General features: G+C 47.8%; 39 protein-coding genes and 2 pseudogenes. 13 read left to right on the top strand and 28 right to left on the bottom strand.

All coding sequences use genetic code 11. The features are described from left to right. The 5 genes and pseudogenes from Q6A92_RS13610 to Q6A92_RS13590 form a co-directional block, all read right to left on the bottom strand. Positions 1–895 (bottom strand): annotated as a pseudogene (locus tag Q6A92_RS13610) (transketolase); the annotation flags it as partial. A gap of 147 nt (positions 896–1,042) precedes the next feature. After that, positions 1,043–1,765, bottom strand: a complete 723-nt coding sequence (locus Q6A92_RS13605; RefSeq protein WP_332238425.1) for a transaldolase — start codon at positions 1,763–1,765, stop codon at positions 1,043–1,045. 17 nt (positions 1,766–1,782) lie between these two features. After that, on the bottom strand, positions 1,783–2,412 hold the full coding sequence (locus Q6A92_RS13600; RefSeq protein WP_332238424.1) for a sugar O-acetyltransferase: 630 nt from the start codon (positions 2,410–2,412) through the stop codon (positions 1,783–1,785). Positions 2,413–2,751: 339 nt separating this feature from the next. Then, positions 2,752–4,176, bottom strand: a complete 1,425-nt coding sequence (gene araA, locus Q6A92_RS13595; RefSeq protein WP_332238423.1) for an L-arabinose isomerase — start codon at positions 4,174–4,176, stop codon at positions 2,752–2,754. A gap of 23 nt (positions 4,177–4,199) precedes the next feature. After that, positions 4,200–4,904, bottom strand: a complete 705-nt coding sequence (locus Q6A92_RS13590) for an L-ribulose-5-phosphate 4-epimerase (protein WP_274401986.1) — start codon at positions 4,902–4,904, stop codon at positions 4,200–4,202. A gap of 816 nt (positions 4,905–5,720) precedes the next feature. Between Q6A92_RS13590 and Q6A92_RS13585 the strand changes: the two genes are divergently transcribed. Then, a complete protein-coding gene (locus Q6A92_RS13585; protein WP_332238422.1) occupies positions 5,721–7,121 on the top strand; it encodes a sugar porter family MFS transporter in 1,401 nt (466 codons plus the stop codon). Between the two features lie 39 nt (positions 7,122–7,160). Beyond that, on the top strand, positions 7,161–8,762 hold the full coding sequence (locus tag Q6A92_RS13580) for a xylulokinase (protein WP_332238421.1): 1,602 nt from the start codon (positions 7,161–7,163) through the stop codon (positions 8,760–8,762). Positions 8,763–9,569: 807 nt separating this feature from the next. Here Q6A92_RS13580 and Q6A92_RS13575 read toward each other — a convergent pair. Next, positions 9,570–10,676, bottom strand: coding sequence for a GntR family transcriptional regulator (locus tag Q6A92_RS13575; RefSeq protein WP_274401983.1), 1,107 nt, complete (start codon positions 10,674–10,676; stop codon positions 9,570–9,572). A gap of 447 nt (positions 10,677–11,123) precedes the next feature. Between Q6A92_RS13575 and Q6A92_RS13570 the strand changes: the two genes are divergently transcribed. Continuing rightward, positions 11,124–12,161 (top strand): aldose epimerase family protein, encoded by a 1,038-nt coding sequence (locus Q6A92_RS13570; RefSeq protein WP_332238420.1) that lies wholly within the window; start codon positions 11,124–11,126, stop codon positions 12,159–12,161. A gap of 262 nt (positions 12,162–12,423) precedes the next feature. Here the strand turns inward: Q6A92_RS13570 and Q6A92_RS13565 are convergent, their stop codons facing one another. The 11 genes from Q6A92_RS13565 to Q6A92_RS13515 all read right to left on the bottom strand — a co-directional run bounded on the left by Q6A92_RS13565 (position 12,424) and on the right by Q6A92_RS13515 (position 23,100). After that, the gene (locus tag Q6A92_RS13565) at positions 12,424–13,722 is read right to left on the bottom strand and encodes a WxL domain-containing protein (protein ID WP_332238419.1); all 1,299 of its coding nucleotides are present in this window, start codon (positions 13,720–13,722) and stop codon (positions 12,424–12,426) included. Positions 13,723–13,752: 30 nt separating this feature from the next. After that, positions 13,753–14,748 (bottom strand): DUF916 and DUF3324 domain-containing protein, encoded by a 996-nt coding sequence (locus Q6A92_RS13560; RefSeq protein ID WP_332238418.1) that lies wholly within the window; start codon positions 14,746–14,748, stop codon positions 13,753–13,755. Between the two features lie 46 nt (positions 14,749–14,794). Next, positions 14,795–15,439: a WxL domain-containing protein gene (locus tag Q6A92_RS13555; RefSeq protein WP_274401979.1), complete on the bottom strand. Its 645-nt coding sequence runs from the start codon at positions 15,437–15,439 to the stop codon at positions 14,795–14,797. A gap of 602 nt (positions 15,440–16,041) precedes the next feature. Then, the gene (locus tag Q6A92_RS13550) at positions 16,042–16,905 is read right to left on the bottom strand and encodes an aldose epimerase family protein (protein WP_332238417.1); all 864 of its coding nucleotides are present in this window, start codon (positions 16,903–16,905) and stop codon (positions 16,042–16,044) included. A gap of 137 nt (positions 16,906–17,042) precedes the next feature. Next, positions 17,043–17,807: a DeoR/GlpR family DNA-binding transcription regulator gene (locus Q6A92_RS13545; protein WP_274401977.1), complete on the bottom strand. Its 765-nt coding sequence runs from the start codon at positions 17,805–17,807 to the stop codon at positions 17,043–17,045. 84 nt (positions 17,808–17,891) lie between these two features. Further along, on the bottom strand, positions 17,892–18,896 hold the full coding sequence (gene lacD / locus Q6A92_RS13540; RefSeq protein ID WP_332238416.1) for a tagatose-bisphosphate aldolase: 1,005 nt from the start codon (positions 18,894–18,896) through the stop codon (positions 17,892–17,894). A gap of 74 nt (positions 18,897–18,970) precedes the next feature. Further along, the gene (locus tag Q6A92_RS13535; RefSeq protein ID WP_332238415.1) at positions 18,971–19,444 is read right to left on the bottom strand and encodes a PTS sugar transporter subunit IIA; all 474 of its coding nucleotides are present in this window, start codon (positions 19,442–19,444) and stop codon (positions 18,971–18,973) included. A gap of 17 nt (positions 19,445–19,461) precedes the next feature. Beyond that, complete coding sequence (pfkB, locus tag Q6A92_RS13530) at positions 19,462–20,388, bottom strand: 1-phosphofructokinase (protein WP_332238414.1); 927 nt, start codon at positions 20,386–20,388, stop codon at positions 19,462–19,464. 1,169 nt (positions 20,389–21,557) lie between these two features. Continuing rightward, entirely contained in the window at positions 21,558–21,953 is a 396-nt protein-coding gene (locus Q6A92_RS13525; RefSeq protein WP_274401972.1) for a hypothetical protein, read from the bottom strand. 120 nt (positions 21,954–22,073) lie between these two features. Further along, a complete protein-coding gene (gene lacB / locus Q6A92_RS13520; RefSeq protein ID WP_274401971.1) occupies positions 22,074–22,601 on the bottom strand; it encodes a galactose-6-phosphate isomerase subunit LacB in 528 nt (175 codons plus the stop codon). Between the two features lie 46 nt (positions 22,602–22,647). Then, positions 22,648–23,100 (bottom strand): RpiB/LacA/LacB family sugar-phosphate isomerase, encoded by a 453-nt coding sequence (locus tag Q6A92_RS13515; protein WP_274401970.1) that lies wholly within the window; start codon positions 23,098–23,100, stop codon positions 22,648–22,650. A gap of 505 nt (positions 23,101–23,605) precedes the next feature. Here Q6A92_RS13515 and Q6A92_RS13510 point away from each other — a divergent pair. Together Q6A92_RS13510 and Q6A92_RS13505 are read left to right on the top strand one after the other, a co-directional pair. Beyond that, complete coding sequence (locus tag Q6A92_RS13510; RefSeq protein WP_274401969.1) at positions 23,606–23,911, top strand: PTS sugar transporter subunit IIB; 306 nt, start codon at positions 23,606–23,608, stop codon at positions 23,909–23,911. A 45-nt stretch (positions 23,912–23,956) separates the two neighbouring features. After that, positions 23,957–25,363, top strand: coding sequence for a PTS galactitol transporter subunit IIC (locus Q6A92_RS13505; protein WP_274401968.1), 1,407 nt, complete (start codon positions 23,957–23,959; stop codon positions 25,361–25,363). 67 nt (positions 25,364–25,430) lie between these two features. Here Q6A92_RS13505 and Q6A92_RS13500 read toward each other — a convergent pair whose 3' ends face one another. Together Q6A92_RS13500 and Q6A92_RS13495 are read right to left on the bottom strand one after the other, a co-directional pair. After that, positions 25,431–26,132, bottom strand: coding sequence for a YukJ family protein (locus Q6A92_RS13500; protein ID WP_332238413.1), 702 nt, complete (start codon positions 26,130–26,132; stop codon positions 25,431–25,433). Between the two features lie 335 nt (positions 26,133–26,467). Continuing rightward, complete coding sequence (locus tag Q6A92_RS13495) at positions 26,468–28,060, bottom strand: APC family permease (RefSeq protein WP_332238412.1); 1,593 nt, start codon at positions 28,058–28,060, stop codon at positions 26,468–26,470. Between the two features lie 351 nt (positions 28,061–28,411). Here Q6A92_RS13495 and Q6A92_RS13490 point away from each other — a divergent pair, with 351 nt between their 5' ends. Then, positions 28,412–29,497 carry a GerAB/ArcD/ProY family transporter gene (locus Q6A92_RS13490; RefSeq protein ID WP_274401965.1) on the top strand — a complete coding sequence of 362 codons (1,086 nt, stop codon included), beginning with the start codon at positions 28,412–28,414 and terminating at the stop codon, positions 29,495–29,497. Between the two features lie 38 nt (positions 29,498–29,535). Next, entirely contained in the window at positions 29,536–29,694 is a 159-nt protein-coding gene (locus Q6A92_RS13485) for a hypothetical protein (protein WP_274401964.1), read from the top strand. A 139-nt stretch (positions 29,695–29,833) separates the two neighbouring features. Here Q6A92_RS13485 and Q6A92_RS13480 read toward each other — a convergent pair whose 3' ends face one another. From Q6A92_RS13480 to Q6A92_RS13460, 5 genes are all read right to left on the bottom strand, one after another. Then, positions 29,834–31,024, bottom strand: coding sequence for a Ger(x)C family spore germination protein (locus Q6A92_RS13480; protein WP_274401963.1), 1,191 nt, complete (start codon positions 31,022–31,024; stop codon positions 29,834–29,836). Between the two features lie 13 nt (positions 31,025–31,037). Next, a complete protein-coding gene (locus Q6A92_RS13475) occupies positions 31,038–32,633 on the bottom strand; it encodes a spore germination protein (RefSeq protein ID WP_274401962.1) in 1,596 nt (531 codons plus the stop codon). A gap of 954 nt (positions 32,634–33,587) precedes the next feature. Further along, complete coding sequence (crcB, locus tag Q6A92_RS13470; RefSeq protein WP_274401961.1) at positions 33,588–34,001, bottom strand: fluoride efflux transporter CrcB; 414 nt, start codon at positions 33,999–34,001, stop codon at positions 33,588–33,590. Between the two features lie 305 nt (positions 34,002–34,306). Next, positions 34,307–35,668: an aminopeptidase C gene (locus Q6A92_RS13465; protein WP_274401960.1), complete on the bottom strand. Its 1,362-nt coding sequence runs from the start codon at positions 35,666–35,668 to the stop codon at positions 34,307–34,309. Between the two features lie 150 nt (positions 35,669–35,818). Continuing rightward, positions 35,819–37,219: an MATE family efflux transporter gene (locus Q6A92_RS13460; protein WP_274401959.1), complete on the bottom strand. Its 1,401-nt coding sequence runs from the start codon at positions 37,217–37,219 to the stop codon at positions 35,819–35,821. A gap of 711 nt (positions 37,220–37,930) precedes the next feature. On the opposite strand from Q6A92_RS13460, the gene Q6A92_RS13455 reads away from it, so the two are divergent. From Q6A92_RS13455 to Q6A92_RS13445, 3 genes are all read left to right on the top strand, one after another. Continuing rightward, positions 37,931–38,434 (top strand): glycosyl-4,4'-diaponeurosporenoate acyltransferase, encoded by a 504-nt coding sequence (locus tag Q6A92_RS13455; RefSeq protein ID WP_274401958.1) that lies wholly within the window; start codon positions 37,931–37,933, stop codon positions 38,432–38,434. A 14-nt stretch (positions 38,435–38,448) separates the two neighbouring features. Beyond that, complete coding sequence (locus tag Q6A92_RS13450; protein WP_332238411.1) at positions 38,449–39,591, top strand: MGDG synthase family glycosyltransferase; 1,143 nt, start codon at positions 38,449–38,451, stop codon at positions 39,589–39,591. Between the two features lie 347 nt (positions 39,592–39,938). Continuing rightward, positions 39,939–40,856: a lysylphosphatidylglycerol synthase domain-containing protein gene (locus Q6A92_RS13445; RefSeq protein WP_274401956.1), complete on the top strand. Its 918-nt coding sequence runs from the start codon at positions 39,939–39,941 to the stop codon at positions 40,854–40,856. A 1,283-nt stretch (positions 40,857–42,139) separates the two neighbouring features. On the opposite strand, the gene Q6A92_RS13440 is transcribed toward Q6A92_RS13445, so the two are convergent. Together Q6A92_RS13440 and Q6A92_RS13435 are read right to left on the bottom strand one after the other, a co-directional pair. Beyond that, entirely contained in the window at positions 42,140–42,493 is a 354-nt protein-coding gene (locus Q6A92_RS13440) for a DUF4260 family protein (RefSeq protein ID WP_274401955.1), read from the bottom strand. Positions 42,494–42,547: 54 nt separating this feature from the next. Next, positions 42,548–43,669, bottom strand: coding sequence for an alpha/beta fold hydrolase (locus Q6A92_RS13435; RefSeq protein ID WP_332238410.1), 1,122 nt, complete (start codon positions 43,667–43,669; stop codon positions 42,548–42,550). Positions 43,670–43,822: 153 nt separating this feature from the next. Here Q6A92_RS13435 and Q6A92_RS13430 point away from each other — a divergent pair, with 153 nt between their 5' ends. After that, on the top strand, positions 43,823–44,377 hold the full coding sequence (locus tag Q6A92_RS13430; RefSeq protein ID WP_332238409.1) for a TetR/AcrR family transcriptional regulator: 555 nt from the start codon (positions 43,823–43,825) through the stop codon (positions 44,375–44,377). Positions 44,378–45,147: 770 nt separating this feature from the next. Here Q6A92_RS13430 and Q6A92_RS13425 read toward each other — a convergent pair. Further along, on the bottom strand, positions 45,148–45,657 hold the full coding sequence (locus Q6A92_RS13425; RefSeq protein WP_332238408.1) for a DUF3189 family protein: 510 nt from the start codon (positions 45,655–45,657) through the stop codon (positions 45,148–45,150). A 1,159-nt stretch (positions 45,658–46,816) separates the two neighbouring features. Here Q6A92_RS13425 and Q6A92_RS13420 point away from each other — a divergent pair. Then, entirely contained in the window at positions 46,817–48,031 is a 1,215-nt protein-coding gene (locus Q6A92_RS13420) for a CynX/NimT family MFS transporter (RefSeq protein WP_332238407.1), read from the top strand. 754 nt (positions 48,032–48,785) lie between these two features. Here Q6A92_RS13420 and gap read toward each other — a convergent pair. After that, a pseudogene (gene gap, locus Q6A92_RS13415) lies at positions 48,786–49,790 on the bottom strand (type I glyceraldehyde-3-phosphate dehydrogenase). 1,369 nt (positions 49,791–51,159) lie between these two features. Between gap and Q6A92_RS13410 the strand changes: the two are divergent. After that, positions 51,160–51,393, top strand: a complete 234-nt coding sequence (locus Q6A92_RS13410) for a hypothetical protein (protein ID WP_332238406.1) — start codon at positions 51,160–51,162, stop codon at positions 51,391–51,393. The last annotated feature ends 438 nt before the right edge of the window (positions 51,394–51,831 follow it).

Here is a 51,831-nt window from a genome sequence, read left to right as displayed (position 1 = left end):
GCGTCTGGAAGTGGGCCCGGACGGCCTCCGGGACAAAGAACGGCTCATGGTGCCAGCCGTACGCCTCTTTGGCCGCCTGCGCCTCTTCGGCTCCGAGCGGACTGCCGTGCACCTGGTTCGTGCCGGCAACGTGCGGCGCCCCGTAGCCGATCGTCGTCCGCACCTCGATCAGCGTCGGCCGGTTCTCCTCGGCGACTGCCGCATCGAGCGCCTGTTTCACTGCCTCCACCTCATTGCCGTCCTCGACGAGCAGCGTCTGCCACCCGTAGGCGTCAAAGCGCGGACGGACGTGCTCCGTAAACGACATAGCCAGCTTCCCGTCCAGCGATATCTGGTTCGAGTCATAGAGGACGATCAGGCGGCCGAGCTTCAGCCGGCCGGCCAGCGACGCCGCCTCGGACGAGACGCCTTCCATCAGGTCGCCGTCGCCGCAGAGCGCGTAGGTCCGGTGGCTGATGACCTCATAGCCGTCCCGGTTGTACGTCGCTGCCAGATGCGCCTCGGCCATCGCCATCCCGACGGCCATCGCGATCCCCTGCCCGAGCGGGCCGGTCGTCGCCTCCACGCCGGCCGTGTGTCCGTATTCCGGATGGCCCGGCGTCCGGCTGCCCCACTGGCGGAACTGCTTCAGTTCCTCAAGCGGCAGCCCGTAGCCGAACAGGTGCAGCAGGCTGTAGAGCAGCATCGAGCCGTGGCCTGCCGACAGGACGAAGCGGTCGCGGTTGAACCAGTCCGGATGGGCTGGGTTATGGTTCATCACTTTCGCCCAAAGGGTATAGGCCATCGGCGCCGCCCCCATCGGCAGCCCCGGATGGCCGGAATTCGCTTTCTCGATCGCGTCGATCGACAGCGTGCGAATCGTATCAATGGATAATTGTTCAATCTGTGTGGTCATACATCTGCATCTCCTTTAAACAGTCGTCCATCAGTCGTCGGATGGACCCTTTCCGACAAACGGCCGGTCCATCCATCATGACCGTTTATCGTGCAAAAACGAAGTTCACGTCCCGTAGCCCGTTTTACCGGCCCATTCGGCGGGCGTTCATTCCGTTAAAATGGAAAAACCCAGTTTCTTAATATCCTGATTAAAGCCGATCACCGTGTCCAGCGATAACTGTTCCGGCGTCTTGCCGACCTGCTTCAGCTTTTCAATGACGGCGGGCGGGCAGGTGATGATGTCCACCCCGAGCCGGTCGGCCTCATAGACGTTGAACACTTCCCGGGTGCTGGCCCAAAGCAGCTTCGCTCCCTTTTTCGTCCGGCAGATCCCGACGGCTTTCTTCATATAAGGAATCGGGTCCGCCCCCGAGTCGGCGATCCGCCCGGCAAAGACGGAGACAATATTTTCAACGTCCGGATTGAGCGCCGCGACCGTCTCTTCCACCTGTTTCGTCGTGAAGATCGCCGTCACGTTGAGCGAATAGCCTTGGTCCTCCAGCTTCTGAATCAGCGGCACGGACGATTCGCCCTTCGTATTCGTAATCGGGATTTTGATGAAGACGTTTTTCCCCAGTGCCTGGATTTTTTCCGCTTCTTTCTCCATCGTTGCGAAGTCATCGGCGAACACTTCGAAGGAAAGCGGGAGATCCGGGATCGCCCGAACCACTTTCGCGGCGAACGCGACATAGTCCGTCACGCCGGCTTTCTTCATTAAACTCGGGTTGGTTGTGAATCCGGAGACAAAACCGGTCCGGTAAGCAGCCAGCATATCGCTGATGACGGCCCCATCCGCATAAATTTTCACCTTAACATTTAAATGGCTCATCTGTTGATCGCTCCTTTTTATAATCCATCACCATAATCCATCACCAAATGCTCTGGCACTTCTTTATCTTTAAAATAATATTTCTTATCATGCTCACTCACCTGACGGATCACACGGCAGGGATTGCCGACCGCGACACAATTGTCAGGTATGTCTCTAGTCACAACACTTCCGGCTCCGATCACCGCATGATCGCCGATCGTCACCCCCGGCAGAACAGACGCATTCGCACCGATCCAGACATTGTTGCCGATAACGACCGGAGCGGTATATTCCTGTTTATTCAATCTCAATTCAGGATCGATACAGTGCCCGGCTGTATAGATTCCAACATTCGGTGCCAGCAGAACATTGTCGCCAATGATAATTTTATTGGCATCCAATAAAGTGCAGTTATTGTTGCAGAAAAAGTTCTCGCCGATTTCAACATTAAATCCATAATCGCAATGAAAGAGAATTTCAACGAAAAACTTTTCCCCTGTTTTGCCGAACAATTTTTTAATAATCCGCGTTCTCTTTTCCATATCGCGCGGCCGGCAATGATTGTACTCATATAAGAGATCGCGCGCTTGGAATCTAATTTTCAATAAATCCTCTGTCTGATGATACAATCTTCCCGCCAGCATATTCTCCAGCTGATCAGACATAGAACGCCCCTTTCGATCATAAAAAGATACGCTTAAATTCCGCCGAACTATTTTTCGTTCAACGGAATTTAAACATCACTGCTTCTTAGCATTATCAAAGACTGGCATCTGCGGAGCATTCAAGCCGGATGAGAATCCGGACAGGCTTTTATCTCTTTTTCCGATCCATTCCACTTGACCGGTCAGACATAGGCTGCTGAACCCAGGATCAGCTGCTCTCTGCCAATGCTTTCCGGATCCTCAAATGCCGAATCCGGCACGGACCGGACCGTTCATGGAGTCAACCCAGCTGAAGGAGCCATCGTCCATGCAGAGTCCTCCTTTGATGTTAATCAGCAATTATTTAATATTAATAAATTCAAGATCTGCCAGCTTGGCAAAGTCTTCAATCTGATCGGCAGTTACATTTAAAGTGAACACGGTATGGTGGCCGCCGCCATTTTCAATCCACTGATGCACGCCTTCGTAGAATCCGGCTTTCGGAGTCCAGATCTGACGGGCAACCGGAAGATGGGGCGCCGCTTCTTCAGGTTTCTTTCCCTGGACTTCGTACATAACCAGTCGATGATGGTCGCCGAAGTCGGAAATGGTCAGATCAATGGCGTCGCCTTCCGATCCGTCAAAGACAAGTCTTGCCGGATCCTCTTTATCACCGATGCCAAGCGGATGGACTTCCACTCTCGGCTTCGACTGTGCCAGAGTCGGATCGACTTCCAGCATGTGTGAACCAAGGATTTCTTCATGGCCTTCGACCAGGTCGTAAGTATAGTCCTCCATGAACCCGGTGCCCTTATTGTGTGCCAGAATCTTAATCAGCCGATCCAGAGCCGCTGTCTTCCAGTCGCCTTCTCCGGCAAATCCGTATCCTTCTTCATTGAGCCTCTGAACCGCCATTCCCGGTAATTGTTTCATGCCCCACAGATCTTCGAAGTTGGTGGTAAACGCGCTGTAGCCGCCCCGTTCCAGGAACTTTCTCAGTGCAATTTCTTCTCTGATCTGTTCTTTCACATGATCTTCGAAAAACTGCGGATCATTGTCGCCGACAACGAATTCATATTTTCCCTGGCATTCTTTATAAGTTCTGTCAATTTCCGCGTCGGTCACTTTTTTCATCTCGGCAACCAGGTCGCCGATGCCATAATAGTCGACTGTCCAGCCTAATTGAATCTGCGCTTCGATCTTGTCTCCCTCAGTAACGGCGACATTGCGCATGTTGTCGCCAAAGCGGGCCACTTTGATATTAAAGCTTTCATTATAGGCGACCGCGACATCCATCCACTTGCTGATCTGATTCTGAACGCGCTTATCTTTCCAGTGCCCGACCACAATTTTGTTGTTTTTCCTCAGGCGTGCATTGATAAATCCGTATTCCCGGTCGCCGTGGGCACTCTGGTTCAGGTTCATATAATCCATATCAATCGTCTTCCACGGAATCGTGTTTAAAAATTGCGTCGCCAGGTGCAGCAGCGGTTTCTGCAGCAGTTTGGTTCCCCTGATCCAGTTTTTCGCCGGTGAGAAGGTGTGCATCCAGGTTATCACACCGGCGACCTTGTCCTGATAGTTCACTTCTTTCATAACCTGAGTGATGCTGTCGGCGGTTGTCGCCACTGTTTTAAAAACGATTGGATAAGGCAGATGGCCGTTCTTATTCAGCTCATCAATAATTTTCACCGTATCTGCTTTAACTGCGTCCAATGCTTCTTTGCCGTACAAATGCTGGCTGCCGACCACAAACCAGAATTCATAATCATTTGTCTTTAACATTTAAACGACCTCCCTATAAAAATTTATCTATGATTTATCTGACCATAGTAAGCGTTTTTGCCATGCTTTCTCAGGAAATGTTTGTCAAGAAGATAGCGATCCATGTCAATCTGATGCGGATTCAGCTGCAGCGAATGATAGGTCATCTTAGCGACCTCTTCCAGAACGACCGCATTGTGCACGGCCTCGGCAGCGGATTTTCCCCAGGTAAACGGCCCATGGTCATTGACCAGCACAGCCGGGACCTGATCCGGATCAATCTGACGTTTCTCAAAGGTTTCGACAATGACATCCCCGGTCTGTTTTTCATACTCGGTAACGACTTCCTCTTCTTTCATGGTTCTCGAAACCGGAACCGGCCCGTAAAACGTATCGGCATGGGTCGTCCCTGCTGCCGGAATATCAAGACCTGCCTGAGCAAATGAAACGGCCCAGGGAGAATGCGTATGAACAATTCCGTTAATGTTGGGGAAATGATTATAGAGCACACGATGTGTCGGCGTATCGCTTGACGGGTTCAGGTCGCCTTCCACGACATTCCCGTCCAGATCGACAACGACCATCTTTTCCGGCGACAGTTTGTCATAATCGACACCGCTCGGCTTAATAACAAATAATTTTTTTTCACGGTCGATTCCGCTCACGTTCCCCCAAGTAAAGGTGACCAGATTATATTTGGGCAGCAGCATGTTCGCTTCATAAACTTCTTTTTTCAATGCTTCTAACATCATTCGATCAGTCCTTTGATGTTGATTGATTCATCAGGATTTTCAACCTTCATCGCATCATTCATGCTTTATTTCAAAGCAGCCGCGTTTTTTTTAAACTTTTCATACAATTCCGGATCAGCCGTCTCGATGAAAATTTCTCCGCCGGGCCCGCTGGCCAAAGCAAAAAGCCCGGCGATATTTGTCCATCACCCGCAATCACCCCATCCGTATCACCGTATCATCCTTAACAGCCGAAAAAATGGCCGTTTGATAAGCCCGCAGGAACGGCCCGGGGCGGCAAGGATTCAAAATAACGTCACCCGTCTGTTCTTATGCCTGTTCACCTCCACTGATTAACCGCTTACAAAAAGAATACTATATCAATTGTCCGTATAAGTCAACAAAAATTATATTTATATGCATAAGTAATAGCTGCTTTCCTGCCGGGAGTCCTTACCCGCGGACCGGAAATCCCGTCCATAAAAGATTAGTGCGCTGCAATGCCTGCTGACTCTTCTTCGGCCAGCAAAAAAACCGTTCGCATTTTCAGCTGCCAATTAAAAGCCGACGACCCATTACTATTCAAATATGCTACTGCCGATCCGAATAACTGACTTAAAAATTTTTTGTGCAAATGATCATTTATACGAATAAATATATTTATTGTTGATTTATTAGTATAAATATGCTAGCATGTAATTGCTGATTGGAAGCGCTTTTATTATCTGATCCGATGTGAATGATGAACAAAAGGAGGGTGGCAAAAAGTTATCAATGCCTTTAGAAAAGGATTTTTATATGATTTAATTTTTAAAATCCAAGGAGGAAATCTTAATGGCTGATGAAAAGAAAATACCGAGCGCCTTCATTTATTTTTTCGGCGCTTTCGGCGGCATTCTTTTTGGTTATGACATTGGCGTGATGACCGGGGCTTTACCATTTCTCGAACATGATTGGAACCTTCAGAACAGTGCCGGCGTAATTGGCTGGATTACCTCTGCAGTAATGTTCGGTGCCATTTTCGGAGGCGCCCTGGCCGGACAACTTTCCGACCGTTTAGGACGGCGCAAAATGATTTTAATCTCGGCTCTGGTTTTTACAGTTGGATCCATTTTATCAGGAATAGCCCCTAATGACGGGCAGTATTATTTGATCGGTGTCCGTATTTTACTGGGCCTGGCTGTCGGTGCAGCTTCTGCGCTGGTTCCCGCCTATATGTCGGAAATGGCGCCTGCACGTTTGCGCGGCCGTTTATCGGGCATTAACCAGACAATGATCGTTTCCGGAATGCTGCTTTCGTACATTGTCGACTTTTTATTGAAAAATCTGCCGGAAACAATCGCCTGGCGGTTAATGCTTAGTCTGGCAGCCGTACCTGCATTGATTTTATTTTTCGGCGTGCTGCGGCTGCCTGAATCCCCGCGCTTTTTAATAAAGAACAATAAAATCGATGAGGCACGCAAAGTGTTAGGCTACCTTCGCTCTAAAAAAGAGGCCATTGATTCTGAAGTCAAGCAGATTCAAGAAACGGCCAGTGAAGAAAAGAAGGCCAATCAAAAGGCATCATGGGGTACATTATTCAGCCCTAAATACCGTTATTTAGTCATTGCCGGAGTAGGCGTAGCGGCCTTTCAGCAATTCCAGGGCGCTAACGCAATCTTTTATTACATCCCTTTGATTGTCCAAAAAGCAACCGGACAGGCGGCCAGTTCAGAGCTGATGTGGCCAATTATTCAGGGAGTTATCCTTGTACTCGGTTCATTGCTGTTCCTGGTTATTGCCGATAAGTTCAATCGCCGTGCCTTGTTAACCATGGCCGGAACGGTTATGGGCCTGTCTTTCATTTTACCGGCCATTATAAATTTAATCGTCCCGCATGCAAATCCGATGATGATCGTTGTTTTCCTGTGCATCTATGTCGCATTTTATTCATTCACATGGGCTCCTCTGACTTGGGTGATCGTCGGTGAAATTTTCCCGCTGGTTATTCGCGGACGTGCGTCGGGACTCGCTTCATCCTTTAACTGGATCGGCTCTTTCTTAGTCGGGCTGCTGTTTCCAATCATGACTGCGACGATGTCTCAGGAAGCGGTTTTTGCGATTTTCGGTGTGATTTGCTTACTCGGCGTTTTATTTATCCGGACACGTGTCCCCGAAACGCGCGGACATACTCTGGAAGAAATTGAGGAAATCGGAGAAAAAGATGCGAAATTAAAAGCAGGAAATACTTTTTAACAGATTTATATAGATTTATAAGGTTCGGAGGTAAAGCAAATGAACTTAGTTGAAACTTCTAAGGCCATTCAGCAGGGAAATGTCTCATTGGGCATCGAATTAGGGTCAACCCGCATTAAGGCCGTATTGGTAACAGACGACTTTAATACCATTGCTTCCGGAAGCTACGTCTGGGAGAATCAATTCGAGAATGAAATTTGGACCTACTCATTAGATGAAGCCTGGAAGGGCATTCAAAGAAGCTATAAGCAAATCGCAGCAGAAATTCAAGGAAAGTATCACACGAATTTAACAAAAATCAGCGCGATCGGTGTAAGCGCTATGATGCATGGATATCTGGCTTTTTCAAAGAAGGATACTTTACTGGTTCCCTTTCGGACCTGGCGCAACAACATCACCGGGCAGGCCGCTGATGAACTGACTGAACTGTTTCACTTTAATATTCCGCAGCGATGGAGTATCGCCCATCTTTATCAGGCCATATTAAATCAAGAACCGCATGTGAAAGACATTCATTTTATAACGACCCTGGCCGGCTATGTACACTGGAAATTATCCGGAGAAAAGGTTCTGGGAATCGGGGATGCTTCCGGTGTTTTCCCAATCGATGAAGCTGCCGGAACTTATGCTGAAGATTTGCTCGATAAGTTCGAAAGCCTTGAAAATGTGGCATCTTATCAATGGGCGATCCGGGATATCCTGCCTAAAGTTTTAAAAGCCGGCAATCATGCGGGAACATTGACCCGGGAAGGAGCCGAATTGCTGGACGTCAGTGGGAATCTTCAGGAAGGCAGTTTAATGGCTCCGCCAGAAGGCGATGCCGGGACCGGTATGGTCAGTACCAATAGCGTCCGTAAACGGACAGGAAATATATCCGTCGGAACGTCTGCTTTTTCAATGGTTGTGCTTAATCAGCCATTAAAAAAGGTGCATCGGGATATCGATATCGTGACCACGCCCAATGGAGCGCCGGTCGCGATGGTCCATATTAACAATTGCTCGTCTGATATTAATGCATGGGCAAATGTTTTTAAAGAATTTGCCGAACGCCTCGGCATCGATTTGAAAGCGGACCGTTTATATGAGACATTATTTTTGGTCACTACGAAAGCGGATCCTGATGCGGGCGGGTTAACGAATTACAGCTATTTATCGGGTGAAAATATAACGAAAATGCCCGCCGGGCGGCCGCTTTTTCTCAGAGTTCCCGACAGTTCGTTTACACTGGCAAACTTTGTCCAGACTCAAATCTATGCTGCATTTGCGCCGCTTAAAATCGGAATGGATATTTTGAAAAATGAGGAACACATAAAAACAGACGTGATGATTGCTCAGGGCGGCCTATTCAAAACGCCGGTCATCGGCCAGCAGATCCTGGCCAACGCTTTAAATACGCCCATTACCGTTATGAGCACAGCCGGTGAAGGCGGCGCCTGGGGTATGGCTGTATTAGCCGCTTTCGCCAGGCATGGAAATGCTCATCAAAGTTTAGAAGACTTTTTGGATCAGGAAGTTTTCGCCAATCCCGAAAGTATGACCTTAAGCCCGGAGCCTGAAGGGGTTGCCGGATATGAAGCATTTATTAAAAGATATCAGGAAGGCTTACCCATTGAATCTGCGGCAATTAAGTCCATTTCATAACGGAAGCGAACGTGACTGACGGCAGAAAAAGAAACCATCAGTTTATGGTAGGTATGCAGGGCTTCCGGAACTGAATTCAGTGCCCTAACACAACAGCGGCCTTCCGGAATGGAGCGCAGCAAAAGGGTATCATTCTTCGGAAAGCGATCATGAAAAACAGAAATCCGGCGGGACGGCGGAGATACAAGTGAAGCCGCTGAAACAGAACTGAATCTGTCCCATGAGATCTCAATTCATAAGGAATAGGGAATCGATCCCAATACAGTACTGAGCCGGCGAACCGGCTTCAGATGTCAGGCGCCTAGGTTGAAAAGATACAAATAAAACAATAGAAAAAATGAGATAGCGACAAAGCAAAAGTGTTTCTTCAGCATAAATGAGGAAACGCTTTTTGTTTGGACGCCTCAGTTTCTAATCAAACCATTTCCCCTTCATCAATATTCCATGCATTGCGAAGAGTCCGGCCTATCTGCGGAGGGCAGCAGTAGAAACAGTACGGAGATATAAAGGAGGCATCGGCGGAGCAATGATTAATTTAATGATACGGAAAAAAGAGGCCCCCTCTGACAGGCCCTTTCCTTATTCCGAGACACGAAAAGCAACCGATGCAGGCGTTAATTTGAGTCGGAAAGAAGACCATTATACACCAAAAGTCTGTCCGTTATGCGAAAACTCACTGTATCCAATGACCCGGGCCGCAGCAGGTTCACTAAAAAATATTTTCAGCCAGGGAAAAAACTCATGATTTTTTATACGAAGCACTCTTCTTAAGTTCGGAATTTAGGCCGTCTGCTTCTCTCTTCCGAATTATTTTATTGAAGACGCATCCTGGGACGGGCGAATCGTTCTTACAGAGTTCCGTTCGATAATATCGGGTTCATATACTTTCGATGTTACCGGCCTCTTATTCAGCATATCGATAATCATCTTTCCGGCATCCAGTCCCATTTTTTCCTGCGGGTGACGAACGGTCGTTAAGCTTGGTTTGATATATTTCGAGAATCGATAGTCATCGACGCCGACAATGGAGAGATCTTCAGGAATCTTCAAACCCATTTCCTGCACAAAATTGATAACCTGGATCGCCAGTTGATCGTTATAACAAATAATCGCCGTCGGAACAAACTTAGATTGCGTCAGGATGGTGTGCAGCTTTTTAAACAGGTTGATTTTATTTTCTTCCGTCTGATACATCATGATTTCACTCATATTGGAAATCTCAGGATGTTCCTGATAGGCTTTAATGTAACCGTTCATTCGGTGAATGCCCTGTTTATCGTCAACTTTAAAAATGCCGATAATTTGTTTGTGTCCCCGTGCAATTAAATAGTTTGTCATCATTTTTCCGATTTTTACATCGTCCATGACTAAATAGGGAACATCCAGATCATCGTAGACAGCATTGAAAAACAGCATCGGTATCCCCATTGACTTGATGTTATCATAAATGTTTTTATTGGCATTATTTAACGCGCTCTGTGTCGGCTCAACGATTAAGCCGGATAATCCATTCGACAACAAATTCGTCAGGCTCTTGCGCTCTTTCTCAGGATTGTTCTGTGTATTGGCAATCAGAATGGAATAACCGTAATTCGATATAAAATTATCAATTCCCGTGATAATATTCGGAAAAATGTAATCTGATGTATAGGTTGTAATCAGGCCGATTGTTTTATTTCTGATCTCGGTTTTTGGTTTGGATTTCCAGTCATCGACAAAAATTCCTCCCCCCTGAATACGATAAACATAATTCTCTTTCTCCAGTTCATCAATCGCGTGCCTCACTGTGAAACGGCTCACATGATAAATCTCCATCAGTTCCGACTCGGTCGGCAGCTTCTCACCTACTGTGTATTCTTCCGCTAAAATTTTCTCACTGAGATCCTGTTTGATCTGCTCATACTTTTTTGTCATGTTACATTTCCTTTAATTAAATTTATAGATAGTAATAAAACAGTGATTTTAATAATAATACCATACTTCCTCTTTATGAAAAATTCAAAATCGGCCTCTTTTTGCATTCAATGATAGATGATCAGGACATTATCTTCAAACATTTTATTGCATAATATATTTTTTAATTGACATTTATACGTATTAATTATATCATGAAAACGGATTCAAAGAAATAATCAAAGGTCATTCTGGCAGCGGTACACAGATTTTTTCGTTATCCGAACATCATCTCATTTTGGCCCCGGAAGCAAAAAAAGTTCTGGAAAAGGTCGAAAGGTCCCGGATCGCAAGAAAGCGAGAAATCATTTACAAAGAGGGCGGCTTTTTGACGGTGAGACGTTTTTCTGTAAACGGGTTTAGTGAAGAACACTACAGATTATAAGCTGCGAAAGAAGGGCGATCACAGTGGTTACAGTCATTACGCAAGAAGTAGTAAAAAGCGAAGCGGGCAATTTTACAAAATATACGGCCGACAATGGCGACGGGTACGCGTTTTCCTGCATTAATTACGGTGCAGCGCTGACATCGCTGATTATGCCGGACAAATCGGGAGATTGCAGTAATATTCTGCTGCAGTTCACTGATCCTGCTTCACTATATCGTGACCAGACTTACTTTTTCGGTAAAGCGATCGGAAGAGCCGGCGGCCGCATCAAAGACGGCTCTTACCGGCTAAACGGCCGGCAATACCGTCTGCCGCAGAATGAAGGAATGAATACTCTTCACGGCGGGGCCAACGGATTCCACCATGCATGGTGGAATGCCGGCATCACGAAAAACGGCATTGAGTTTTCACGCGGAATCAAACCGGAAGAAGACGGTTTTCCCGGAATACTGAAAACTTCCGTCGTCTACCGATGGGGAGAAAACCATCAGTTTCATATTGAATTCAAAGGATTTGACGATTCGGATGAAACATCTTTATTTAATCCGACCGTTCACAGTTATTTCAATCTTAACCAGGATAAAACGCGCGGACTGGCAAATCATCAACTGGAAATTCATGCAGACCGGGTTGCCGAGCTCGGCGGCGACCTGGTTCCGACCGGCAAACTGCTCCCGGTCGAGAACACGTCCTTCGATTTTCAGCGATCACGGCCATTGGACAAAATGATTGAATCGGTCAGAAAAGACGGTTTTCCGGGATACGATCATCCTTTCCGGGTTTCCGGATCCTTAATCGCAACGCTGAAAAATATCAATAATGGACGCCATGTCGATCTGTATTCCGACCGCAACGGATTAATCATGTATACACTGAATACAATCGCCGGTCCTGAAAACGTTAACGGGGGAACGGATTTGAAGCCTTTTATGGCGGTCGCTCTCGAACCGCAGACATTGCCCGATGCCGTCCATCATCCGGAGTTCGGGGACATCCTTTTACGCCCGCATCAGGAACAATCCTATCACATCGTATACGATTTATCCGTGGATGCCTGACTCGGCCGGCAGTCTCATTAATGGAGCGGCCGAATTCCGTAAGGTCCCATTCGCCGAAGAGAAATTTTTGATAAGAAGAGCAAGGCAGGGAAAAAACTGCTGCCACAGGATACCTTGCCGGTGGCCTGGAGCTCAGCCGGAACGGCAGTTAAAAATCGGGATGAAGACCCATCCCGATTTTTTTCCGGTTTAAGCGATCACGAGGAAAAGCCCGCCTCTGACAGATTAAAGTATAGGGCTAAAAAATGGCCGCTCCCGATGATCAGGGGGCATCAATCAGCGTCCAGGTCAAAAGAGAATGGTATGTCCCCGCATAGGCGTCGCCAGGGGATACATACAGCAGCGGCCCGCTGTCTTTATCCCACGCAATCGTTTTATATCCCTGATCGGACGGATAGGTCGTTCCGCTGACGACTTCGTGACTCTGGCCGTCCCCCAATTGGGCTGTCATCTGGGAAGCATCGCCGGCCCCGCCATAGACGGATAATGTTCCGGCCTGCAGGGAATCGCCCGACGCATTCATAAGCCGGGCGGCACTCACCCAGATCGACCACCGGCCTTCCGCCTCGCCGCGTAAATCCTCTATTTCAATGACCCAGTCGGACGGGTTGGCCCGTGCGATCCACTGCGGTTCCGATGAAATCACGGCTGTTGCGAAGGTCAGCTGACCGGGGACACTTACAAACGACAGTCCTCCGGGAACGATTCGTACGGTAACGGTCCGGGCCGCACGGATACCGTAGCTGTCCGTCGCCTGATAGGTAAGCGGGTAATCTCCCGCCAGCCACAAGTGGCCGCCGCTGTTCACATCGTCCGCCGTTACGGTCACCGTCGCATCCGGAACCGCATCGCCCGTTTCTTCATCGATGACCTTGACCTGCCCCAAGGGATTGAAGGGTTCCCCGTTGTTTCCGACCGGAAGAGTCAGAACATTAGTGCTGTCTGCCGCCGGATCAAGCAAATGAATCCCCAGCTGACGATACCACGTCGGCAGTGAAACAGAAGATGTCTGGTCAAGGAGCGTGCCGGTAAACGTCAATTCTTTGTCAGGGTTCGGCGGCAATTTTGTCACACCCATCTGATCGAGATGAATGGTGAGCGAATGCGACACGTTCAACGTACCGATGAGATTGAGCAGACTGACATAAGCATAGCTCACGGTGAAGGAAATATCCCCCGTACCCGCGTCAATCTGCATGTCATCGCCGCTGACCGTCTGGGTTCCGTAACCGGTTATGATTCCAAGCAGATTAATAAAAGGATATTGATAGGACGCAGATATATTATTCTTGAATGCGGCCGGATCATCCATCAGGTAGCGCAATTCTTCAGGAATAGTGAAATGGACAGTATAGCTCATATTGGACAGATCAAGGATATCGGCTACACGGGCTGTCCCGTCCCAGCGAAGCACGACCGTTCCTCCCGTCAGGTCATTCGGCTGGTGTGTCAGGGAAAGGGGATTCATGGTCACGGGAGAGGCGGCCGCGTCACTGCTGTGTACATTCAGTGTAAAAAAAGAGAGCGCCGTCAGCAGAAAAAGCAAAAGAAATTTCTTCATCTTTTTTCGTCCGTCCTCTTTTCTCCGTTTTTACCCGTTTTTTCTCTGATGTTTGCCAAGCCGGTAGAAAATGATCGCAATCAATACGATGAACAATGCGCCTCCCAGCCATTTGTAAAGGGATGAATAGGCCGGCGAACGATGAGCAGGCACCGTTTCATCTCCCTTAATGACAAAGGTCCTGTCGGCTGTCCAGCTTTTCCCGTTCGCTTCGGCAAAAAGATGGACATCATATTTTCCGGGCCGGAGACTGGCAACATTCTGGATGATCGGCATATCGAAATTTGAATTCGGCGCCATGCGCATATTCTTCTTTGTACCGGACTGTATGATTTTTTTGGACCCTTCTTTCATGACCTGCGTCTTAACGGACAGATCGTGAACAATGACGGCCCTGCTGTTCTGAATGTTCATGGCCGCAATTTCCTGATTGTTCAGCGCATACATTTTGATCGACTTAAAATGAAGGTCGGGCTGAACCGCCGTTCCCTCATTCAGCTTCAGCCCGATAACATAAGCATATTGGTTTTGAATCAGAATGGCCGAATGTTTTTCCGGCTTTGCAGCCTGATCGCTCTTTTCAATGAAATGAATGCCTCCCAATATCACGCCGTTTTGTTTTTCTTCCGGCATCACCAGACGGAGATCAAGCAGCCTGGACTCGCGGCCGTTCAGAGTGACGGCATGCACCGGCTGCACGATCGATGTCAGCGGAAATCTCAGGCTTTCATCCGCTTTTGCATGTTCATCCGTATAATTGATATCCCCGTAAAGAGTAGTCGTTGCATTGATGATCGACGGGATGACCGTCATTTGACGGTCGGAATGATTGTCGATTCTCACCTGAATCGTCTGAGTCTGCTTCGGTTCCATCCTTAAATCAAAATAAGTTTGATTTTTATCGATTTGATTGCTCGGAATGACGGCCGTAACGGAAAAGTTGGTTGAAGCAGCATGGGCAATGTTTCCCGGAACCATACCGATTGCTAGACAGACAATGACAGACAGCCATTTGATCCTTTTCATTTAACGAACGCCTCGTTTATGAAGGATGCCTTTCAGTTTTCCGGTTTTACTGAACCGGAGTATCATTCAAAGTCCAGGTGATCGTCGTTGTATACGTTTCGCCGCTGTATGCTTCACCGGGGTTGATTTTTAAATGGATCTGATTGTCCTCCCAGTTGATCGCCCATGTTCCCATTCCCTGATGCTGATCGGCCTGGGCACCCGCAATTACGACCGGTACGGGATTGCCGTTCGTGTCCGCGGTATCTGCTGTCACCGATTGGGAAACCGTCGGCGGCAGCGAGACACTTCCATTCCCATTGAGATTCTGGGCCTGATCAATGACAATATTGCCTCCGTCCAATGTTTTTCCGGACGGGGTCTGCAGTTTAGGAGCCTGTACAGTGACTTCCCAGCCGGCGCCCGTTCCCCGGTTATCCGTTACCGTCAAAGTCGGATTGCTTCCCGGGTTAAGCGTGTCATCCTGCGGCTGTGAGGAAAGTGTCTGCGTCCCGAAATTAAAGGCGTCCGGTACCTTGTCCAATCTTAGCGCTCCGGTGTTGCCTCCCGAACCCCCGTTATCCTCCGGTTGAAAAGTGACGCTTGCCTCTGTGGCAGACGACTGCGGCACCGCCGCAAAAGCACTGGTACTGATCCCTGTCAATAAGCCCGCCGCGAGCAATCCTGTGAGTACCGCTTTTGCAATGTTCATCTTGATTTCCTCCTTCGTGAGACACTTTGTTCCGCATCGCTTCATCGAAAAAATACTCCCTCGACCGAATCGTTGAGAACCCTATATTATAAAGCGCTTTCATTTACCGGTTCGCGCTTAAAAAGAATACAGATCTTGCATCACACTGAAGGCCTTGAGGACTAGTTCTCCTGTCCCAAGAATATTTTACCAATACGACAACCGATTGTTAATGCTCCTTTACAAAAAGATGTGACGTTCTGTTTACGAGGCCGATCCGGCTGCCCGATTTCCCTCTTTTAAAAATAAGAATAAAAAAAGTTCAAAAAAAATGAACAGATGGAGAAAATACGTTTTTAATTGCCGTTTTGGCAAATAACGGTTTTTGCGGAAGCCGGGACGGCCGTGGTTAAAAGCAGTGACCGCTGCTTGGAGCCTCTTCAAGGGGCCCTAAAGTAACTCTGCTGTGTTCCCAGAAGTTCACCATTTATGGCAAGTAGTTCACACGTTTTCTCACACTGCAAAACCCCCTTTTGGATGAGCAGATTTTATGATGTCTTCTGTCAATCCAAAGGGGGTTTCTGCCATCAAGGAGACGGCCTCTTCCGTATCTGTTCAAGGGCTCACGAGCGTTTTTTCAGATAAATAGCCACTGAGAGCTGAAGCGGCTGCTCTTTTTTTACGTATAAGAGTTCCTGCCTCTCATTAAATTCATTTTTCTTCGCTGTCCAAGGTTCAATGCACACATAATCCTTGTCTCTTTCCGTCCAAAGCACGATATAACGAAAAGCCGGATCCTTTTCAATAACCAGTCTGTCCGATTCATCGAAGCCGGCTTCCACTTCATCTGAACGGTCCCGAAACACGACTGCCTCGGCCAGATCGCTCATATCAATCGTTCCGTCAAACGGCTTGATCGCCTGATCATTATAATCGAGATATTGAGTTGCATCCGTCTTCACGTTGACGACTTTATTCGGGATATGGAAATACGGGTGAAAACCGGGATAGATCGGCATGGCATCCGAAGAGAGATTTTTGTAAAGCTGCTGAATCGTCAATCGGCCCTTTTCAAGTCTATAAGTCAGGACAACTTCGAAGTCAAAGGGAAACGATTGTTTGGTTTCCTTGCTGCTAAAAAAAGAAACGGACAGTTCCGCATGCCGCTCATCGGCAGCTTGACCCGCAACCGTCCACGGCCGGGTCCTCGCCAGTCCGTGATTCGCCATTTCATAGACGGTTCCGTTCCATTCGTAGCGGCCGTCCGTTAACTGGCCGCCCATCGGAAATAGAACCGGAATACCGCCGCGGACATTTTTGGTCCGATCAAAAAGCGTCTGTTCATTCAAAAACAGCACATCTTTACCTAATGTGTGAAAAGCAGTCACGATTGCCCCGCGTTCCGGGCAGACATCCGCATAGGCACCTTCTCCGGAAAGCCGGATGAAGCTCAATCCGCCTTTTTTGTACTGGGTGATCTCATACATGTTTTTATCCCCTTTTCTTTTGCCTGTTCGGCGTTTGACAGATAGAAAAGCCGATTCCGCGCCAAACCTTCAATCAGCCGCCTGCACCGAAAAAGTTCAAATCGGTAAAAGATTTTTCCCGAAACGGCACGGACTGACTATTTAATGATCTTTACAAATTTCTCATAATACGCAACAAACTGAGGATCAATCGACGGATCGGTAATGATCGCAGTCAGGTTCCGGACATCATATAAATTATGGAACGCTTCAACGCCGAATTTTGTGCTGTCCGCTAAGATATAGGTTTCTCCGGCATTATCGAGAATAATCTTTTGAGCGGTTCCTTCTTCCTCATTAGCGGTCGTAACACTCGTCTTCACGATACCGTTTGTTCCGATAAACGCCTTATTGACATTAAACTCGTGAAGCATTTTGTTTGTAAAATAGCCGACGAAGGTTTCGGTTCTGGAGCGGTATCGGCCGCCGACCAGAATGATCTCAAAGCGGGGAAAATCATTTTTAAATTGCTCAAAGACGGTCACCGAATTCGTTACGATATCCACATGTTCATAGCGCTCTTTATCAAGAAATTCATAGATAAAACCGGCGGTGGTGCCCGGTCCGATAAAAACGACATCATTATTTTGAATCAGGTCCGCGCAGTGCTTGGCAATAAACCGTTTCTTATCAACGTTGATCGTCTGTTTTTGAAGATGCGACAATTCCTTATAATCATTGTCCTGTTTTTTTCTTGCTCCGCCATGAACGCGGACCAGCATGTCTCTTTCCTCAAGATCGCTCAAATCCCGTCGTACGGTCATCTCGGTCACCTTTAATTTTTTCGCCAGATCCGATACACGCACGATACGATTGAGTTCAATCTCTTTTAAAATTTTATGATAGCGCTCTTCTCTCAACATGGTATTCACACTTCCCCCAGCATACGACATGCATGACTTTGTCAGATAAACTGCATCGGCTTTTAAAAATGGCCGGCCTGAAATTCATTCGACGGTAATCCGCTCTTTCCCGCCATATGTTTCGTACCACGGCGTGGCACTCTCGGCAAGGACGGCATTCAATGCTTCGATATTCTTTCTGCCCTGTGTCCGCAGCCATTCGGCGGCTTTCTCCTCTCCTCCTTCCCCGTAGGCTTTTACCCCCTCGCGCCACGTTGCCCGGCCGCACAGCACGCCATTGAATCTTGATCCGGCCTCACGGGCGAAGCGCAGCGTGCGCTGGAACAATTCCGCCGAAACGCCGGCACTCAGCCAGATGTAAGGAACTTTAGCCGCTTCATCGACCTGTCTGAAGTATTCCCCGGCCTGTTCATCTGAATAAACCGCTTCATTTTCGCCAATGCCTTCTACACGGCTCATATCAACCGGAACCTGCAGCTTAAGAACGTCCACGCCATAACGTTCTTCGGAAAATACCTTTACGGCCTCAATAACCTTTTGCGGTTTTATCCGTGCGTAATCCGCCGGGGCGCTCACCTTTTCATCATAAGTGACCAGTTCAAGGAAGAAAGGAATATCTTCCGCCCGGCATTCCGAACCGACGCGCTCAACAAATGCTTTTTTTACATCATTAATTTGTTTGCTGTCGTCTTTATCATAGTAAACCAGGATTTTAGCGGCGTCGCTGTCCTCTTCTTTGATTCGTTTGACCGACCAGTTCGCCAGAAGATCGGGCAGACGGCCGGGCGTATGTGCATCATATCCGGTTTTTTCATAAGAAGTGATCAGGCCGCAGTGGCGGTCGCGGTTTCTGCCCGCCGGCAAACCGAATTCCGGATCAAGCAGAATGGAGCTGGCATAAGGCGTCAGCTCTTTCGAAATCAGCGTCTTGAAATCTGTCAGCTCTTCAGTCGTCGCACCGCTCCCTTTGGCGGCCCCGATCATTTTTCTCAGAGATCCGCGCTGATCAATGGCTAACGCCGCAATAATCCCGTTCTTGTCTGAAAGTCTTTCGAGTGCTCTGAACTTGCCCTTTTGAATGCTTACCATGCCCGCAAACCCTCCACATATATTTTAGCTCAAATGACTGCCGCAATGCGATAAAGTTCCTAACTCCGATCCGATTAAGAAACAACAAACTGATAAATTTCCCGACCCGTTTTAAGTGAATCCAGGCGGGACATCTTGTCCTCCGCAGTAAAAAAGGACATGAGATGGGAAAGTATATTTGTCTGGCTGTTTTTTTCATTGTTCAGGATAAAAAAGGCGTAGCGGACCGCAATACTTTTGTCGGGCGCTATCATATTGTGAAAAATGACCTCTTCTTCCAGGCGGGCGATAACAATGCCTTTCCAGTTGCAATAATCAACTTCCGTATGTGGAATAGCAACGTTGGATGAACCGGCCTTCACGACGCCAAGATCAAGCCCTGTCGGGTATTTATTCTCTCTTTCCGTAATGGCTTCAATATATCCCTGATTCACCAGATTCTTCTGCAATAATTTTTCACCGACCGATTGAAACAATGCTTCTTTGCTTTTCACATTTTCAAAGAAGACGAGATCTTCACGAAACAAGCTCTGAATACCCGTACTCACCCTTCTTCTCCCCCTTTTCAGCCGACTGTCCTTATTGCTATTTTTTTCTTAAAAGCTTCGACCTGCGCTTGATCGACATAGCCGGTACGCGCTTCCATGGCATTTAGTGTGCCGAAAGCGGCACCGTAGGCGAGCGCCTCCTCAGGAGCAAGGCCGCGGTCAATACCGTAGGCAAGACCCGCAATCATCGAATCGCCCGACCCGACGGCATTGACCGCCTGAACGGCCGGCGGTTCCGCAATGAACGCACGTCCGTTAAAATACCCGAGAGCGCCTTTCTTGCCGAGCGAGACGACAATAAATCTGACGCCTGTCTCTGCCAGCCGCCGCGCACTGGCGACCAGCCCGGCTTCGCCGGCCGCCTCTTCTCCCATTAAAGCGGCCAGTTCATCCTGATTAGGCTTTATCAGGTAAGGAGATGCCTTAATTCCTGCCTTCAACGATTCCCCGCTCGTATCCAGAAGAAATTTTCTGTTTTTCCTAGCCGCACGTTCGATCAATTGCTGATAAAAGGTCTTTGGCAGCCCCTTGGGCAGACTGCCGGAAGCTGTGACAACCGTCGCCTGATCAAGAAGACGATCGTATTCCCGCAAAAAAGCAGCCGCTTCATCTCCGGAGATGGACGGTCCGTCCTCGAGAATCTCCGTCTGATTCCCTTCATGCATGATCGCCAGGCAGTGCCGCGTGCTGCCTTTGATCGTTACAAAATGATGCGAGACACCTGCATGATCCAGCTCATCGGCTATGAACTCGCCGGTCTTCCCCCCAAGAAAGCCTGTTGCCAGTACCTCTGCGTTTACACATTTTAAAACACGTGTGACATTCAGTCCTTTTCCCCCTGCAGTTTTGATGACACGGCCGCAGCGATTCACCTGATTAATCGTCAGATGTCCAAGCTGATAGTTCATGTCAATGGCGGGGTTTAACGTCAGCGTTAAAATCATCGCAATTTCTCCTCGAGTCGTATTAAAATAGTCTCTTTAAGTTTCATAATAGTTTTTGCGAATATCCCTTTAGCTCATTTTCCTGCTGGGCCGCCGGATGATGATCGACTTTTCCTGAGACCGTCAATCTCTCAAAAGACGGAGAGCGCTTCCGGCAATCCATAACTTCCGCAACGGTCGATCAACGCCTGTCGCGGTTGATAAACCGGGTGTAGCTGCTGAAGACCGATTAAGCTCCGACAATGACCGATAAACTCCCTGCGGTGACCGAAAAGCAGCGTCTAACGACCGATAAACTCCCTGCGGTGACCGAAAAGCAGCGTCTAACGACCGATAAACTGCTAAACTCCCTGCCACGGTCGGATTCGGTGCGACTTTTCGCTATTTTGGTGCGCCTGTAGTCGGATTCGGTGCGACCGTTCCTGTTCGGTGCGTCTGCAGCCGGATTCGGTGCAACTTTTCGCTATTTCGGTGCGTCTGTAGCCGGATTCGGTGCAACTTTTCGCTATTTCGGTGCGTCTGTAGCCGGATTCGGTGCGACCGCTCCTGTTCGGTGCGCCTGTAGCCGGATTCGGTGCAACTTTTCGCTATTTCGGTGCGTCTATAGCCGGATTCGGTGCGTCTGCAGCCGGATTCGGTGCGACTTTTCGCTATTTCGGTGCGTCTGTAGCTGGATTCGGTGCGACCGCTCCTGTTCGGTGCGCCTGTAGCCGGATTCGGTGCAACTTTTCGCTATTTCGGTGCGTCTGTAGCTGGATTCGGTGCGACCGCTCCTGTTCGGTGCGCCTGCAGCTGGATTCGGTGCAACTTTTCGCTATTTCGGTGCGTCTGTAACCGGATTCGGTGCAACTTTTCGCTATTTCGGTGCGCCTGCAGCTGGATTCGGTGCAACTTTTCGCTATTTCGGTGCGTCTGTAGCCGGATTCGGTGCGACCGCTCCTGTTCGGTGCGCCTGTAGCCGGATTCGGTGCGACCTCGACCCGATTGGATACATGAGTTGAGAACATCTTATCCCGGCAGCATCGGTACCACAGGCTAGTCGCCTAGATTCATATCCCTGCAGCGATCATGCTGCCTGAAACGGGACGCAGATTTTCTATTTCGGCACGTCCGTTTTAGGAAAAAAACAATCCCTTCCTTTGAAAGGATTGTTTTTTCCTTTTTTCGAATCAGGATGTCTTGCGGGATGAAGATTTCGGCGGCGACAGATACAGGTATACGAATGAAAAAGGCACGGCTAAAAAAAATCCGAACAGACTCATAATCAGCTTGGGAATGAATCCGATCGGAACGGTAAAGCCCGCAGCAAAAAGAACAATACCGATCAGCACGGCCCCTTCAAGCAAAAGCTGCGAGCGTGCGGACAAATATCTGCCTTCTTTGCGCCGTTTGCTGTGGCTGAGCAGGACAACCGCCGGCGAAACCGTCCCAAGCATCATGTAGCACCATCCGTACAGAGAATAGATGCTGCCGGCTTTCAGAAACTCCTGCAGACCCCAGACGACAAAAACGAGGCAAATTCCCAAATAAATGAACTTTAGGCCGTTCGATACTGTTTTCGGCATGTTCTCTGCATCTCCATTTCCATTCATTTTTCCCGTACGGAACCGCCTTACCCGCGATTGGGCCGGCGAGACAGCGTCAGACCGATCACCGCAACGGTTTTACGGTCCCGCCGCCCGGAATCAGTCGTGATAGTAGCCCTCTTCCCATTTCTTTTCGAATTCGTCAAAGAAATGCTCATTGCCTGTCTGTTCAGGTTTCGGACCTTCAAGTGCGTCGATTTTACGGATCAGGGCGTCATGTTCCGCAGTTTTCTCGTACTCCGTCGTGATGAATTTATCGACGATCGCAGTAATCAGATCGACCCCGGTAATATGTCCGCCCACAGCAACGACGTTGGCATTCAGCGCTTTGCGTGCGTAGACGGCTTCCGATACGTCGCGGACAAGGGCGACCCGGGCGCCCGGAACTTTATCGGCGGATGAACTGATTCCGACGCCGGTCCCGCATAGAACCACTCCGAACTTAGCCGCGCCGTTGACGACTTTCTCCGCCGTCTTCTTTCCGTAGATCGGATAATGTGTCCGCAGTCTATCGTACGTACCGTTATCGATGACTTCATAGCCTTCTTCTTTTAAATGCTCTGAAAGCCGCTCCTTAATATCTGTCACAATATGATCATTGCCGATTGAAATGACGGTTTTTGCCATTGTTACTCACTCCTTCAATCATGATAAGATTTATCCGTTCGCGCCGTCAGGCCATTTTGTTGACCATGTCAATTCGCACCATGTGACGGCCGGCATCAAACGGTGCTTCGAGATAGGCTTTGACACAGCTCTTCAGAAGCTCCGGACCGACGACGGCCGTACCGAGGGTAATCATCAGGGCTCCGTTGTGGCGCCGGGTCATTCGCGCCGAGTGCTCGTCGGAAACGTTGGCGCAAATCACATATTTTAATTTGTTGGCCGCCATGAAGGCGTCGGTCCCCCACTTATCAATGACAATCCCGCGCGGGGCCCCCTCGCTCTTATCTTTGCCATTGTCCGTTTCCTTGAGCGTTTCTTTGGCCACCGCTACTGCGACGTCTACAAAATCCTGCCCCTCTTCTGAAAGATCAAGGATTCCATACCCCTCGCTCTTTAATGCTTCGATCAGATCGTCCTTTGCCTGTGCTCCGTCTTTGTCTGCACCGATAATGACTTTCATCAAACTTACCTCCTTAAACCGGAATCACTGATGTTATATAATGTTTGAATTTGTTTACATTAACAACTTAGCACCCATTAATCGCAATGTCAACATGAATATAAAACTATAAAAAATTATTATCAAACTTAAAAAGAAATAAATAGCACAATTTTATATTGACAACGCTTTCGTTTCGTTTTATCTTAAACATGTGCTTTAAAAACCAAACAAACAAGAACATATTAGAACGAAAAGGGGGACTGACACAATGGCCGCCGGTATTTAATAGAAGATCAGCACTTTTAAAGCTGTTATTCCCGAAGAATCAGGAGATAGGATGGAAAGCCGAAAGTCAGGAAGAGCATTTCCGGATCTTCCCGCATGATCCACGGCGCAACGTGCATCACGCTGTGATTTCGGCTTGTGCGGAAAATCTTTACAAGCCTGCATGAATAAGCCAGTATGCCGCCTGAAGGATCAAAGTCAATCAAAAAAGAACCGGAATAAAGAGGAGGAATTTCAAATGATACACATTTTAACGGCTTGCGGAGCCGGCGTAAACTCAAGTCATCAGATCGCCGACGCTTTGGAATCGGAAATGCACAATCGCGGATATGAGGTCCAGTGTGATGCCGTCATGATCAAGGATGTGACGGAGGAGATGGTTTCCCACTATGATATTCTCGCTCCGATCGTCACGCCCGATCTCGGATTTGAAGTCAGAATCCCGGTGGTCGAATGCGGGCCGATCCTTTACCGCATTCCGGCTATGGCACAGCCTGTTTACGACAAGATGGAAGAAACAATTAAAAGCCTTAATAAAAAATAACCAAACAGATTCTGTTCTTTTTCAATAATTCGGAGGTGAAGATCATTGAATTCGATCATTCATTTTGCCAACAGCATTTTTAACCCAATCATTGCCCTCGGCGCCGCTCCGGTCATGCTGATTGTTTTAACGATAATAGCTCTTATCTTTCGCGTTAAATTCACAAGAGCGTTGGAAGGCGGCATCCGGCTGGCTATTGCCTTAACCGGTATTTCAGCAGTGATCGGCTTGCTGACGACCGCTTTTTCAACAGCATTGACCGAGTTTGTCAAATCCACGGGCATTCAACTAAGCATCACAGACGTCGGCTGGGCCCCGCTGGCAACGATCACATGGGGATCCCCGTACACGCTGTTTTTTCTGCTTATCCTTGTCTGCCTCAATATTGTCATGATTCTTCTGAATCGGACCAATACACTGGATGTCGATATTTTCGACGTCTGGCATTCGGCTTTTGTCGGTCTGTTATGTATTTTCTCCGGCGCTAATCTGCTCATCGCTACGCTGCTAGTCCTGATGATCGGTGTCCTGAAGATCATCAACTCCGACCTGATGAAGCCGACATTTAACGACTTGCTGCATAACGACAATAACCCGATGACGACGACGCATATGAACTATATGATGAATCCGACCATTATGGTATTAAATAAAATATTCGATGTCATTTTTCCATGGCTCGATAAATTCGATTTCGATGCAGCCAAACTGAATAAAAAAATCGGTTTCTGGGGCAGCAATTTTTCGATCGGCATCTATCTGGGCGTGTTTATCGGATTAATGTCGCATCAGGACCCTAAGGCTATTTTCACGCTGGCGTTTACGGCCGGCACGTGTCTGGAACTGTTTTCGCAAATCGGCAACTGGTTTATCAAAGCCGTCGAGCCATTATCGCAAGGCATCTCAAATGTAGCAACCAAATATTTGAAAGGCCGAAAATTCAATGTCGGACTGGACTGGCCGTTCGTCGCCGGCCGTGCGGAAATTTGGGCGGCAGCCAATGTTCTGGCTCCGATCATGCTGGGTGAAGCGCTGATTCTGCCCGGCAACCACCTCCTCCCGCTCGGCGGCATCATCGCCATGGGCGTCACGCCGGCACTGCTGGTTGTTACACGCGGAAAAATTATCCGGATGATTGTCATCGGCGCTCTTGAACTGCCGATATTCCTCTGGGCTGGCACGCTGGCCGCACCTTTTGTCACGCATACGGCTAAAATAGTCGGCGCCTTCCCGTCCGGAGTTCCGAAAGGCCAGTTGATTTCCCAGACGACCATGGAAGGTCCGATTGAAAAATTCCTGGCTTATCTGGTCGGCCACGCAACGTCTCAGGCGGGCATGTACATTGTCTATGCTCTGCTCGCGATCGCCGGTTATATTTTGCTCTTTACCTGGTATGCTTTCCAGATGAAGAAACGGAACAGAGCTTATGCTGAAGCGGCAGCAAATAAATAAAAGATCGGAAAAAGAAGAGAGTCGGAACAAAGTCAAATGACGATTTTGTTTCGGCTTTTTTTTTACATCAGGAGCGGCCTGAGTGATGAATAAAAGAATCATGGCCGCATTCTTCCGCCGATTTGAGGGCATGTCCGTCCTGATCCGTACACCAGGATTGCGATTGAAAAGCCAGAAAGATCGCGGCCCATCTTTGCTCCCGTTCGAAATAAATGAGAAGGCCTCCGTCCTGCCATGTCCCGTCATCCTTTTTATATTTTTCAACATTTCCCTGATTCATATGAATATCATGAATGCCGTTGCCGGGAGAAAAACCGAAATACGGATCCGTTTGATTGAGCTCGGGACCCCATCGATCGCCGAATGCGTAAATGATCGCCCGTTTATCCATTGCTTCTTTGATATAATCTTGAATTTTTTCGTTTAAATCGTTATCGGAACCTCCTGCATCGGCCGGAAGAGGAATCATTTGTCCCGGATCAAATAAGTTTCCCCTTATAAAGTCAAGCCCAATATCCGGATGATTCTGTCTGATCGATGTAAAACCGGATTCCAGAGCAGATAAACGGGCCGTTTCTTCTGCACGGAAGTCGTTCGTTGCAAAATATAAGACCTTCGAAGGGTCGGTCTGCGATTTAATATTGACAGCGACACGATACTCAGTCCCTTCTCCATCTTTGATCAGGATCTGGTAGTGGGACTTGTCCTCCGCTGCCTTTATCGTACCGGCCGCTTCGCCCTTAAGAACCCCGTAATTTTTTAACAGCAAATGCTATCATCTCCTCATTATAAAGGTATGATCCTCACCTTCTCTTATTCTCATTACTTTGATTTTACTGTCCTTTACCGGCATTTGCTACCTGCAATTATGAAAAAGACAGATCAGGAGAAGACCGTTTGACGAGCGTGGTGAAGGGACTCTGGAAGCCTTAAAATAGGAGGATACCAAAACGTAAAACGCCTGCAGCTCTAAAAAATCAGCAATAAATAAGGGAAGCCGTCTTCCCTGCCCCCCTTATCATTCTATTTCGCTGTGGTTGTTCCGATAGGACGGAATCTGCACCCGATTTTCGCCGGACCGGACTCGGATAACGCCGTAATAGTTTATAAAGCCTGCTTTTCCTGGATCATGTTTTCCTGCTTCTTTAATTGCTCCGTTAACCAGCCGCTTTTAATGCCCCAGATATAGAATCCGATGCTAAATGCGGCAATAACAAGAAAATCATAGCCAAACGGGATAATATTCAGCCCGCCGAATTTGCTGCTGCCGATCCAGGACATGATCAGCATGAAAGCAAGATAGACAATCAGCCAGGTTCCCGCTTTAAGGTCGCGCTTAAAGCCCTCGAAATGCGCCTTCGCCTGATAATAGAAATAAACGGGCAGTCCGATGAGAATGATCAGCGTCACTTTCCCTGTCAGCGGCCACGTCGCCCAGTAATAAATCATAGAGGCCGAAATGAAGGCGATCGGAGCAATGATCGGCATACCCTTTATGTGAAAAGAATGGTTGCTGTCTTCATCAAGGTGCCTGAATACCATGACGCAGATCGGTCCCGTGACATAAGAAATGAGCGTTGCCACTGAAATAACGCCAGCCAGAGTGCCCCATCCGCGAAACATAAAGAGGAAAAAATACGAGACAGCAAGATTCAGCCACATCGCTGCGCGCGGAACGCCGACGGTCCCGTTCACGCGGCCGAACACCCGGGGAAAGAATCCGTTGCGTTCCATTCCATAGATCATACGGGCGGTAGTTGCCGTGTAGGTGATGCCGGTCCCCGACGGCGAAACAAAAGCGTCTGCAAATAAAAGAAGTACGAGCCAGTTTAGGCCTAAAGCCATGGCCAGGTCCGCAAACGGTGAGCTGAGATTTAAATGGGACCATCCCGACTGCAGCATCCCCGGCGTCACGCCGCCGATAAAGGTGACCTGAAGCAGGATATAGATCACGCCGGCCATGAGAATCGAACTGATGACTGCAATCGGGATCGAGCGGCCGGGATTCTTCGCTTCCCCGGCCAGATTTATCGGACTCTGAAATCCGTTAAAGGCAAAGACAATGCCGGAGGTGGCAACGGCCGTCAGGACACCGGACCAGCCGTTCGGCATAAATCCGCCCTGTGCCGGCGCGACAAAATTATGAGCATGAAAACCTGCAAACAGAATGCCGATAATCGTTGCCGACGGAATAATAAATTTAAAAACGGTAATCGCCGCATTCACCCGCGCAAATAAACGGACCGTAAAATAATTTAAAAGAAAATAGACAAAAACGAGGGCTGCGGCAATGCACAGCCCGGGCAGAGTCAGTTCGGAGCCGTTATAGAGACGATGGGCCCAGGCAAAGTTCCATGAACTGAGGTATTGAGCCGAAGCGACGGCTTCAACGGGAATTACGGATACAATAGCAATCCAGTTGGCCCATCCGGAAATAAAACCGACCAGTGAACCGTGCGAAAACTGGCCGTATCTGACCATTCCGCCCGCTGTAGGAAATAAGGATCCCAGCTCGGCAAAAGTCAGACCTATGAACAATATCAGTACCATCCCGATGATCCACGAATAAACAGCGGCCGGACCGGCTACACTGGCTGCTTTCCAGGATCCGAAAAGCCAGCCGGAACCGATGATAGAACCCAGCCCGGTCATAGTCAGAGCAAAGGTAGATATCTCACGGCGCATTTTGTTTTTCATCTTACGTCCACACCTTTTGTTTATTATATCTCTTTTCCTTTGAACAGAAATATTGCGTCAAACGTCATCCGGGTCATATCGTCAATGAAAACTCATTTTTTTTAGACCATTTAAACAGTTTAACATTTTTCTGTTAAATCGTCATCAAATCTTTCCATCGCCTGACGATAGCGAAACAGTCCTTTTGCGGTTCACGGCGGCGCTTGAGGACGGACCATCCCGTTTTATATTTTTCTTTCTGTCTCAGCGATTTATAAACTGGCGCTCTCGCGGCCGAATCCGTGCAGGAGTGAATACAATGACGAAAAACGAACAAAATAGTTAATATGAAACGACAAGCAGGAGTTTAAGATGGAGAAAATCAGTAAGCACCAGTTGTTCGTCCTGGTGATGATGGAGCAGATTGGAAGCACCAATCTGTGGGCATTGGGTATAGATGCCAAGCGGGATGCATGGATCGTTATCTTACTTTCCATGCTGCCCGGATGTGCGCTGATATGGGTCTTTACCGAACTGCAGAAACACTTCCCAAATGACAATACTGCCGAACTGACCATGACACTGCTCGGAAAAATAATCGGCTGGCCGTTAGGCCTGTTTTATGCTTTTTTAGATATCTTTAATTCGACAAGGAATGCCGGCGAATTTACCGATCTTCTCAATATGACATTTCTTCAAAACACACCCTCGGCCGCCATCATTTTTATCTTTCTGATCACCATTATCTATGTATTATTCATGGGTGTCGAAACATTCGCACGTTTAACAGAGATTCTTTTGCCTATAACTATCATCTTCATCATTTTAATCTATATTCTGGTCCTGGCTTCCGGAAGGATCGACCTGAAAGAATTGACTCCGGTACTGGAAAACGGCATCACGCCCGTATTAAAGGCGTCCTATCCTGTCGTCGTCAATTTTCCGTTCGGCCTTTCGTTTATCTTCATGCAGTTCTGGCATTTCTCCAACGATCAGAAATCAATCCGTAAAGTTACTCTTTCAGCAGTCATTCTAGCAGGGATTCTCCTGGTGTTCACTCAGATTACGATCGTTTCAACGCTCGGCGCCGATCTCGCCGCCAAGTCGACGATTCCCATTCTTGAAGTTGTCAAGCTGATCAGTATCGGGGACATCATTACCAATCTTGACGCTCTCGGAATCCTATTAATTTTTATCGGCGGTTTTTATATGACGATTATCCATGTCCTGTCATCGGCCATGATCCTGGCAAGCCTGTTTAAAATGAACGATTACAGATGGCTGCTGATTCCCATCAGTGCCTTTATCTTCTGGTATTCGGGCGTATACGAGCCCAATTACCCGTTCCACGTAAAATATCTGGTCATACAGGGTTTCCAGCAATACATTCCTTTTTATAACGCCATCCCGATCCTGCTGCTGCTTATTTACTGGTTTAAAAAATACGCACGGACATAGGGGAAACAGACTCGGCTTCTATTCCGGGGGGAGATATGATGCTTCAGATCATTCAGCGGCTGATTCAGGGGACGCTTCAATACGGCATAGGGCAGGCAATCATTGCTTTCGGAGCATGGATGTATGTACTCATTCTGTTTCTTATTGCCGCTTACTACGCTTTTTTATGCTTGATAAAGTTTTTTTTCCATCATTGACAACCGGGCCGGATGCGGCGGGATTCGGCCAAGAGGCTTACAGATTGTATTCATGGCCGGACATCCATTGCAGCCTGTCCAAAAAGCCGGGAGGACACGGCTTGCACTAAGGTGACGTGTCCCTGAGGAAGCTGAAGTCTTATTTCCCCTCTAAAGGAGCCAGCTGCAGGCCTGTCTGTTTTATTTCGGTTTCAACTTGAATGCTGAAAGGCTCATCGGGAAAGTAGGCCGTCCATTGATCCTTCACCCGTTTCCAGCGCGAGGGATATTTTTCTTCATAGGCGCGGCCGAAGCCGACAATATCGCTTTTATAAACTTTCTGCGCTTTGAATAACACCGATCGGACGTCTCTTCGAATAGATGCCTTGAACTCGCGGTTGATCATCTCCAGCTTTTTCTGATCTGAAACGTCGGTGGCATCATTGACTTCCGAAATATTCCCTTCCGCTTTAATCTGAATATTGAACGTTGTTTTTCCTTTTGAGATAACCGGGTTTATTTGCACGTCGGCTTTTTTCAGTTCAATGCCCGTATATTTATTTTTTTCTGTAAGCGAGGGAACATAAATACAGCCGCTCTTCTTCGCATTGACTAAATAATTCAGCCCTCTTGTGTCTCCATTATTTAAATACCCGACTAACTTATCCTTTTTAAAAACGGCCGTCCCGGAAAAGATCAGCCCCTGTTTCCATTCGGGCCGATTATCCGGCGCGGCAATGCTTCTTTCACTCTGAGTGGCAAATACCCCGGCCACAGGGTTCGATCCTTCGCCCGACATCTTATTGATAAACCCGATGGTATCCGTCACCGTCACGTTTAAATTTGCATTCTGCGTTTTAATAATCCCGTCCATATAGGAGGCCTGAACCGTTTCAATTCCATGTTTAACTTCGACCACCCTGCTGATTTCATCCCGTGTCACAATAAGCCAAGTCGTATGTCTTATTTGGTGTGTTCTGGAGATATAATCCAGAAGATCGCTAATTCCGGCGCGCGCCTCTTTCTCCCCCACAACGATGACCTTCAGGTGAGAAAAAAAGAACTTTCTGTCCAGTTTCTTATTGGCTTCTTTGATCGCATCAAACATAGTCCTGCCCGAGGATACGACGACGTCATAAGGCGATTCCTGACTGCCTCCCTGCGGCCTGTTCAGCGCGCTCGGCCGGATAACCTGAATCGCTAAATGTATCTCCCCGGTCTGAACGTCCTTATCGACTCCCATCGCCATGACAATGGCCAACTCATTCAGTTCCCTTTTGTCCCAGCACCCGGTCAGAGTCAATAACGCAAAAACAGTTATTAGAACGGCTGCACCTGTTTTTTTAAACAAAGGCTTCCCCTCCTCATTTTCTGCGCGGGCCGGGCTTCTGGAGATCAGCCTGGCGTTCGGAGCGTTTCCAGGTGATCGACTGCGGCCGCCGCTTCATCATCCATGTAGGAAGCCTTAAGAATGTATCGTCCCTCAGTTCATTCCAGAATACCGGAGCAAAGGGCGTCATAAAGGGAGTCCCGAAACTTCTGAGCGAGCAGAGATGAGCGAGGAGACAGATTAATCCGATCACCACTCCGTATAAGCCGAAAGATCCGCCCAAAAGAATCAGAAAATATCTGAAAAGAACGATCGCATTATATATTGCCGGAAGCATCATGCCGGCAAGCCCTGACAGAGCCGTAATAATGACCATCGGAGCACTGATGATACCGGCAGTCACGGCCGCATCCCCCATCACCAGCGTGCCCACGATCGTTACCGCCGTCCCGGCCGCCCGGGGCATCCGGATACCCGATTCTCTGATCAGCAGAAAGATTGTCTCACTGATCAGAGCTTCAATGATCACCGGAAAAGGAATACCCTCCCGGGCGGCCGTCAGCTTAACCAGAAGGATGGTTGGAATCATTTCCTGGTGAAAAGTTGTGACGGCAACATACAAAGCCGGCAACGTTAAAGTAATGGCAAATCCGACAAAGCGGACGAGCCGTGTAATGTTGGCGTTGAACACCCGCGAGTAGTAGTCGTCGGGAACCTGAAAAGCCTCAATCAGCAGATACGGAACGGTGAGTACCACCGGCGTCCCGCTGCATAGAATCGCAACCCTGCCCTCAAGCAGTTTGGCGGCGACCTTATCCGGCCTTTCGCTGTTGCCGATAGTCGCAAAAGGCGAAAAAACACTGTCTTCAATCAACTGTTCAATGTAGCCGGATTCCATCACCGAATCAATGTCAATACGATGTAAACGTCTTCTGACCTCTTCGACGATCCGATTGTTGGCTATGCCTCGAATGTAGGCAATACAGATGTCGGTATGTGTCTGTTTCCCCAGCACAAGGGGCTCGAATGTCAGATTGGGATTCTTAATGATCCGCCGCAGCATCGACGTATTGGTCCGAAGAGTCTCTACAAACGCTTCGTGCGAGCCGCGGATGACAATCTCATTGGATGCCTCTTCGACCGCTCTTCTTTCGCCGCCCCTCGTGCTGATCGAAAGCCCGGCATCACTCCCGTCAATCAGCAGACAGGTATTGCCGGACAGTACGCTCTCGACGGCCTCGTTAAAATCATGGACTTCTTCGGCATTGTTAATCGTAAGCAGATGTTTTTTAATTTCATTGAACTGATCTCTTCCTTCGATCCGTCTGCCTTCCGCATCGATGATATGAATATCCACCATTAATGATTTGACGATGCTGTCAAGTATCAATTTTTGATCGCCCAGGCCGTCAATAAAGAAGACGAGCGCTTTTATCTGTTTTCTTACGCCAAAGTAAAACTCTCTGAAAATTAAATCGTCACTGTCTCCAAACACTTTTTTCAGCTCGGAAGTATTCCTGTCTAAAGACTTGCTTAACGGATAAGTTGTATCTGCGTAAACCGGTCTTGCAGATCCGGCCTTTTGCTTTGTTTTTTGATTTCGGAAGTAGTTTTTGATAATTTTAAACATTTGCTCACCCTAACGTTCCGGCTGTTTTTCACTTTAGTATGAGCATTTAAAGCTTTTTTATGATTTTATGAATAGATGTCGGTCATTTTCACCGTTAAAGAGGGCGTCCCGCAGTCGAAACACAGTCGACGGGACGCCCTTGTGATGAAGCAGGAACCGGCAGCTCCTTTTCAGGTGCGGTTAGCTCATTCTCCTGCCGGGCCGTGAGACGATGATCGACTTTTCCTGAGATCGCCAATCAAAAGACGGAGAGCGTTCCGCAATCCATAAACTTTCGCGATGGTCGATAAACTTCCCGGCGCGGTTAATAAACCGGACATATCTGCTGAAGACCGATTAAGCGCTGGCGACGACCGATAAACAGCTACTAACGGTCGATAACTGCTAAATTGCCTGCATGGTCAATAACGGACTGAAATCCGATCGATACAGCCAGGCGGCCGGCCCAGTACCGGCCTCGTCCCGAAAAATTTACTAATCGGCCTGAAACAATCAGCTATCGCCCTAAAATGGCTGCGATTCACCCTATTCCGGCGGAGTATCGCCCCGTCAAAGTTTTTCACCCCGAAAAAAGGATGAAGCGCCCTGAAACAGCGAGCGATCGCCCTAAAATGGCCGCGATTCGCCCTATTCCGGCGGAGTATCGCCCCGTCAAGAGTTTTTCACCCCGAAAAAGGATGAAACAGCGAGCGATCGCCCTAGAATGGCCGCGATTCGCCCTATTCCGGCGGAGTACCGCCCCGTCAAGAGTTTTTCACCCCGAAAAAAGGATGAAGCAGCGAACGATCGCCGGCGTTTTTGTGCCGCGGTTCCGATTGGATACATAAGTTGAGGGGATACCCCCATTCTCCGTTATAGGGTGTTACCTATCCGGCATCGAAATCCGCTTTTTCTAAGTTGGTACGCCGCTTGTGCCGTGCCATTCCGCTTTGTTTTTATTATTTGCGTGATCGATCATATTGCTATTGCCGAAAAGAAGAAAACAAATGCCGCTGCGAAATTTGCCCGCAGCGCAGTCCCGAGAAGCAGGCCGAGACCAATCGCTAAAATGCCGAGAGAATAAGAACCGGCAATGTACATGATAAATGCTTTACTTTTCTTTCTGCGGACCAGCTCAATATTTTCAAGATTAAACGTTGAAAAAGTAGTGTATGTGCCGATGAATCCCGTTCCCAAAAGAAGTGCAAGACGAGGATCGGGGCCTAAGCCCGTCACGAAGCCAAGGAATAAGGCGCCTGACATATTGACAACAAATGTTGCCAGCGGAAAAGTATGGATCCATTTTCTTTTAATCCAGTTCGAGAGTAAGACACGGGCCAGGGCGCCGAAAGAAGCGCCTATGGCGACCATGAGAAAATCAATGAACATTTTTTATTCGTCTCTTTCTTGGAATCAGGAATTGCCGGAGTGCCCGATCGCTTCGAAGTTCTCCGTGCCTCGACGGAATCTTTTCTTCCTTAAAAATAAAAAGATCTGCCCTAAAACCGCCTTCTTTCCAGGCTTTAAGACAGACGTCATCAACTGCAGTACGCAGCATTTAACGACAAACGGCATCGCCTATCCATTCTTTTTAAGAAGATAGCATATCCGGGGGGCAAAAGCAATTATTTATCCAATATTTGACGGCCGCTACGGAAAAAAATTTCAGTCTGAGTGTGCGCCGCCCGGCGGCTTCATCTCATTAAAGCCAATGAACCCATAGGATCCCACGGTTTCAATTCAATCGGTGTTTGATCAAGAGCTGCCCGCAGTTCTTTGGAAAGATATTTCTTATTAATGACCACTTGATACGTGTACTCATCCATCCAGCGATCACTCATCACAAAATAGCCTTTATAGCCGGAGTCCTCGCCCCAGCTGTTTTCCACTTTCCATCGGTTCGGCCTGCCGTTGATCAGATTGACTCCGGTCAGGACCATGGCGTGTGTCAGCCGGCTTTCCATGTAATCCAGTCGTTCCGATTTGTTTAAAGCAAACGGAATGCCGAAAGTTGACGTAAAATCATACAGTTCCGTATCCAGAATCCCTTCTTTGCGATCCGAATAACGAACGACGTCACTTCCGAACCAAACCGGTTCCTGATCCTGGAGCTGGCTGACAGCCAGTTGCTTCAGCGTTTCCATTTCAACATTCAGATAACGGATCGGCTGGCCGCCGATCACATTGCCGAGATACTGGACCGTATAAGTTTTTCCGAAATACTTATCCTCAGTCGGCGCATTAATAATGCTGACATAGTCCTCTAAATGAATACCGATGTACTTGGTGAAGAAATCCTGAGGGGTCAGATCGCTGTCCCTGTGAAAATTATTTTTTTCATCTCTGTATTCAAAAGTAAATTGCCGCGGGGGTTCGCCCAGTGAATAGGCAAGAATGGTATAAATGTCTCCAATCATTTTTTCTTTAACGCTTCTCAGATCTTCGGCCGGATCGGCCGTTTTATGGAGAGATCTCAGCCGAAACGCACATTCTCTCAGCTTCTCGTCCAGCACGGCGTTCAGGTCCTTTGACCGGCTGCTTTGATAGGTTTCCGGCATGATTTGTTTCGGGACAATCCCGTATTTCCGGATCAAGGCAACGAGCATGTCCCACTGGCCGCCGTCTTGCTGAGGGGCTGTCAGCAGCCAGGAAAGAAGCCTTCCGTTCAGAGGTTCGTCCAGAGTCTTGAGAATGCTTTCCAGAAAATAGTTGGATTTCTCCAGCTTATCCCAGAACATGATATAACTCTGCGATAGTTCAAAATCCTTCAGATTGAATCGTGCGTTCATTTTGCGGCGGAATGTATTCAGTGCCGCAAAAATCCAGCATCGGCCGCTCTGTTTTTGGTTGGCCGCTTTTTCTGTTTTCAGTTCATCCGAAAAAACCGGATTCATGGCGACAACCGATTCATTTCTTTGAGCAACCGCAAAAATTCCTTTGGACATGATCGCATTTTTTTGAGGCGTGTTCTTCGTCTTCTCATAAATTCGATTTGAATAGCGTTCGAGCATTTTTTCCGATATTGCGCTGGCCTGATCAGATACGGTATTTGTCATTTGGCGATTTCCCCTTTCTTGTACGTATTATGGTCCATATTCGGGGGATTACTCAGACAAAAAAACCGTAAAGACTGGTTTCAATTATTTGCCATCTGCATTGTGCCGTTCTTACCGGCTCCGGCAGCAAAACGGGCAAAAACCTATGAATTACGTTGTTTCGGATGCGGTTGCCGATTTCCCAGGCTCAGGATCGTTTCGGCCGGACCGCTCTGCCTTTTCTCCGGATGCTTTAAGTACTCGATTCATCTTTATATAGGGGCCGATCAATACGAGCAGTGCACCCAGCCAGGCAAGCGGGTTGGCCATGCTCGCTCCTGTAAAGCCCCATTCCCTGACCAGAAAAATACCGGCGACCGACCGCATCAGCAGCTCGACAAAGCCGGCGAGTGTCGGAGCCAGACTGCGGCCGAGGCCCTGCAGTGTATAACGGATAATGAACAGCAGTGAGAGCAGCGTGTACATGCTGCTATTGCATAAGAAGTAGATCTGTGCAAGCTGTGTCACAACCGGCTGCCGGGCACCGACAAAAAGCCGGCACAGCGGTACACCGAAAAGGATCATCAGCGCTCCCATCAGGACACTTAATGCGCAGGAGAACCCCATCGTTTGCCGGACCCCTTTGCGGATACGGTCATAGCGGCGCGCACCGAAATTTTGTGCGGCAAATGTTGCCATCGTGATCCCGAAGGAAAGGGTCAGCTGGGTGGCGAGAAAATCAATCCGGCCCGCAGCCGTATAGGCAGCGACTGCATCCGATCCGAGTGTATTCAGCATAATCTGGACAATCACCGCGCCGATCGAGATCACGGAAGTCTGAAAACCCATCGGCAGCCCGAGCTGCAGATGCTGACTGATCTGACCGCGGTTATAAGAAAATGCGCGCCTGGAGAGGACGAGTATCGGCACATAACGTTTTATGTAAATAAGGCACAAAACAGCGGAAAACCCTTGTGCAACGACCGAAGCAAGGCCGGCTCCCGCTACTCCCAGCCGGCAATAAATGATGAAAATGAAGTCGAATAGAATATTAACCACACAGGCGAGAGCCAGAAAAATCAGCGGCACACGGCTGTCGCCGAGTGCCCTCAGCGTGTTGTTGAAAAGGTTGTAGAGCACCGTTGCCGTGATTCCCCAGAAGCAAACGACAATGAATTTCTGCGCATCGTCAATGATATCGGCAGGCGTTCTCATCAGCACCAGGATCGGCCGTGTGAAAATCACCCCCAGCACGGTCAGGAGAACAGAAACGGCCAGGCTGATGAGCAAATTGACGGCGAAGCTCTTTTTCACGCCCTTATAATCGTGCGCGCCGTACCGCTGTGCGGTAATAATCGTCAGACCGGCGGTCATCCCCTGAGCAAAACCGATGACCAGGGCAAACAGGCTGTCCGTGGCGCCGACCGCGGCAAGCGCGTGCACACTGATGGTCCTTCCGACAATCAGTGTATCGGCGACGTTGTACAGCTGCTGAAACAAATTGCCGATAAACAGCGGAATCGTAAAAATAATGATTTTTTTTATCGGACTGCCGGTCGTTAAATCCCACATGGCGACATACCCCCTGCGCAAACGATAAATACATGATACACCACGTCCGCAATCCAAAGCCAGCAGCGGCCTGTACCGGCGAACCTGACTGAAGCTCTCCGGACAGGCGCGCAGCACCTGTCTTCAAATATTTTGCAATTTATCTCTTTTTTTTTAATCGATAAATTGCAATAATTAATAAGCAGAAGCTTTTAAATGAGCCGTCGGCAATCGTTTCCCCACGCTGTCAGATCCGGCAATTGCAGCATTCATTCACATGTAATGATCATAGGCTCCACTGTTCAACCGGAAGCTCCAACTGGGTTCCTGCCGATGCGTTTATCCTCACGGCAGCCGCAAGCAGGGCAACAGGCAGCTGTCGGCGGCCGATTTGAGAATGTTTCGTGCAGCATGTTATATTGATTTTGATAGAAAAAAATAATATTTTGGAGCCAGGATGAAACGGGGGTGGCAGAATCAGATAAAAAAACAGCGAAATAGTGTAGAATAGTTACATCTGTTGCAGAGCCCATCTAAGTTCAGTGCCGGAAAAGCGTCAGCCGGCCGGAAGCAGCAAACAGCACCCTGTTCCGCGGTAAAACGGTCGTCATTCAGGAATCTCTCTTTGTTGCGGGCGCCCCTATTGTCCGGAAATAAACCGGGGGGTTCTGTCTTTTCCCTTTCTTGCATTTTATTTTACGATCTCTATTATAGAAAAGAGAAACGAACGTTGTGAAATTCATAACACTTTTCAATAATTTATTTGTTTTCTTGATCATCTCTGTTATAAATACGGTTATTTCGATAGCGCTCCCCATTTCCCTATTTCATTATGACAGCTGGCTTTTCAGAGAAAGAAACTGGGAAAAAAACGGGGCTGTCTATCAGGGCTGTCTGGGCGTGAAAAAGTGGAAGAACCTATTGCCGGAACTCAGCGATTTTTTAGCGTTCCTTTTTCCAAAAAAGAAAATAAGGCAATACAGTCCTGATTATTTATACAGATTTGTTTTAGAGACCTGCCGTGCCGAACTTGCCCACTGGTGCATTATTATCAGCTCGTTTATTTTTATAATATGGAACGGCACCGGCATGTCCGTCTTAATGATTTCTTTAGCTGTCGTATTAAATCTCCCGTACATCATCATACAGCGTTATAACCGGCCCAGGATTCTAAATATCCTTGCCAACAAAAAGAACAAAAGAATGATAAAAAATGATTCCATCCAGGATATATAAAGGAGAAGTTTGCTGTGACTAAGATTCTGTTTATTTCATCGGAAAAAACAGGCGGCGGACATAAAAGTATCACAAAAGCGCTGATCGAACAACTTGTGCTCCTTTCCCCGGATATGCAGTTTACAGTCATTGACGGATTTAAGCTTGGCAACTGGCTTCTCCGTTTTCCCAGCCGCATTTACGACTTTTTAGCGGTTGAAATTCCCGTCTTGTGGGGATTTTTCTATCGGCTGAGCAATCCGTTTAAAGCACTTGTCAATCAGGCCGTTGCCCAGAACATCAGAAAATCTTTATTGGAGCAGATCCAGGCTTTTCATCCTGATTTAATCGTATCCGACCATGACATTTTTGTCGGTTCGATCATAAAAGTTTTAAAGAGGGCTGATTTGGATATACCGGTGATCTCATTGATTGCCGATCTGGACAATGTCACAAATCTCTGGGTGGATAAAGATGCAAAATATATCATCTGCCCCTCCGAAGAGGTGAAACAAAGTATGCTGAAAGAAGGCATTGCCGAAGATCATTTGTATCTGACTGGTTTTCCGGTCCGCAGTGCCTTCTGTGACTTAAATCTTCCTGAACCTCACTGGCATCGTAAAAACAAAGAATATGTTTCCGTTCTTCTGATCAGCGGCAGTCAGGGATCGACTCAGGTGCTGAAAATAGCCAATACGTTGTTAAAATATGAAAACATCCACGTAACGATTATTGCCGGCCATAACACGGCTTTAAAAAAATTCATGGAGAAATATTTGTCAAAGTACATTGGAAACAGAGTGACGATCTACGGATTTATCAAAGAAGTCAAAGAGCGGATGATGGAAGCCGATATCCTGATCCTGCGGGCAAGCCCCAACGTATTAATGGAAGCGGTCAATCTGTGCAAACCCGTCATCATAACCGGGGCACTGAGGGGACAGGAAGAGAAAAATCCTCAGTTCGTGCTAAAACACCATTTAGGCGTCTATTGCCCGGACATCGGAAAACTTCCAGACACGATGACATCACTATTGGAAAACGATGGCGAAAAGCTGATTCAAATCTCTAAAAATCAGTATCGGTTCAGAAAACCGGAAGCTGCCCGCGATATCACTAAATTACTCATTCAAACAGCGAAAGAAAACAATGAATCGCGTGATCGCCCAATCGCCTGAGCGTGCGGCTTCTCCTTTTTGCCCCGTGTCGTATGAATCGAATCCACGATGTTCCTGCCGCTTTTGTCGGTCCCGGCACATCTCCGGCTGAGCCGTACCGGATGATCGACGGCAACTTATCTGATTTTCCGGCAGATCATTAGATAATTTTTCTGATGTTATAAAAACAATTGAAAGACTGTGAGCAGAGGCAGAAACGTCCCGCTCAGGACGTCTCTCGCCGTAATCTTTTTTTCATAAGCTTTCGCTTTGTGTACTATAATCAATACTAGAGATGAAAATTAAAGCCAGTTGTTTCGAACCGATCCATCCATCGCAAAAACAAGGTTTCACCAGGGAGCAGTTGAATGTCAACAAAGACAAAGCTCAAATTAATAGTAGGTATTGTTGTCACTATTTTGATTATTGATTATACATTCAGAGCACTCGGCCGCCTGGATCTGAACCATTTATTGGATATAAAAATCAATTGGTTTCTTGCCTTTGTTTCGGTTGTCATCAACATATTTTCCAATTATGCGCGCAGTCTGGGCTATACTCTGGGTATCGACCCGAACATTAATCGCATGACCGCTTTCCAAATCGTCGGGATCGGACACGCTGCCAACATGGTCCTGCCGCTGCATATCGGTGACGGATTACGCTTCGCTTTTTTCCCGGGCGATTACAGTCCGCTGCGCCGGACAAAATTGGTGATCATACCGAGTTTGGCGGATTTTATTGCCATTATAATGTTATCGCTGCTTGCCGTCCCCTTTTCCGGTTTTAGGGATCACAGATTAGTCAGGGCATTATGGATTCTTTTCTTTTTATGTATCCTCTTCATTGTCTTATCTCTGGCCGTTATTTATTTTGTACCTTTATTCCGCAGTTATTTTAATGAATTTCTAAATGTCGGCATGCTGAAAATGATGTATTGGGTCATTTTATCGTGGGTTCTTTTCCTTCTGGCAACATGGCTGGGACTTGTCGCATGCGGATTCCACCTTATTCCGTCCTTACGTATGTCGTTTGCCGTTTTCGCCGCAACAAACATTGTCAACCTCATACCTGCCTCGCCAGGCGCTGTCGGCCTTTTTGAATACGGAGTCATAATCGGCCTTGCGGGGCTGGGAATCGGCGAGAGTGCGGCACTGTCGGCAGGCCTGCTGCTTCACCTGATACAGTATGCTGCGCTGCTTCCGATCGGTGTCGTCCTTTTCATTGTCGCCCTTCGCGGAAAATACGGGAGAACAATCAGAAGCCTGTTGCGCCAGAAATTTTAACTGATGAGCAGCCGCTAGAAAACCTGGCTTCCCCAGGCCTCCGGCGCAGACGAAGCTTTCTGCGGAGGACGGGCCTAGTCTGCAGGATGCGGCACCGCTGTTCTGTGGCTGAGAAAATTCCTTTTTTCATCAGTCCGGTGTGAAGAAACTTTCGATCAGCTTCAGCACAATCTGATCAGAACCAAACGTCCCGGATTAACCATGGGCTGCTGCTACAATAAAATCTTATCGTCTAAAAGACGTAGAGTTCGCCGTTCTGCTCCTTGTTACCGCGAAGAAAACAAGCGGGAAGGCCGAAAAGTCGATAGATGATATCTACAGATAAAAATGTTTGCCGGCACGAATCAGCAGTTTTTTGTTAAAATAAGCGGTCAATTAAAAAAAGCTGTTTACGCATGCAGCCATTTACTGACACGGCTGATGAACAGATTGATTATAGAAAAGCCTTTTACGCTCATGAACGACTGCGTGATAAACGGAACCTGTGCAACAGCTCGACCAAGTGTAGAAAGCTGAACCCCATCATGGGAAAGACGCACCGAATCGGGCTGAACTCGCACCGAACCAGAGCAGTCGCACCGAATCATGAGACTGCCGCACCGAAATACAGAACAGCCGCTCCGAATCGGGCTGAACTCGCACCGAACCAGAGCAGTCGCACCGAATCATGAGACTGTCGCACCGAAATACAGAACAGCCGCTCCGAATCGGGCTGAACTCGCACCGAACCAGAGCAGTCGCACCTAATTCGGTTTGAGACGCACCGAATCATGAGACCGTCGCACCGAAATACAGAACAGCCGCTCCGAATCGCCGGAAACTCGTTCCGGATCGTTGGAAATTCGCACCGAAATCCAAATTGGACCCGGCTGAGTCAACATAACTAAAAAGTTTCTCCATTCTATATCTTTTCGGTTTCTTTCTTCATTCTTACCGATTTTATACATCGTCCGACGCTGCTGATTCATTATCAGAAAAGGACTTTTTTGTCCGGAATCAATTTTTTGTAAATCAATGAATAAACGCAATATATTACTTTTGGCGCACGTTTCTTTTTCCAGCCGGATTTCCGATTCCCATACAAACGATAAAGCAGCGCCCTTCTATGCCGGACAGGGTGCTGCCTTGCCTATTGTGTGCTATTGAGTTTCAGATCATTCTGCATCAGGCGGCCGCACTCGGGAGCCCGCCGCAGATCTTTTGCGAAGCCGTCCCATATTTCATTGATTGATGGATTAACAATTTACATGAAAAACAGTTTATCCTCAGTCCCGCTTCATTCTTCATCCATAGGTATGCCGGGCATCGTCCGTATATTTCAGACCGAAACCGATTGTCCGATCAAGAAAAATATGACTCAACCAGATGAAGCCCAGTCCGATCAAAACCGCATCCGTCAGAAAAAGGCCAAGCAGCGCAAGAAGCACCGGAAGAAACAGCACGTGGATGGCATTGTAACAATAGGCTCCGACTGCAGGATTAATCAAATAGCCAATCCCGCTGATATCCGGAACTAAAAGAAAAATCAGGAACCAGACCCATGAATAATGAAAAACAGAAAAATAGCCGTACAAAGTCAGCACCAAAAGCAGTGCATTTTCCATCCTTATTAATATCATTGGCTGTATCGGTTTCATGAATCTGTCCCCCCTCCTTTAACTACAGTCAGCAAACACTAACATTGGATTTTCTTATTTTCTCTGCAGGAAGCGGATAATTGCATCATAAGCCAGCTGTTTCCTGCCGATCTGGCAATGCTGCTCGCCGCCCGTACGTTCATCAAATACTTCGCCGGTCACTGAATGCGCATTGACCAGACGCTGCTTGAGAAGGCTATAACGCTCAAACGGGACAAACTGATCGTGCGTGCCGGCAAGCAGCAGCACATCCTGAGTAATCCGATCTTCAATTCCGTCGAGAGTATACTGCATGACGGCCTTTATCATTTCCGACGGCCGGTCTGTATGCGTGATATCATATGTCTTTTTCAGTTTAAACGCTAAATCGACGTCTGTCTCCGCTTTTTTTGTAAATATTTTATCGATCAGAACCGCTCCGGCTTCCGTATTGATGCCGCCGAGCAATTGTTTGCCGGACGCATCCATCTTCATTGTCAGGGAGTCAAACGCGCTGTACATGATATCATAAGCGACGACGCTTTCAATGCGCGGTTCAAAGGCGGCCGCCCGCAGGCACAGGTAGCCGCCGAGCGACATGCCGAGCAGATCGGCACGTTCCAGGCGATAATAGTCCAGTACGGCGCGCACCGGTTTCTCCCATTGCGGCGTCAGGGCGAGTCCGGCCCGGACTGCTTCACCCTGTCCCGGCCCTTCAAACATAATAAAATTATACTCTTTCAGGGCATCCAGCTGCTTTGAGAAACTGATCAGTTCTTCAAGCCGCGAATCAAATCCACCGTGGAACAGCAGTGTTTTCTCTGCACCGTGCCGGCTGACCCGCACACACGGCAATGCCTTTCCTTCATAAGGAACCGCAGAAAATTCAAGTTCGGAACGGTCGACCGTCTGATAAAAATTCGCCCTGAATTCTCCGTACACCGCCCGTTTCCGAGGATCATCCTCACTCAAGTAAAAATCAGCCAGTTGATAATAAGAAGCAGCCAGACCATACCGGTGATCAGAATCGGCCTGTCCGGCAAGTGCTGTCCACGTTTCGTACCAACTTTCCGTATCAACGATTTGAGCCGCCGCCCGGCGGACGGTTTCTTGAATCGCGCTATCCTCATAATAGGGCTCAAGAAATCGATTCATCTGAAAATTGAACTGTTCATTCTCCAAATAAGTTTGAAACATCGCTGAATTCCCCCTTTGCACTGACTATTATTACCCGATATCGGCAGGCAAGCCAGAGTTAAAAATCCGGCAAATGGCACATATGGCACAACAGCAGTACAATGAATACCATAAGCGACAAATTGATCGAAAATGGCGGCGGGAGGCGGACGCGTGAACGATTCGGATCTGCGTGTCATTAAAACAAAACGATTACTGGCCGATACACTGATTGCTTTATTGAGAAGTGAATCTTTTAAAGAAGTTACTGTACAGCAGCTATGCGATGAATCGCTGATCGGCCGCAGTACTTTTTACCGGCATTATTCGGATAAATATGCTCTGCTCGAAGAGATGGTCGTACGCTTTGCCGACGATTTTGAAAAGTACATCAATGAACGAATGCATGAAAAAGATATTACCGGAGTGATGCAGCAGCTGGCCGGCCACCTGGAGACGAACCGGCAAGCGATTATCTGCCTCCTGGATGTCCACGAAGAACATGCGGACTTAAGCGCCGCATTCCGGACGATCCTGCACAGACAGATTTTGAAATTAATCATGGATCAGCGGCTGAACGAACACGTACACGTTCCCGCCGATTATCTGGCCGGCCTTTATGTGGCCAATGCCATGACATTTATTACCTGGACGCTGATCCACGGGGAAGACGATCGGATTGTGCTGATGATGAACCGGATGCAGAGCGTACTGATGATTGATAAATAGGGCCTCCGCACAGAAAATATATCTTTTCTCTCCAACATGCGTTTGCAGGCATTCCGCAAAAAGCGGGCATTATTGCAGGGATTTATTCGTCCTCTGTCAGAGAACGGAATGACGGATTCGCGAGTATAGTTTTATAGAAAATGAGCTTAATAACTTCGGACACCGCGGAACCGCCTGACCGGAATTTATCAGTATAAAAACATAAAAAGTTTATCATTAATAGGAATAGCGGCTGGCGCGGCTGGCAAAATGGGTCCAAACAACGGCCATGCCAAAATCGGAAGCAGTTGCCGCACGCAGGAGGAAACTGAGCTGGACAGACTGATGCGATAAAAAAACAGGCTCCTATTTTGGGGAGGCGCGCGATTAAAAAAAATATGGCCGTTAATGACGGGTTTTTTATTAAACCTAAAAGTTCCGCCACATTTCATTAAGAAATAAAGTCCGGTTCAACGACCGGTCTTATAACCGGCAGAGCTATAAAAGCAAAAAAATTTTCAGAATGTAAAATCACTTTGCATCATCGTTTATAAGGGCCGGGTTTCTGAAAGTCAGCCCCCGGCCTTTTGATTCCGAATGTATTTCACGATATTTTTAAACATTGGCTCACCTTGTGTACCGGCGCCTTTTACTTTGGTATGAGCATTTAAAGCTTTTTTAATATCCCCTTTGAGCGATAGAAATGTCCCAAAGCATATCATTGTCACTTTCCGAGGATTGTCCGCCTGATTTTTGCCGCAAAGCAAAAAGACCCGTGATCGGTAATTTAATTATTTAAACGAATCATTGTATAATACTTGTACCTTTTCCTCTGTGGCATGACCGGATTTCTTGGTGTAATCAACAAGCCGAATCACATTCCGATAACATTGTTTTGCTCCAAGCACTAAAAGCGGCACTCCGATAAAATCTATTTTCAGCCATCGGGAAAATAATCCGCCTATTGTCATGGCAAAAGGCACAGTCGGCGATGTATTGGAAAAAACAATTTTTTCATTGCCATTATATTTTTCATGTAACAATAAACTTAGATTGTTAAAAGCCGTTATCATGTGTTTTGAAGCACCGCGTCCAACCGTATAAACGGGATTCCCATCATCGTCAATTCCGTGAAAAATAAACTTACCCATGTCCGATGAGTTTAGCTTGTTGAAGTATGGCACCGCTAAAATTTCTTTTTTGGTTAATTTGCGACCTCCAGGGGGTATGATCTTTAGATGATAAGCCGCTGCTAATGCTGTCGTGTGCGTTCCACCAAAATCATTATATATGTAAATCACATAATCATCCTTTACCGCTGGTCTCATTATTTACTTATTGTTTCCATAAACCGCCTGATTAACCGGAAGTTTATATACTTTAAACGATTGATGAAGATGTTCTTCATGATAAAACTGCAAGGATCTGATTCAGGCCATTTGGGCACACAGCCACTGATTGACTGCCGGTCTCCGGGAAGTATGCCGCTACCGGCCGCGGCTCAAAATCGTGCACCACGGGGAGCATCCAGCTTTACGAGAAACGAACACTGGCCGATCAAAGGTGCTTTATCGGCGCCCGGCCCGCTGTCAGGGACCGGCCTATGACAATATCTAGGCGTATACCGTCTGCGCGGCTGTCGGTTATTTTTTGCCTGCGGCGCCATCATGCGGCGGAAGCTGCCAGGCCCGATATGTGGAAAAGCTTCGAGGATGGAGCCGCGGCGGAAAAAGAGGCAATGGCTGCCGCCGGTCAAACTGTTGTTTCCAGAAACGTATCAAGGGGACCCGCGGAAGCTTCTTCATGATCTGTCGCTTTCCAAATCATTAAACAGAGATTTCGTTTCGCTGACCGGAGAAATCGAGAAGAACTATCGTATCGCGTATGATCAAATTCCAACTCCTTTCTGCCGCGGAAATTCAGAGCATTTTCCCACCCCAGACGTCCGGTTCCAGGGGGCATTGGGGGTTTTGTTTTCCTTAATGAAATGATGGCACCGGCAAAATTCTGAGAAGAGAAGGAATTAATGAGCAAGACCGATACCTATGATCGACGCGACGCGATCTTCCTTTCTTTCTTTAATATGGATTCCAATCTGCGCAGGATCGAGTGTTACCGGCCCCATAATACTAAACGAATCTGCGAGTTGCAAAACTTGCGATACAATATATTATTACAAATAGGGATAAGAGTCGCAGATGAAAAACGCAATGACAGAAAAGGCCGCGAACCTCTTGATTGCTAACCCGGGCAGCAGCTCGAGTGAGGCAAGCACGGCAGCACGGCGCGGCGCCGCCGGCTGTTTCGAGCCAGGAGCTGGCCCGAAACCGTGCCAAAGTCCAGCATCACGAATTCAGATTTTGGTTTTATGCAGTCGGGGGGACGGCCGCTTCAGACATTATAGGCGTGCATTCTTTGCGCGAAAATAAAATAATTGCCGGAGGAAGGTGAAATTTCAGCATGGTAAAAAAACAACGTCAGAAAAAATGGATTCTTTTTCTTTTAGTTATTTTACTCGTATCGGCCTGCCTCCGGGCCCCCTTTGCCGCTGTCGGCGCTCTGATCGATTTAATCCAGAAGGACACCGGACTAAGCGGAACGCTTGGCGGATTGCTGACTTCGCTGCCTATGCTTGCTTTCGCATTTATTGCACCGGTCATACCCGCAGCTGTCCGAAAATGGGGAATGATCCGCACGCTGTTCCTCAGCATGGCCGGGCTGACTGCAGGCATTTTCGTTCGTTCTTTAGTGCCGGGCATTTTCGGTTTGCTGGCCGGGACAGCAGTTGTCGGAATCGCTATCGCAGCAGGCAATGTGATCCTTCCGAGTTTTATTCAGCATCGGTTTCGGCAGCGCACCGGCTTAATGACCGGAGTCTATCTCGTTTCGATGGCACTTTGGGCCGGGCTCAGCTCCGGTTTCAGCCTGCCGCTTGCCGAAGGCGGACATTTGGGCTGGAAGGGAAGTCTGCTGATGTGGTGTCTGCTGTCCGTACTGGCTCTCATTGCCCTCTTCCCTCTCCTGCGCGAGGAAATTGGTCGATCCGGAGAATCTGTACAGGAAAAAGGAGACGAAAAACCGGCGGGCTCGATCTGGAGATCCGGTCTGGCCTGGTTCGTGACCTTCTATATGGGCACTCAATCAATCCTTTTTTATACCGTGCTGGCCTGGCTTCCCTCCATGCTGAACGAACAGGGACTGTCAATGAGCCAGGGCGGATTGCTGCTGCTGGTGATTCAGCTTATTTCCCTGCCGACTTCTTTTCTGGCGCCGATTCTGGCAGCCCGATCAGAAGGACAGACAAAGCTTGCTGTGTCAACCGGCGTGTTATATGTGATTGCTTTCGGCGGCCTGCTCAGCGGGCACTGGATACTTCTTTGGTCGATTCTGATCGGGCTCAGCAGCGGCGCTTCCTTCAGTTTCGCCATTTCTCTCTTCAATTTGCGGACAAATACGGCAGAAGAAAGTATTAAACTTTCCGGAATGGCGCAATCTGTCGGCTATCTCATGGCCGCCGTTTCTCCGGTAATCACCGGCTACATTCATGATTTATCCGGCAGCTGGCAAGCGGCAAAAATTCTTCTTTTTATCTGTGCCGTCCTGCTGACTGCTCTTGCATTTATCGTCGGGCGGGACCGTAAAATCCGCTTAAGAAGCGTACGCGGACAATCGTGATGACATGGCGGTCAGCCCCTCCAGACGTTCAATGGCTTCTGTAATTCTCCGTTCTGAAAGCAAAAGACCTTTTCACGGCGGACAGAGGATCAGGGCAGGAGTATTGGAGACCTGAAATTCATCGTATCCTGCCAAACACAATCGTGATCATATCGACTTGAAATAGCAATGCACAGTGTCTTGATACAGGCCGGTTTATAATAGTGAGGGATTTGCGTTTTGAAATCTGAAAATCTTTCAAGAAAAAAATGATGCAGTGCCCGAACTTTTCCAGATTCATTGGAGATGTTTTTACTCAATGTGTGAACCGGAATCAGGCAAATGATCGAAGAACGTTGTGCGGGAACGAGCATGCCCGGATTATCATAATATGCATTTGTTCAATGCCCACAATTCGGCAATCAAAAAAGTTATCAATTTATCCTTGCGCCGGCAGTTGGGAAAATAAAACCTGCATTCCCGTGTTTTTATATTAAGGTCATGGAAAAGCCTAATGTTAAGGCTTTTTTCAGCAACAGCACGAAGCAGAGACGCTTAACCGGAAATCCTTTATTGGCGCGGATTTACAGACACCTTGCTATCATTTCCCGGTAATCCCGGATAGAAACGGCATATCCGAAAAAGATTTTAGAATTAAAAGGGCACCGGCCGGCGCTTGTGCCGGCAGTGCCCTCAGAGCCTCTTATTGCTGGCCCATTTTTATTTAATTTTGCAGCATGCTCATTCCATATGAAGATTCATTGTGAAGGGGCCATTACAGACTGGCATACTTTTTCAGCGTTCGAATCATTTGAGACGTGAAACCATGTTCATTGTCGTACCAGGCCACTGTCTTGACAAGCTGCAGGTCTCCATAGGTACTGACTTCTGTCTGCGTTGCATCGAAGACGGAGCCGAAGTCAGTGCCGATAATGTCCGTAGACACGATTTCTTCTTCAGTAAAGCCAAAGGATTCATTGCCCGCAGTGGCTTCTTTGACAGCCGCATTGATTGCTTCTGCAGTGACATGTTTGGAAAGGACACTGACCAGTTCAGTGACTGAGCCGTCAATAACGGGAACCCGCTGCGCATGTCCCTGAAGTCTGCCGTTTAATTCCGGAATGACAAGACCGATCGCTTTGGCAGCGCCAGTCGTGTGAGGAATGATATTAACGGCCGCAGCTCTTGCAGCCCGTAAATTATTTCCGCGCGGTCCGTCCACAAGCATTTGCGTACCGGTATAGGCATGAATCGTTGTCATGGTCCCGAGCCGGATACCGAAGCTGTCGTTAATGGCCTTAGCCATAGGTGCCAGGCAATTGGTGGTTCAGGATGCCACCGAAATAATCTTATCATCCGCCGTGAGTGTATCATCATTGACACTGTAAACAATTGTCTTCATGTTTCCGGCCGGCGCGGAGATCAGGACCTTTTTGGCACCTGCTTTCAGGTGGGCGCTGGCCTTAGCTTCAGAAGTATAAAATCCTGTCGATTCGATGACAATATCCACTTTTTCAGCGGCCCACGGGATATTCTCCGCATTGCGTTCCGCATAGACCCGAATCGGTTTTCCGTCCACGACAATGGAATCTTCCGTCGCTTTTACTTCACCGGGAAACCGTCTGAACGTCGTATCATGCTGCAGGAGATGGGCCAGCACTTTCGGGCTTGTCAAATCATTGACGGCAACGACCTCCAGCTCTTTGCCGACTTCCTGGATACGGCGATAGGCGAGTCGCCCGATTCTTCCAAATCCGTTGATTCCAATTCTGATTGCCATAATGGTACCCCTTTTCGTCAGTTCTATTTGAACATCTTTAGTGTAAGCTCAAAAAAAATTGAAAACAAGAATATGATACCATGCACGTCCCGTTTAAAAACAATTGGATTTTAAAATGCCCCGCAAGCCCAAAGAGGCAGCAGTGTTCCTTTAAATCTTGTTTGGCTGTCATTATATTAAATGATTATCTTCCTTACTCATTCAGGGCGGTAAAGTGCGCTTGTCAGTCAGCCGCGATGATTGATCCGGGCCGGCGGATGGCGCTTGTCAGTCATCCACTATGATGCATCCGGGCCGGCCTTCAGCGCTTCCTTTGACGCAATTGCCGCAATCACCTTTGCCGTGTTCCTCTTTTGTCCGTTTCTAAAACGCTGGCAGCCGGAAAAGCCGATGAATCAACCCATGCTGGCAAAAAAGTGAAGTATTTGAGATTGTGAGAAGATGACGACGATTCAAAGTACGGGTTCAATGCCATTCCGAGCAATGGTAACAAGGAAAGATTTATCTATGAGATACGGACGGTAAAATCTCAGGCCGGCACTCCTTTCGGCAGGCATTTTCTTGAAAAGGAAGATGCACAGAACCTGTAAAGTCGATCAATCAGCCGGTTCTCAGCTGGCAAAGTTATAAAAAGACATCAATCGCTATAAAATTAAAATCCTAAAAAAACGCATGGAATCTGCGATTTTGAGGATTTCTAAAAAACGATCAATTTTTTCAAAGGGACACTAGAAGTCGGACTTACATCATCGAACACCGTTTTCTCCGTGTTTTCAGATCATACTGTACCTCCCCATTCTCCGCCTCAAAAAAAGAAATTGTCCAGGAAATTAACCTTGCCTCAGGGCCGGAATGACAAGGGCCGTGGCCGGCCTTTGTCGAAATGATTTGTAAGAAAAGATTATTCTTATATCGATGTCTTCCAGACACCGCGAGAAAAATGAACGGATTAAAATGTATGATTTTCCCCATAATCCGACAGCTTTTTCATTAATAAGATGTTACGATCAAAAAGTAATCCAGAATAAAGAAAGAACCATTAACCTTAACACAGTTGAATTGTTGCCTGCTTCAAATCCGAACGCATATGCCTTTTCTAATAATCTATCCACCCACTTTACAAACAGCCATTGATTTTTATGGGTGAGACCAATCGGGGTAATATATCTAGGTTCAGGAATCACACTTGGGGTATTTAGATTCCACGCCCACTTGCAGCTCCGATTGTTTCGTCTTCAGGAGCTGCCATGAGTGTACTAGGCGGCATTGGATTTAGTCTGAACGTTTGCTGGCTATCAGTTGGTCCCGCGACAGCCAGCCTCAGAGGCATCAGTAATAGACATTTTCAATAGATTTGGGCAGGCTAATGATGAAAAAATTTCATTTCATATTGAAAATTTTGATAACTCTAGTTGCTATTTTACTGTTTGCATGCTCATATTTCAGAACAATTTCTGTATCAGCAGCAGCTCAAATAGTTATCGCTATAAGCGTATTGTATATTGCTTTTACAACAACGGGTACAAAAATGATGATGGAAAATGTTTACCCAGCATCAATAGGTATGCCTGCCCGCAGTTCGGGCATTTCATATGTTATTTAGCGAATTTCAAAAATGTTTATTAATATTCTTTGGATGCGTTAAGCTGTTAAAGATGAATTGATAAAAATCCCATCTTTATTTTTTGATTATGTGAATATCCCTTTAGCTCATTTTCCTGCTGTGCCGCCGGATGATGATCGACTTTTCCTGAGACAGTCAATCCCTTGAAAGACGGAGAGCGTTTCCGGCGATCCATGACTTCCGCAGCGGTCGATAAACTCCCTGTCGCGGTTGATAAACCGGATGTACCTGCTGAAGACCGATTAAGCGCCGACAATGACCGATAAACTCCCTGCGGTGACCGAAAAACAGCGCCTAACGACCGATAAACTCCCCGTTGCGGTTGATAAACCAGGTGTATCTGCTGAAGACCGATTAAGCGCCGACAATGACCGATAAACTCCCTGCGGTGACCGAAAAACAGCGCCTAACGACCGA

Origin of the sequence: Sporolactobacillus sp. KGMB 08714, assembly GCF_036598985.1 — a bacterium.
Taxonomy (GTDB): domain Bacteria; phylum Bacillota; class Bacilli; order Bacillales; family Sporolactobacillaceae; genus Sporolactobacillus.
This window is presented reverse-complemented; position numbering and strand designations above follow the sequence as displayed.

Excerpts from the sequence above, each read along its gene's own strand:
- Q6A92_RS13605 (WP_332238425.1), bottom strand. The coding sequence starts at position 1,765 with ATGAGCCATTTAAATGTTAAGGTGAAAATTTATGCGGATGGGGCCGTC.
- Q6A92_RS13600 (WP_332238424.1), bottom strand. The coding sequence starts at position 2,412 with ATGTCTGATCAGCTGGAGAATATGCTGGCGGGAAGATTGTATCATCAG.
- araA (WP_332238423.1), bottom strand. The coding sequence starts at position 4,176 with ATGTTAAAGACAAATGATTATGAATTCTGGTTTGTGGTCGGCAGCCAG.
- Q6A92_RS13590 (WP_274401986.1), bottom strand. The coding sequence starts at position 4,904 with ATGTTAGAAGCATTGAAAAAAGAAGTTTATGAAGCGAACATGCTGCTG.
- Q6A92_RS13585 (WP_332238422.1), top strand. The coding sequence starts at position 5,721 with ATGGCTGATGAAAAGAAAATACCGAGCGCCTTCATTTATTTTTTCGGC.
- Q6A92_RS13580 (WP_332238421.1), top strand. The coding sequence starts at position 7,161 with ATGAACTTAGTTGAAACTTCTAAGGCCATTCAGCAGGGAAATGTCTCA.
- Q6A92_RS13575 (WP_274401983.1), bottom strand. The coding sequence starts at position 10,676 with ATGACAAAAAAGTATGAGCAGATCAAACAGGATCTCAGTGAGAAAATT.
- Q6A92_RS13565 (WP_332238419.1), bottom strand. The coding sequence starts at position 13,722 with ATGAAGAAATTTCTTTTGCTTTTTCTGCTGACGGCGCTCTCTTTTTTT.
- Q6A92_RS13560 (WP_332238418.1), bottom strand. The coding sequence starts at position 14,748 with ATGAAAAGGATCAAATGGCTGTCTGTCATTGTCTGTCTAGCAATCGGT.
- Q6A92_RS13555 (WP_274401979.1), bottom strand. The coding sequence starts at position 15,439 with ATGAACATTGCAAAAGCGGTACTCACAGGATTGCTCGCGGCGGGCTTA.
- Q6A92_RS13550 (WP_332238417.1), bottom strand. The coding sequence starts at position 16,905 with ATGTATGAGATCACCCAGTACAAAAAAGGCGGATTGAGCTTCATCCGG.
- Q6A92_RS13545 (WP_274401977.1), bottom strand. The coding sequence starts at position 17,807 with ATGTTGAGAGAAGAGCGCTATCATAAAATTTTAAAAGAGATTGAACTC.
- lacD (WP_332238416.1), bottom strand. The coding sequence starts at position 18,896 with ATGGTAAGCATTCAAAAGGGCAAGTTCAGAGCACTCGAAAGACTTTCA.
- pfkB (WP_332238414.1), bottom strand. The coding sequence starts at position 20,388 with ATGATTTTAACGCTGACGTTAAACCCCGCCATTGACATGAACTATCAG.
- Q6A92_RS13525 (WP_274401972.1), bottom strand. The coding sequence starts at position 21,953 with ATGCCGAAAACAGTATCGAACGGCCTAAAGTTCATTTATTTGGGAATT.
- lacB (WP_274401971.1), bottom strand. The coding sequence starts at position 22,601 with ATGGCAAAAACCGTCATTTCAATCGGCAATGATCATATTGTGACAGAT.
- Q6A92_RS13515 (WP_274401970.1), bottom strand. The coding sequence starts at position 23,100 with ATGAAAGTCATTATCGGTGCAGACAAAGACGGAGCACAGGCAAAGGAC.
- Q6A92_RS13510 (WP_274401969.1), top strand. The coding sequence starts at position 23,606 with ATGATACACATTTTAACGGCTTGCGGAGCCGGCGTAAACTCAAGTCAT.
- Q6A92_RS13495 (WP_332238412.1), bottom strand. The coding sequence starts at position 28,060 with ATGAAAAACAAAATGCGCCGTGAGATATCTACCTTTGCTCTGACTATG.
- Q6A92_RS13490 (WP_274401965.1), top strand. The coding sequence starts at position 28,412 with ATGGAGAAAATCAGTAAGCACCAGTTGTTCGTCCTGGTGATGATGGAG.
- Q6A92_RS13485 (WP_274401964.1), top strand. The coding sequence starts at position 29,536 with ATGCTTCAGATCATTCAGCGGCTGATTCAGGGGACGCTTCAATACGGC.
- Q6A92_RS13475 (WP_274401962.1), bottom strand. The coding sequence starts at position 32,633 with ATGTTTAAAATTATCAAAAACTACTTCCGAAATCAAAAAACAAAGCAA.
- crcB (WP_274401961.1), bottom strand. The coding sequence starts at position 34,001 with ATGTTCATTGATTTTCTCATGGTCGCCATAGGCGCTTCTTTCGGCGCC.
- Q6A92_RS13465 (WP_274401960.1), bottom strand. The coding sequence starts at position 35,668 with ATGACAAATACCGTATCTGATCAGGCCAGCGCAATATCGGAAAAAATG.
- Q6A92_RS13460 (WP_274401959.1), bottom strand. The coding sequence starts at position 37,219 with ATGTGGGATTTAACGACCGGCAGTCCGATAAAAAAAATCATTATTTTT.
- Q6A92_RS13445 (WP_274401956.1), top strand. The coding sequence starts at position 39,939 with ATGTCAACAAAGACAAAGCTCAAATTAATAGTAGGTATTGTTGTCACT.
- Q6A92_RS13440 (WP_274401955.1), bottom strand. The coding sequence starts at position 42,493 with ATGAAACCGATACAGCCAATGATATTAATAAGGATGGAAAATGCACTG.
- Q6A92_RS13435 (WP_332238410.1), bottom strand. The coding sequence starts at position 43,669 with ATGTTTCAAACTTATTTGGAGAATGAACAGTTCAATTTTCAGATGAAT.
- Q6A92_RS13420 (WP_332238407.1), top strand. The coding sequence starts at position 46,817 with ATGGTAAAAAAACAACGTCAGAAAAAATGGATTCTTTTTCTTTTAGTT.
- Q6A92_RS13410 (WP_332238406.1), top strand. The coding sequence starts at position 51,160 with ATGAAAAAATTTCATTTCATATTGAAAATTTTGATAACTCTAGTTGCT.